The organism is Jannaschia halovivens (assembly GCF_046452375.1).
GTDB lineage: Bacteria > Pseudomonadota > Alphaproteobacteria > Rhodobacterales > Rhodobacteraceae > Jannaschia > Jannaschia halovivens.
The window spans coordinates 2,544,582-2,600,449 of sequence record NZ_JBKFDJ010000001.1; the positions used below are offsets into that span (position 1 = coordinate 2,544,582).

The 55,868-nt window shown below is 69.9% G+C and carries 54 protein-coding genes (2 of these 54 cut by a window edge); 26 read left to right on the top strand and 28 right to left on the bottom strand.

The features are described 5' to 3' along the window. A protein-coding gene (locus ACK8OR_RS12875) for a hypothetical protein (protein ID WP_410189781.1) crosses the window boundary here: on the top strand, positions 1–245 show its 3' portion. It extends 55 nt beyond the left edge of the window; 245 of the gene's 300 nt are visible here — the last part of the coding sequence; the start codon falls outside the window, past its left edge; the stop codon is at positions 243–245. A gap of 116 nt (positions 246–361) precedes the next feature. Then, complete coding sequence (locus ACK8OR_RS12880) at positions 362–976, top strand: TetR/AcrR family transcriptional regulator (RefSeq protein WP_410189782.1); 615 nt, start codon at positions 362–364, stop codon at positions 974–976. 6 nt (positions 977–982) lie between these two features. On the opposite strand, the gene ubiG is transcribed toward ACK8OR_RS12880, so the two are convergent. After that, entirely contained in the window at positions 983–1,723 is a 741-nt protein-coding gene (gene ubiG / locus ACK8OR_RS12885; RefSeq protein WP_410189783.1) for a bifunctional 2-polyprenyl-6-hydroxyphenol methylase/3-demethylubiquinol 3-O-methyltransferase UbiG, read from the bottom strand. A 64-nt stretch (positions 1,724–1,787) separates the two neighbouring features. On the opposite strand from ubiG, the gene pip reads away from it, so the two are divergent. From pip to ACK8OR_RS12930, 9 genes are read left to right on the top strand one after another with little or no spacing between them, the layout of a single operon-like run. Next, the gene (gene pip, locus ACK8OR_RS12890; RefSeq protein ID WP_410189784.1) at positions 1,788–2,765 is read left to right on the top strand and encodes a prolyl aminopeptidase; all 978 of its coding nucleotides are present in this window, start codon (positions 1,788–1,790) and stop codon (positions 2,763–2,765) included. Positions 2,766–2,822: 57 nt separating this feature from the next. After that, positions 2,823–3,380, top strand: coding sequence for a dTDP-4-dehydrorhamnose 3,5-epimerase (rfbC, locus tag ACK8OR_RS12895; protein ID WP_410189785.1), 558 nt, complete (start codon positions 2,823–2,825; stop codon positions 3,378–3,380). Then, complete coding sequence (gene rfbB, locus ACK8OR_RS12900) at positions 3,377–4,417, top strand: dTDP-glucose 4,6-dehydratase (RefSeq protein ID WP_410189786.1); 1,041 nt, start codon at positions 3,377–3,379, stop codon at positions 4,415–4,417. Before rfbC ends, rfbB begins: the two co-directional genes overlap by 4 nt. Beyond that, on the top strand, positions 4,414–5,253 hold the full coding sequence (gene rfbD, locus ACK8OR_RS12905; protein WP_410189787.1) for a dTDP-4-dehydrorhamnose reductase: 840 nt from the start codon (positions 4,414–4,416) through the stop codon (positions 5,251–5,253). The genes rfbB and rfbD overlap by 4 nt, the downstream gene beginning before the upstream one ends. Continuing rightward, the gene (gene rfbA / locus ACK8OR_RS12910) at positions 5,250–6,125 is read left to right on the top strand and encodes a glucose-1-phosphate thymidylyltransferase RfbA (RefSeq protein WP_410189788.1); all 876 of its coding nucleotides are present in this window, start codon (positions 5,250–5,252) and stop codon (positions 6,123–6,125) included. The genes rfbD and rfbA overlap by 4 nt, the downstream gene beginning before the upstream one ends. Before the next feature lie 39 nt (positions 6,126–6,164). Further along, a complete protein-coding gene (locus ACK8OR_RS12915) occupies positions 6,165–7,148 on the top strand; it encodes a membrane dipeptidase (protein ID WP_410189789.1) in 984 nt (327 codons plus the stop codon). Further along, positions 7,145–8,758, top strand: a complete 1,614-nt coding sequence (locus ACK8OR_RS12920; protein ID WP_410189790.1) for a hypothetical protein — start codon at positions 7,145–7,147, stop codon at positions 8,756–8,758. The genes ACK8OR_RS12915 and ACK8OR_RS12920 overlap by 4 nt, the downstream gene beginning before the upstream one ends. Next, positions 8,755–9,366, top strand: a complete 612-nt coding sequence (locus tag ACK8OR_RS12925) for a DUF3726 domain-containing protein (RefSeq protein ID WP_410189791.1) — start codon at positions 8,755–8,757, stop codon at positions 9,364–9,366. Before ACK8OR_RS12920 ends, ACK8OR_RS12925 begins: the two co-directional genes overlap by 4 nt. Positions 9,367–9,377: 11 nt before the next feature. Next, positions 9,378–10,382: an Ldh family oxidoreductase gene (locus ACK8OR_RS12930; RefSeq protein WP_410189792.1), complete on the top strand. Its 1,005-nt coding sequence runs from the start codon at positions 9,378–9,380 to the stop codon at positions 10,380–10,382. Here the strand turns inward: ACK8OR_RS12930 and ACK8OR_RS12935 are convergent. From ACK8OR_RS12935 to ACK8OR_RS12950, 4 genes are all read right to left on the bottom strand, one after another. After that, entirely contained in the window at positions 10,379–11,302 is a 924-nt protein-coding gene (locus tag ACK8OR_RS12935; protein WP_410189793.1) for a glycosyltransferase family 2 protein, read from the bottom strand. The two genes, ACK8OR_RS12930 and ACK8OR_RS12935, sit on opposite strands and share 4 nt — an antisense overlap. Beyond that, the gene (locus ACK8OR_RS12940; protein WP_410189794.1) at positions 11,299–12,645 is read right to left on the bottom strand and encodes an O-antigen ligase family protein; all 1,347 of its coding nucleotides are present in this window, start codon (positions 12,643–12,645) and stop codon (positions 11,299–11,301) included. The genes ACK8OR_RS12935 and ACK8OR_RS12940 overlap by 4 nt, the downstream gene beginning before the upstream one ends. 38 nt (positions 12,646–12,683) lie before the next feature. Next, positions 12,684–14,522, bottom strand: a complete 1,839-nt coding sequence (locus ACK8OR_RS12945) for a right-handed parallel beta-helix repeat-containing protein (protein ID WP_410189795.1) — start codon at positions 14,520–14,522, stop codon at positions 12,684–12,686. A gap of 149 nt (positions 14,523–14,671) precedes the next feature. After that, positions 14,672–15,970, bottom strand: coding sequence for an oligosaccharide flippase family protein (locus ACK8OR_RS12950; RefSeq protein WP_410189796.1), 1,299 nt, complete (start codon positions 15,968–15,970; stop codon positions 14,672–14,674). A gap of 90 nt (positions 15,971–16,060) precedes the next feature. Here ACK8OR_RS12950 and ACK8OR_RS12955 point away from each other — a divergent pair, with 90 nt between their 5' ends. Beyond that, the gene (locus ACK8OR_RS12955) at positions 16,061–16,945 is read left to right on the top strand and encodes a glycosyltransferase family 2 protein (RefSeq protein ID WP_410189797.1); all 885 of its coding nucleotides are present in this window, start codon (positions 16,061–16,063) and stop codon (positions 16,943–16,945) included. Here the strand turns inward: ACK8OR_RS12955 and ACK8OR_RS12960 are convergent. The 3 genes from ACK8OR_RS12960 to ACK8OR_RS12970 are packed head-to-tail and all read right to left on the bottom strand — an operon-like array spanning position 16,921 to position 20,232. Continuing rightward, entirely contained in the window at positions 16,921–17,754 is an 834-nt protein-coding gene (locus ACK8OR_RS12960; RefSeq protein ID WP_410189798.1) for a CpsD/CapB family tyrosine-protein kinase, read from the bottom strand. The two genes, ACK8OR_RS12955 and ACK8OR_RS12960, sit on opposite strands and share 25 nt — an antisense overlap. Before the next feature lie 26 nt (positions 17,755–17,780). Continuing rightward, the gene (locus ACK8OR_RS12965; RefSeq protein WP_410189799.1) at positions 17,781–19,331 is read right to left on the bottom strand and encodes a GumC family protein; all 1,551 of its coding nucleotides are present in this window, start codon (positions 19,329–19,331) and stop codon (positions 17,781–17,783) included. A gap of 4 nt (positions 19,332–19,335) precedes the next feature. Next, the gene (locus tag ACK8OR_RS12970; RefSeq protein WP_410189800.1) at positions 19,336–20,232 is read right to left on the bottom strand and encodes an ExeA family protein; all 897 of its coding nucleotides are present in this window, start codon (positions 20,230–20,232) and stop codon (positions 19,336–19,338) included. Positions 20,233–20,536: 304 nt separating this feature from the next. Between ACK8OR_RS12970 and ACK8OR_RS12975 the strand changes: the two genes are divergently transcribed. The 3 genes from ACK8OR_RS12975 (at position 20,537) to xrtD (ending at position 25,303) form a co-directional block, all read left to right on the top strand. Beyond that, entirely contained in the window at positions 20,537–21,220 is a 684-nt protein-coding gene (locus tag ACK8OR_RS12975; RefSeq protein WP_410189905.1) for a sugar transferase, read from the top strand. A gap of 94 nt (positions 21,221–21,314) precedes the next feature. Further along, positions 21,315–23,747, top strand: a complete 2,433-nt coding sequence (locus ACK8OR_RS12980; protein WP_410189801.1) for a tetratricopeptide repeat protein — start codon at positions 21,315–21,317, stop codon at positions 23,745–23,747. A gap of 5 nt (positions 23,748–23,752) precedes the next feature. Further along, on the top strand, positions 23,753–25,303 hold the full coding sequence (xrtD, locus tag ACK8OR_RS12985) for a VPLPA-CTERM-specific exosortase XrtD (protein WP_410189802.1): 1,551 nt from the start codon (positions 23,753–23,755) through the stop codon (positions 25,301–25,303). A 3-nt stretch (positions 25,304–25,306) separates the two neighbouring features. Here xrtD and ACK8OR_RS12990 read toward each other — a convergent pair whose 3' ends face one another. Continuing rightward, positions 25,307–26,503, bottom strand: coding sequence for a glycosyltransferase family 4 protein (locus tag ACK8OR_RS12990; protein WP_410189803.1), 1,197 nt, complete (start codon positions 26,501–26,503; stop codon positions 25,307–25,309). A gap of 194 nt (positions 26,504–26,697) precedes the next feature. Between ACK8OR_RS12990 and ACK8OR_RS12995 the strand changes: the two genes are divergently transcribed. The 6 genes from ACK8OR_RS12995 (at position 26,698) to ACK8OR_RS13020 (ending at position 32,549) form a co-directional block, all read left to right on the top strand. Then, positions 26,698–28,005, top strand: coding sequence for a UDP-glucose dehydrogenase family protein (locus tag ACK8OR_RS12995; protein WP_410189804.1), 1,308 nt, complete (start codon positions 26,698–26,700; stop codon positions 28,003–28,005). After that, the gene (locus tag ACK8OR_RS13000; protein ID WP_410189805.1) at positions 28,002–29,243 is read left to right on the top strand and encodes a glycosyltransferase family 4 protein; all 1,242 of its coding nucleotides are present in this window, start codon (positions 28,002–28,004) and stop codon (positions 29,241–29,243) included. Before ACK8OR_RS12995 ends, ACK8OR_RS13000 begins: the two co-directional genes overlap by 4 nt. Positions 29,244–29,287: 44 nt before the next feature. Next, positions 29,288–30,232: a KpsF/GutQ family sugar-phosphate isomerase gene (locus tag ACK8OR_RS13005; protein WP_410189806.1), complete on the top strand. Its 945-nt coding sequence runs from the start codon at positions 29,288–29,290 to the stop codon at positions 30,230–30,232. Further along, a complete protein-coding gene (locus ACK8OR_RS13010; RefSeq protein WP_410189807.1) occupies positions 30,229–31,011 on the top strand; it encodes a 3-deoxy-manno-octulosonate cytidylyltransferase in 783 nt (260 codons plus the stop codon). Before ACK8OR_RS13005 ends, ACK8OR_RS13010 begins: the two co-directional genes overlap by 4 nt. After that, positions 31,011–31,847 carry a 3-deoxy-8-phosphooctulonate synthase gene (gene kdsA / locus ACK8OR_RS13015; RefSeq protein WP_410189808.1) on the top strand — a complete coding sequence of 279 codons (837 nt, stop codon included), beginning with the start codon at positions 31,011–31,013 and terminating at the stop codon, positions 31,845–31,847. The genes ACK8OR_RS13010 and kdsA overlap by 1 nt, the downstream gene beginning before the upstream one ends. Before the next feature lie 102 nt (positions 31,848–31,949). After that, entirely contained in the window at positions 31,950–32,549 is a 600-nt protein-coding gene (locus tag ACK8OR_RS13020; RefSeq protein WP_410189809.1) for a DedA family protein, read from the top strand. Here ACK8OR_RS13020 and ACK8OR_RS13025 read toward each other — a convergent pair. Both ACK8OR_RS13025 and ACK8OR_RS13030 read right to left on the bottom strand, forming a co-directional pair. Then, positions 32,546–33,691 (bottom strand): alkane 1-monooxygenase, encoded by a 1,146-nt coding sequence (locus ACK8OR_RS13025; protein ID WP_410189810.1) that lies wholly within the window; start codon positions 33,689–33,691, stop codon positions 32,546–32,548. The genes ACK8OR_RS13020 and ACK8OR_RS13025 overlap by 4 nt on opposite strands. 67 nt (positions 33,692–33,758) lie before the next feature. Beyond that, positions 33,759–34,763 carry an A/G-specific adenine glycosylase gene (locus ACK8OR_RS13030; protein ID WP_410189811.1) on the bottom strand — a complete coding sequence of 335 codons (1,005 nt, stop codon included), beginning with the start codon at positions 34,761–34,763 and terminating at the stop codon, positions 33,759–33,761. Positions 34,764–34,830: 67 nt separating this feature from the next. On the opposite strand from ACK8OR_RS13030, the gene ACK8OR_RS13035 reads away from it, so the two are divergent. Both ACK8OR_RS13035 and ACK8OR_RS13040 read left to right on the top strand, forming a co-directional pair. Continuing rightward, a complete protein-coding gene (locus ACK8OR_RS13035) occupies positions 34,831–35,325 on the top strand; it encodes a DUF721 domain-containing protein (protein ID WP_410189812.1) in 495 nt (164 codons plus the stop codon). A 27-nt stretch (positions 35,326–35,352) separates the two neighbouring features. Next, positions 35,353–36,003, top strand: coding sequence for a DsbA family protein (locus ACK8OR_RS13040; protein WP_410189813.1), 651 nt, complete (start codon positions 35,353–35,355; stop codon positions 36,001–36,003). 15 nt (positions 36,004–36,018) lie between these two features. Here ACK8OR_RS13040 and lpxK read toward each other — a convergent pair whose 3' ends face one another. From lpxK to ACK8OR_RS13070, 6 genes are all read right to left on the bottom strand, one after another. Next, positions 36,019–36,987, bottom strand: coding sequence for a tetraacyldisaccharide 4'-kinase (lpxK, locus tag ACK8OR_RS13045; RefSeq protein ID WP_410189814.1), 969 nt, complete (start codon positions 36,985–36,987; stop codon positions 36,019–36,021). Next, positions 36,987–38,273, bottom strand: a complete 1,287-nt coding sequence (locus ACK8OR_RS13050) for a 3-deoxy-D-manno-octulosonic acid transferase (RefSeq protein WP_410189815.1) — start codon at positions 38,271–38,273, stop codon at positions 36,987–36,989. Before ACK8OR_RS13050 ends, lpxK begins: the two co-directional genes overlap by 1 nt. 4 nt (positions 38,274–38,277) lie before the next feature. Further along, positions 38,278–38,520 carry a DUF4170 domain-containing protein gene (locus tag ACK8OR_RS13055; protein ID WP_298438245.1) on the bottom strand — a complete coding sequence of 81 codons (243 nt, stop codon included), beginning with the start codon at positions 38,518–38,520 and terminating at the stop codon, positions 38,278–38,280. Between the two features lie 65 nt (positions 38,521–38,585). Further along, positions 38,586–39,380 carry a 3'(2'),5'-bisphosphate nucleotidase CysQ gene (locus ACK8OR_RS13060; RefSeq protein ID WP_410189816.1) on the bottom strand — a complete coding sequence of 265 codons (795 nt, stop codon included), beginning with the start codon at positions 39,378–39,380 and terminating at the stop codon, positions 38,586–38,588. Continuing rightward, positions 39,367–40,710 (bottom strand): TldD/PmbA family protein, encoded by a 1,344-nt coding sequence (locus tag ACK8OR_RS13065; protein WP_410189817.1) that lies wholly within the window; start codon positions 40,708–40,710, stop codon positions 39,367–39,369. Before ACK8OR_RS13065 ends, ACK8OR_RS13060 begins: the two co-directional genes overlap by 14 nt. Positions 40,711–40,794: 84 nt before the next feature. Beyond that, positions 40,795–42,264: a DUF2125 domain-containing protein gene (locus ACK8OR_RS13070; protein ID WP_410189818.1), complete on the bottom strand. Its 1,470-nt coding sequence runs from the start codon at positions 42,262–42,264 to the stop codon at positions 40,795–40,797. Positions 42,265–42,336: 72 nt separating this feature from the next. Here ACK8OR_RS13070 and ACK8OR_RS13075 point away from each other — a divergent pair, with 72 nt between their 5' ends. Together ACK8OR_RS13075 and ACK8OR_RS13080 are read left to right on the top strand one after the other, a co-directional pair. Then, positions 42,337–43,083, top strand: a complete 747-nt coding sequence (locus tag ACK8OR_RS13075; RefSeq protein ID WP_410189819.1) for an SDR family oxidoreductase — start codon at positions 42,337–42,339, stop codon at positions 43,081–43,083. Continuing rightward, the gene (locus tag ACK8OR_RS13080) at positions 43,080–43,688 is read left to right on the top strand and encodes an enoyl-CoA hydratase/isomerase family protein (protein ID WP_410189820.1); all 609 of its coding nucleotides are present in this window, start codon (positions 43,080–43,082) and stop codon (positions 43,686–43,688) included. The genes ACK8OR_RS13075 and ACK8OR_RS13080 overlap by 4 nt, the downstream gene beginning before the upstream one ends. On the opposite strand, the gene ACK8OR_RS13085 is transcribed toward ACK8OR_RS13080, so the two are convergent. The 5 genes from ACK8OR_RS13085 to ACK8OR_RS13105 form a co-directional block, all read right to left on the bottom strand. Next, complete coding sequence (locus ACK8OR_RS13085; RefSeq protein WP_298438265.1) at positions 43,678–44,274, bottom strand: LolA family protein; 597 nt, start codon at positions 44,272–44,274, stop codon at positions 43,678–43,680. The two genes, ACK8OR_RS13080 and ACK8OR_RS13085, sit on opposite strands and share 11 nt — an antisense overlap. A 103-nt stretch (positions 44,275–44,377) precedes the next feature. After that, positions 44,378–44,959, bottom strand: coding sequence for a rhomboid family intramembrane serine protease (locus tag ACK8OR_RS13090; RefSeq protein WP_410189821.1), 582 nt, complete (start codon positions 44,957–44,959; stop codon positions 44,378–44,380). Positions 44,960–45,034: 75 nt separating this feature from the next. Continuing rightward, entirely contained in the window at positions 45,035–47,758 is a 2,724-nt protein-coding gene (locus ACK8OR_RS13095; protein ID WP_410189822.1) for a DNA translocase FtsK, read from the bottom strand. Positions 47,759–47,762: 4 nt separating this feature from the next. Beyond that, entirely contained in the window at positions 47,763–48,959 is a 1,197-nt protein-coding gene (locus ACK8OR_RS13100) for an aminotransferase class I/II-fold pyridoxal phosphate-dependent enzyme (RefSeq protein ID WP_410189823.1), read from the bottom strand. A gap of 112 nt (positions 48,960–49,071) precedes the next feature. Continuing rightward, a complete protein-coding gene (locus ACK8OR_RS13105) occupies positions 49,072–50,397 on the bottom strand; it encodes an amidase (protein WP_410189824.1) in 1,326 nt (441 codons plus the stop codon). Positions 50,398–50,442: 45 nt separating this feature from the next. On the opposite strand from ACK8OR_RS13105, the gene ACK8OR_RS13110 reads away from it, so the two are divergent. Then, a complete protein-coding gene (locus ACK8OR_RS13110) occupies positions 50,443–51,687 on the top strand; it encodes a UbiH/UbiF/VisC/COQ6 family ubiquinone biosynthesis hydroxylase (protein WP_410189906.1) in 1,245 nt (414 codons plus the stop codon). 15 nt (positions 51,688–51,702) lie between these two features. Here the strand turns inward: ACK8OR_RS13110 and ACK8OR_RS13115 are convergent, their stop codons facing one another. The 6 genes from ACK8OR_RS13115 to ACK8OR_RS13140 form a co-directional block, all read right to left on the bottom strand. Beyond that, positions 51,703–51,882: a Trm112 family protein gene (locus tag ACK8OR_RS13115; RefSeq protein ID WP_410189825.1), complete on the bottom strand. Its 180-nt coding sequence runs from the start codon at positions 51,880–51,882 to the stop codon at positions 51,703–51,705. Next, positions 51,879–52,520 carry an LON peptidase substrate-binding domain-containing protein gene (locus ACK8OR_RS13120; protein ID WP_410189826.1) on the bottom strand — a complete coding sequence of 214 codons (642 nt, stop codon included), beginning with the start codon at positions 52,518–52,520 and terminating at the stop codon, positions 51,879–51,881. Before ACK8OR_RS13120 ends, ACK8OR_RS13115 begins: the two co-directional genes overlap by 4 nt. A 26-nt stretch (positions 52,521–52,546) precedes the next feature. Continuing rightward, positions 52,547–53,455, bottom strand: coding sequence for a tetratricopeptide repeat protein (locus tag ACK8OR_RS13125; RefSeq protein WP_410189827.1), 909 nt, complete (start codon positions 53,453–53,455; stop codon positions 52,547–52,549). 78 nt (positions 53,456–53,533) lie between these two features. Further along, positions 53,534–54,322: an exodeoxyribonuclease III gene (locus tag ACK8OR_RS13130; protein WP_410189828.1), complete on the bottom strand. Its 789-nt coding sequence runs from the start codon at positions 54,320–54,322 to the stop codon at positions 53,534–53,536. A 66-nt stretch (positions 54,323–54,388) separates the two neighbouring features. Then, complete coding sequence (locus ACK8OR_RS13135) at positions 54,389–55,573, bottom strand: MFS transporter (protein ID WP_410189829.1); 1,185 nt, start codon at positions 55,571–55,573, stop codon at positions 54,389–54,391. After that, a protein-coding gene (locus ACK8OR_RS13140; RefSeq protein ID WP_410189830.1) for a DUF2461 domain-containing protein crosses the window boundary here: on the bottom strand, positions 55,570–55,868 show its 3' end. The gene runs 361 nt beyond the window's last position; the window shows 299 of its 660 coding nt (coding positions 362–660); its start codon lies beyond the right edge, outside the window; its stop codon occupies positions 55,570–55,572. Before ACK8OR_RS13140 ends, ACK8OR_RS13135 begins: the two co-directional genes overlap by 4 nt.

Below are 55,868 nucleotides of genomic sequence, written 5' to 3' on the forward strand. Positions count from 1 at the left end.
TCGCGGACACGATCGAGATCGACGATGACCGGTGGTTCCGCGTCGACACCCCCGCGTCCAACGGGGTTGTCGTCGATATCGACGATGACGGCTGGACGCGGATGGATGCGCCGCTGGCGCAGTCGACCCGCTCGCAGCCGCGCGAACCCGGCATCTGCACCCAGCTCGAGCGGTCCGCCCGGATCGCGACCGCCGAGTGCGGCACCATGACGCCCGCGCAGCTGACCTTCATCCAGGGCGACTGACCCCCCCGCAGTTTCCCGGATCCGCGGGGCGCGCCGATCTCCCCGGCGCGCCCCGCTTCTCGTTTGTCTTGTGCGGGTTGGCCGCGTCTCTATATGCTGCGACCGAGGGGGAGCCGATGAACGATGTCACGCCGATCAAGAAGGGCCGCAAATTCGATCAGGTGATCGAAGGCGCGCGCAGCGTCTTTCTCTCGGATGGCTACGAAGGGGCGAGCGTCGATGCCATCGCCCGCGCGGCAGGCGTCTCGAAGGCCACGCTCTACAGCTATTTCACCGACAAGAAGCTCCTCTTCATGGAGGTGGCCAAGGCGGAATGCTCGACCCAGATCTGCGAGGCGGGCGAGATCCTGACGCCGGGCTCCGAGCCGCGCGACGCGCTCTGCGAGGCCGGCTACCAGATGACCCGCTTCGTTCTGTCGGATTTCGGCCAGAGCATCTTTCGCATGTGCGTCGCCGAAAGCGACCGCTTCCCCGAGTTGGGCCGAGAGTTCTTCCGAACCGGCCCCGAGGTCTTCCGCGAGCAGATGCGGGCCTACCTGCGCCTCGCCGTCGAACGCGGCGAGCTGGTGATCGACGATATCGAGCTGGCGGCCGACCAGTTCGTCGAATTGTGTCACGCGACGCTGTTCGTCGAGATGGTGTTCGGCGTGCGCGAGACGGCCACCGATGCCGAGGTCGACCGCATCGTCAGCGGCGCGGTCGACACGTTCATGGCCCGCTACGGCGCCTGACCCGGTTCAGGCGGGCCGCACGCTCGCCGTGACGTAATTCACCGAGAGATCCCGGTCGGACAGCCGCCAGGTCCAGCTCAGCGGATTGAAGACGAAGCCCATCCGGTCCACCGGCGTCAGCCCGGCCTGCCGCAGCAGATCGTAAAGCTCGTCTGGGGTGATGAATTTCGACCATTCATGCGTGCCCTTCGGCAGCCATCGCATCACCTGTTCGGCCCCGATGATCGCCATCACGTAGCTCTTGGCGTTGCGGTTGAGCGTCGAGCAGCACATCAGCCCGCCGGGACGCAGGAGGTCGTGGCAGGCCGTCAGGTAGCCCAGCGGGTCGGACACATGCTCGACCACCTCCATGTTGAGGATCGCGTCGAAGGGCGGCTCCTCCGTCTCCAGCAATGCCTCGGCGGAGGTGTGGCGATAGTCGATCTCGAGCCCCGACTGCGCCGCGTGGGCCTGCGCCACGGGGATGTTGCGCGCGGCCGCGTCGACGCCGACGACCGTGGCGCCCAGACGCGCCATCGGTTCGGAGAGCAGACCCCCGCCGCAGCCGATATCGAGGATGCGCAGCCCGTCGAAGGGCGCGTCACCGGACAGGTCGCGGTCGAATTCGCCCGCGATCTGGGTGGTGATGTAGTCCAGCCGACAGGGATTGAGCATGTGCAGCGGCTTGAACTTGCCGTTCGGATCCCACCATTCGGCCGCCATGGCCTCGAACTTTTCGATCTCGGTCGGGTCGATGGTGGTGGTCATGGGGCCTCCGCGTCGGGTGTGATTGCCATGGTGGCGCGCGCTTTGCGGTCTATATAGGTCGCCAATGGACAGGAACCCGTACCAGCAGCCGGCCAATTCGCTCTATCCGCCGATCGACCCTTTCGATCAGCGCATGGTCGAGGTGGGCGACGGGCATCGCCTCTATGTCGAGCAATGCGGCAATCCCGACGGCCAGCCGGTCGTCGTGCTGCATGGCGGGCCGGGCGGCGGGTGCAGCCCGATGATGCGGCGCTTCTTCGACCCCGAACGCTGGCGCATCGTGCTTTTCGACCAGCGCGGCTGCGGCCGGTCGCGGCCCCATGCCAGCGTGCGCGACAACACGACTTGGCATCTTGTCGACGACATAGAGCAGTTGCGCACGCTTTTCGGGATCGACCGCTGGACCGTCTTCGGCGGCTCGTGGGGGGCGACGCTGGCGCTGATCTACGCGATCACCCATCCCGACCGGGCCGAACGCCTGATCCTGCGCGGCGTCTTCCTCATGGAACAACGCGAGCTCGATTGGTTCTACGGGGGCGGCGCGGGGCAGTTCTGGCCCGATCAATGGGGCCGGTTCCGCGATCTGATCCCCGAGGAGGAGCAGGGCGACCTGATCGCCGCCTATCACCGCCGGCTCTTCGATGCGCCGTCGCCCGACCAGACGCGCTTTGCCCGCGCCTGGGCCGCGTGGGAGAACGCGCTCGCCTCGATGTCGAGCCAGGGCCGCACCGGCGAGCCCGGGGGCGAATACGCCCGCGCCTTCGCCCGGCTCGAAAACCATTATTTCACCAATCGCGGCTTTCTCGAGCATGACGGCTGGATCCGCGCCAACCTGGATCGCATCGCCCACGTCCCCGGCGTGATCGTCCAGGGCCGCTACGACATGATCTGCCCGCCGCTCTCGGCGCATCTTCTGGCCGAGGGTTGGGAGGGCGGGACGCTCAGCATGGCGCCGCTGGCCGGGCACGCCCTCTCCGAGCCGGGCATCGCGGACCAGCTCATCCGGGCAACGGACCTCGCAGCCGGTCGCGCGGTGGGGTGACGCCATGCGCGCGGCTGCGCTAGGACGGACGGGACGGATATCGACGGGGCGCCCCACATGCAGATCGAGGACACCGCCATCCCGGCGGTCAAGCTGCTGACGCCGCGCCGGTTCGGCGACGCGCGAGGGTTCTTCGCAGAGACTTGGAACGCGCGGACCTTCGCCGCGCTGGGCCTCGATATTGCCTTCGTTCAGGACAACCACTCGCTCTCGGACGATGTGGGGACGGTGCGCGGTCTGCACTTTCAGGCGCCGCCCCACGGGCAGGGCAAGCTGGTGCGCTGCGGCCGGGGCGCGCTCCTCGACGTGGCGGTCGATATCCGGGCGGGGTCGCCCACCTACGGGCACGGGGTCACTGCCGAACTCAGCGCCGAGAAAGGCCGCATGATGTGGATCCCCGAGGGCTTCGCCCATGGGTTCGTCACGCGCCTGCCCGGAACCGAGATCTGCTACAAGTGCACCGGCTTCTACGAGCCGTCGGCCGAAGGCGCGATCCGCTGGGACAGCGCAGGCATCGACTGGGGCCTCGACCGCGATCCGGTTCTCTCGCCCAAGGATGCCGAGGCCCCGCCGCTGGCCGAACTCGACACGCCGTTCCGGGGGAATGGGACATGACGCTTCTGGTCACCGGCGGCGCCGGGTTCATCGGGTCGGCGGTGGTGCGGCAGGCGGTGGCGGCGGGACGCGATGTCCTGAACCTCGATGCGCTGACCTACGCGGCGTGTCCCGAAAATGTGGCCCCGGTGGCGGAGGCCCCGAACTACGCCTTCGTCGAGGCCGACCTGCGCGACCGCGCCGCGCTCGACCGAGTGTTCGCCGAACATGCCCCCGACGCGGTCATGCACCTCGCCGCCGAGAGCCATGTCGACCGCTCGATCGACGGCCCCTCCGCCTTCGTCGAGACGAACGTTACCGGCACGTTCAACCTCTTGGAGGCCGCGCGCGACCACTGGATCGCCCGAGGCCGCCCGGAGGCCTTCCGCTTCCACCATATCTCGACCGACGAGGTGTTCGGTTCGCTCGGGCCCGACGGGCACTTCACCGAGGAGACGCCCTACGATCCGCGCAGTCCTTATTCCGCCTCGAAGGCCGCGAGCGACCATCTCGTGCGGGCTTGGCACGAGACCTACGGCCTGCCGATCCTCCTGACCAACTGCTCGAACAACTACGGGCCGTATCACTTCCCAGAAAAGCTGATCCCAGTGACGATCCTGAACGCGATCCATGGTCGGTCCATCCCGATCTACGGCGCGGGCGAAAACGTGCGCGACTGGCTATTCGTCGAGGACCACGCCACCGCGCTCCTGACCGTGCTGGATCGCGGTACCGTCGGTCGCAGCTACAATATCGGCGGCAATGCCGAGGCGCGGAACATCGACCTCGTGCGCGCGATCTGTGCCATCCTCGACCGGCTGCGCCCCGGTGGCGCGCCCCATGCCGACCTCATCACCTTCGTTGCGGACCGCCCGGGCCACGACGCGCGCTATGCCATCGACGCCAGCCGCATCCGAGACGAGTTGGGCTGGCGGCCCTCGGTTACGCTGGAGGACGGGCTGGAGCGGACGGTTCGCTGGTATCTCGAAAATGAGGCCTGGTGGCGCCCGCTGCTCGACCGGCAGGGCGTGGGCGACCGGCTCGGGGTGCGCGCGTGATCCTCTGCATCGGGCGCAGCGGCCAGCTCGCGCGCGAGATGGCGCCCTTGGACGGCGTCCGCTGCGCCGGGCGGGACGAGGCGGACCTGACCGACCCTGCGGGCTGTGCGGCATTCATCCGTCGGACCGCGCCCGAGGCGGTCGTCAACGCCGCCGCCTACACCGCCGTCGATGCCGCCGAAGCGGACGAAGACACGGCTCACTTGATCAACGGCGAAACGCCGGCCGCAATGGCTGCGGCTTGCGCCGATCTAGGTATCCCCTTCGTCCAGGTCTCGACGGACTACGTCTTCGACGGCACGGGCAAGGTGGCCCGCGCACCCGATGCGCCGACAGCGCCCCTAGGTGCCTACGGGCGCACCAAGCTTGCGGGCGAGGAGGGCGTGCGCGCGGCAGGCGGGGTTCACGCGATCCTGCGCACCTCCTGGGTGGTCAGCGCGCATGGCTCCAACTTTGTCACCACGATGCTGCGGCTCGGGGCCGAGCGCGAGACCCTGAACGTCGTCTCCGACCAGATCGGCGGCCCGACCCCGGCGCGCGACCTTGCCCGCGCCTGCCACGCCGTCGCGCGAGCCCTCCCCGCCGATCCTGGCCTGACTGGAACCTACCATTATGCCGGCGCCCCGGATGTGAGCTGGGCCGGCTTCGCGCGCGCCATCTTCGAGGCGGCTGGGCTCGACTGCGCCGTCACGGACATCCCGTCGCGCGACTGGCCCACACCCGCCGCGCGCCCGCTCAACTCCCGGCTCGACGTCTCGGCGACCGAAGCCGCATTCGGCCTTGCCCGCCCCGACTGGCGCGCGGGATTGGCCGAGATCGTGAAGGACCTGACATGACCACACGCAAGGGTATCATCTTGGCCGGCGGCTCGGGCACGCGTCTGCACCCGATCACCGAGGGCGTCTCGAAGCAGCTTCTGCCGATCTACGACAAGCCGATGATCTATTATCCGCTGACGGTCCTGATGCTGGCCGGTATCCGCGAAATCGCGGTCATCACCACGCCTCACGACCAGGACCAGTTCCGGCGCGCGCTGGGCGATGGAGCGCGCTGGGGCGTCGCGCTGGACTACATCGTGCAGGAGAAGCCCGAGGGGCTGGCGCAGGCCTATGTCCTGGCCGACGGCTTCCTTGGCGGCGCACCCAGCGCGATGGTGCTCGGCGACAACATCTTCTTCGGGCACGGCCTGCCCGAGCTGATGGCGGGCGCGCCCGAGGCGGGAGGCACCGTCTTCGGCTACCACGTGGCCGATCCCGAGCGCTACGGCGTGGTCGATTTCGCGCCCGACGGCACGGTCCAGTCCATCGTCGAGAAGCCCGCGCGGGCACCGTCGAACTACGCGGTGACGGGGCTCTATTTCCTCGACGGGACGGCGCCGGAGCGGGCGCGGGACGTCACCCCGTCCGAGCGGGGCGAGCTGGAGATAACGACCCTTCTCGAGACCTATCTCGCCGACGGATCGCTCCGGGTCGAGAAGATGGGCCGGGGCTATGCCTGGCTCGACACCGGGACCCACACCTCGTTGCTCGACGCAGGGAACTTCGTGCGTACGCTCCAACAGCGGCAAGGGCTTCAGGCCGGTTGCCCCGAGGAGGTCGCCTACCAACAGGGCTGGATCGACGCGGATGCCGTGGCCGCGATGGCCGACCGCTACGGCAAGACGGAATACGGTACCTATCTGGGCAAGCTGCTCGACCCGACACGCTGACGATTGCGCGGGCGCGCCGCCTGTGGCTTGGTCCGCGCCATGGGGTTCCGCATCGACAACCTGCAATATTGCAACTGGTCCGAGACCATCTTCCGCCAGATGCGGGAGGGCGGTCTGGATGCCGTGCATGTCACGATCGCCTATCACGAGACCTTCCGCGAGACGGTCCTGCGGATCGAGGAATGGAACCGCCGGTTCGAGCGTTTCCCCGACCTGATCGTCCAGGCCCGCACCGCCGCCGACATTCGCGTGGCGCGCGAGGCGGGGCGCACCGCCATCGTCTTCGGCGCACAGAACCCCAGCCCGATCGAGGACGATATCGGCCTCGTGGAGGTGCTGCACGCGCTGGGCCTGCGCTTCATGCAGCTGAGCTACAACAACCAGTCCCTGCTCGCGACGGGCTGCTACGAGGACGAGGATCCGGGCCTGACCCGCATGGGCCGTGCCGTCGTGGCCGAGATGAACCGCGTCGGTATGGTCATCGACATGAGCCATTCCGCCGACCGCTCGACGCTGGAGGCCATCGAGGCCTCGACCCGGCCCATCGCGATCACCCATGCGAACAACGCCGTCTGGCACCCGGCGCGCCGCAATTTCGGCGAGGACGTGCTGCGGGCCCTGAGCGAGAGCGGCGGGATGCTCGGCCTGTCCCTCTATCCGCACCACCTAAAGGGCGGGACGGATTGCACGCTGGCCTCCTTCTGCGAGATGGCCGCGCGCACCGCCGAAGTCGTGGGGCCGGGCAATCTCGGGATCGGGTCCGATCTTTGCCAGGATCAGCCCGACAGCATCGTCGAATGGATGCGGACGGGCCGCTGGACCAAGGCCGTGGATTACGGCGAAGGCAGCGCCGATGCGCCGGGCTTTCCGCCGCAGCCCGACTGGTTCCGCGACAACCGGGACTTTCCGGGCCTGGCCGAGGGCCTGCGCGCCGCCGGGTTCGACGCGGGCGAGGTTGACGGGATCATGGGCGACAACTGGCTGCGGTTCTACGAGGCGGGCTTCGGCCCGGCGGGCGTGTGACCGTCGCGCTGCGTCCCCCCGAGGAGGTGATGCGCCTCGACCGGATGGGCTGTTTTCACCAGTCGCGCCTGTCCTTCATGCGGATGCTGCTGCGTCGTCTGAAGGCCGAAGACTGGACCTTCGACCGCCCCCTCTTCGAGATCGCCGCCGACGGCACCGGGCGCGCGGTCTATACGGCACACGGGCCGGACCGGTCCTACTCGCTGGTGGCCTTCGCCCATGACCTGCCGCCCGAGGCGCGGTCGGACCGGGTGATCGCGACGGCCTGGGACGCGACGTTCACGCTGTTCGACGGGGTGCCGAACGCGGAGGATCTGGCGCGGCTCGGGGCAAACGTGCCGTTGCAGGAGGCCGGGCGTATCACCGATCGCGAGCTGACGTTGAGCCGCGCAAACCGCTCGGTGCGCCTCTTCGAGCATGTCGTGGATGCACTCGCCGAGGGCCGCCAGCCCGACCCCGCCCGCATCGACGCCGTGGGCTACCTGATGCGGACGACCGCTGTCTACGGGTCGGGCAAGTTCGGCGCGGCCGACCGCGCGCGCATCGCGGACCGGCCGGAATGTTCGGCGCCGTTTCAGGTCGAGATGCTGACCGTCTGGTTGATCCGCGCCTTCGTGCTCGACCAGGTCGAGGCGATGGCGCGCGCGCGCGCGCCCGACCGTGCCGTCGCGCTGGAGCCCGGGCTGCGCCGACGGTTCGGGATCGGCAATTCGACCGGCCTCGGGATGGCGCCGTTCCTGGTGCATCACCCGGTGCTGCTCGACCGCTGGATCACTGCCCGCGAGACCGCGCTGGCCCGCGTCTTGGAACAGGCGGCCCCGCCCGACCGGATCGCCGCGTTCATCGCCGCCCGCGATGCCGCCGCGCACAACGTCGCCGCGTGGCGCACCGAGCATCCGGTGCAGGCCGCCAAGCTCGACGGTCTGCGCGCGGACATGGAGCGTTTGGTCGCGCAGCCGGTGACCGGATGGGCCGCGCTTTGGGCGTGGGGACAGACGGCGCTCTCGCTCGAAGGGCAGGAATTGCTCGTCTCGCTTCTCCTGGAACCCTGGCCCGAATTGGTGGACGGCCTCGGCGCGACGATGTGCGCCGAGGAGGACGCGCACTTCGCCATCGACGGGCGCATGTCGCTGGACGACCTTCGTGGCGCGCTCTGCGTGGTGCACGGGGTCGAGGGCTGCGACGGGCCCGCGCGTGTCTGGTTCACCTCCGCCGACAAGCTGGAGCCGCGGCTGGGCGAGCCCGATCCCGCGCTCGACCCGCACGCGCAACCCTTGGCGACGCGGCGTGATGCGGCCGCGCTGCTGGCCGCGATTGCGGGACGGGAGGGGGACGTCGCGGGCTTTCTGCTGGACCATCCCGAGCACCGCCACACCGTGCGCCGCGTTCAGATCGCCCTGCGGCATCCCTATGCCGAGATCCGCGACGACCTCGCTTCGACCACGATGCTGCCCGCGGACATGCTGCGCGCGAAGCTGTCGTTCTTCGGGGCCGGTCGCTTCGATCCGCGCTCGGACCGTTGGGTTCGGATCGAGATGTTCCGCGGGGCGCCCTTTCCGCACGAAATGGCGGATGCGGGCCCCGAGCCCTGGACGGGGCTTCCGGCGTGAATCTGTCGGGCGGCGAGACCGAGGCGCTGGCTCGGAAGGCCGCGCGGGGCGCGGGGCTGCCCTGGGGCCTGGCCGAGGAGGCGGGCATGGCGGCGCGCTGGTTGGCGGAGCGGGGTCTGCCGGGGGCCGCGACGTTCGCCGCGCTCCTGACCGAGATCGACGGGGCCGGACCGCTGCCGCCGGTGCCGGGCGAGACCTGGCGGGCGAAGGACGACCGGCTCTGTCCGATCTGCTGTGGTGCTGCGCTGTCGGACCGGCTGGAGACCGGACCGCTCGTGGTTCTGGACGTGCTTCACCCGCTTCTTATGCTGCCGCACCTCGCCTCGGTCGCGGATCGCACCGGTCGTCCCGTCACGATCCGCTGGCCCGGCGGCGGCGCGATCCTGTCGCGGACCCCGAGCCTGCATGGCGCGCTGCCGCCCGCGCGCGGCAATGTCCGCATCCTTCCCGCCCGCGCGCCGGGTCCGTGGCCGCGCGCACCGCGCACGCCCGACCCGGTGACACCCGAGGCGTTCGACATTCTGAATGCGTTCGCGCATCGCACCTATGCCCCGGCCCATCTGGGGCGCGAGGGCGGGGCGGGCGCGGGCCTGACCGACAGCGACTGAAAGGCTAAACCATGACCCAGCGGATGATGACCCTTGACGAGATCGAGACGCTGGCTTTCGACGCGCTGGTCGCGGCGGGCACATGCCCCGAGGCCGCGCGTGCGCTGGCCGTGGCGACCGCGGCGACCGAGGCCGACGGCGTGGCGAGCCACGGGCTGGCCTATGTGCCGATCTATGCCGAGCATGTCCGCTGCGGGAAGGTCGACGGTCAGGCCGTCCCGGAGGTGTCGACGCCCAGACCCGGCGTCGTCCGCGTCGATGCCGGTCACGGTTTCGCGCATGGTGCCATCGACGCGGGCATGGGACCGCTGATCGAGGCCGCGCGCGCGAACGGCGTCGCCGTCATGGCGATCCATCGGAGCTACAATTGCGGCGTGCTCGGCATCCACACGGCGCGGATCGCGGCCGAGGGGATGTTGGCGCTGGGCTTCACCAACGCACCCGCCTCTATCGCGCCGGGCGGCGGATCGCGCCCGGTCGTGGGCACCAACCCGATCTCGATGGCCGTGCCGGACGGGGCGGGGGGCGTCGAGATCCTGATCGACCAGTCGGCCAGCGTCATCGCCAAGTCCGAGATCATGAAGCATTCGCGCGAGGGAAAGGCGATCCCCGAGGGCTGGGGCCTCGATGCCGAGGGTGCACCGACGACGGACCCCGACGTGGCACTGAAGGGTTCGATGGCACCGGCGGGGGGCTACAAGGGCGTGGGGCTCGCGCTGATCGTCGAGACGCTGGCCGCGGCGATGACCGGCGCGACGCTGGGCAAAGACGCCTCGCCCTTCTCGGGCAGGGCCGGCGGGCCGCCCGCGACGGGCCAGATGTTCATCGCCATCGATCCGGGTGCGACGTCCGGCGGGGTCTTCGCGGACCGGATCGGCGACCTTGCTGCCGCGATCCGGGGGCAGGACGGCGCGCGTCTTCCGGGCGACGGGCGCGGTGCAGCGCGGGCGCGCGCGGGCGACGGGGTCGCGGTGGCCGAGGCGACGCTGGAGCGCATCGCCGCGTCGATGGCCTAGAGGCGCGTTGGGTCGATCCCGGCGGCGGCCATGGTGGCGCGCACGTCCCGCGGCGGCCCGAGGCCGAAGCCACCCGCCCAGGTCGCGCGGGCGGCCGCGAGATCGCCGCGCGACAGGTGCTGCGCGGCCTTCGCGGTCGTGAAGGCGAGCCCGCCCGGCACCGATGCGGGCCGATGGCGGCGCAGGAACATCATCCGTGCACGATGCTTGAACCATTCCGAGAAGGGCGAGGCGCGCCGGTCGCCCGAAGCCGATCCGATGGAGGCGCCCGAGACGTGGCGCACCAGCGCGTCGGGGCAGTGCAGAAGCGGCAGCGTGCCGCGCCGCATCGCCCAGTCCACCTCCTCGTAATAGAGGAAGTAGTCCTCCGGCATTGGCCCCGCGGCGTCGAGAAACGCGCGGGAGACGACGAGACTCGCGCCCGTGACGAAGGCGATCTCGGCCGGGTCGGGGGGCGGCGCATCGGCCGGCGCGAACTGGTTGAGGTTACGCGTCACGCCGCTCCGCCAGTCGATGGTCCCGCCATCGATCTGGATCCGCGGCGGTGTCTCGTCATAGAGGACCCGCCCGCCGATCATGGCGAACCCGCCGGGCGGCGCCGGGTGGGTGGCGAAGCGGCGCGCGGTGTCCGGAGCGACGGTGGTGTCCGGGTTCAGGACCCAGAAGCGATCGAGCGCCGCGTCCGCCGACAGCACCGCAAGCCCCCGGTTCACGCCTGCCGCGAAGCCGTCGTTCGGGGCCTCGATCACGGTGACGTCGTGCGCGCGCAGGCGGGTCAGCGTGTCGTCGGGCGAGGCGTTGTCGACCACGACGACGCGGAGCGCCACGCCCTCGGAGGCCATAAGGCTGCCGAGGCAGGCGTCAATCGTGTTGGCGGCGCGGTGGGTCACGATCACCACGCCGAGCGGCGGCGGCGTCATCGCCCGCGCGCCAGCGAGGCCCGCGCGTCCGTCCCGGCCGGAAAGCGCGTGAAGGCCGGCCGCGCGCCGGATCGCCGGATCGGGGCGGCGCGGCGCGGGTCGGCGGGGATCTCGGGTTCGGGGGCCTCGGTCCGGGCGACCGGCTGGACGAGCCAGGCCGTCGCGCCGAAGACGAAGAAGGTGAAGGAGTAGATATTGGTCCAGACATGGACCGTGAAGAGCGTGAAGGTCAGGCCGATGATGGTGAAGACGCAGGCCGTGCGGATGCGGCCAAGCTCGGTCTCGCGCCCATGGTCGAGCCGCATCAGCCGCACCAATTGCACCAGCCAGCCCGCCGCCAGCAGCCCCACGCCGGGTAGGCCGTAGCGCATCCCCGTCAGCAGCCAGAAATTGTCGACCGAATCCGAATGCATCCAGCTCGGCCGGACCCAGTCCCGGAGTCCGAGACCGAAGATCGGGTTCGCCCAGATGTTCTCGAGGCCCCAGTCGAGGATCGTCAGGCGCCAATAGGCCGTGTGCGCCGAGAAGGTGGCGTAGGTCATGAAGACCTGTAGCCCCGAGCGAGAGGACAGAAGGTCGATGGCGATGTAGACCGCGGTCACGAGGCCGAGCAGCAGCCACCAGCGCCATGCGACCTGCGCGAAGATCGCGGCCCAGGCGATCAGCCCGACTTGCAGCGCGATGGCCAGAAGCGCACCCGAGGAGAGCGCGAGGAAGCCGCAGCCGGCGACCGCCCCGGCCGCGATCCAGCGTCGGAGGTCGCCCATCTTGTCCTTCATCGCCACGAAGACCATCGAGAACACGACCGAGCAGAAGAGTCCGTAATGGATGGGGTGGGCGAAGACAGCCTGCACCCGCTCAACTCCCAGCCGACGGTTCATGTCGAGGATGTCGACCGACCCCAGGACCGGCAGCTTGCGGATCATCGCGATGATCGGCGGCGTCCCCGTCCGCGCCTCGATCAGTGCGAAGGGGAGCGTCAGCAGGACGCCCAGCAGAAGCAGGCGGCAGGCGCGGAGCATGTCGGCGGAGCTGCGGATGCCCGCACGCGCGACAACGTAACCGCCGAGGAACTCGACCCCGACCGACGGTGCCTGCTGGATGACGCGGTCCGGGTTGTTGACCCCGAGTGCGACCGCGATCCAGAGCGCGTGCCCGAGGAGCAGCCAGTCGGTCGCCAGCACGGGCCCGTAGCGGCCGCGCAGCGTGTTTACCAGAAGCGGCAGCGTCACCGCAAGCAGGAGCACCCGGAGTGTCGTCAGAAAGAGCGGCCCGACATGGAACGAGATCGGCACCAGTACGGCGATCAGGTAGATCGGCACGAGCCATGCGGGTCCGCGCATGTCGGTGCTCTCGGCCGGTTGGTCACGGAGGGCGGCCATCACTCGGCGGCGGCGCGGCGCAGCGGCGGGTGCCGGACATCCAGCTCGAACGCGTCGACCCAGCCCGCGAAGCTGTCGAGCTGGTCGAACGGATTGCCGAAGGTCAGGCCCCAATGCTCCGAGGGGCCGAGACGGCCGGTCATCGGAACCTCGGCCACGCGCGTGCCGTCGACATTGAGCCAAAGGTGCCCCTCGTCGGAATCGTAGGCCAGCTCCAGCTCGGCGCCGCCTTCGCGCGCCAGCGCCGTGCCGCGCCCCTTAATGCGGGTCGTGTAACCGTCTGCGGTCGTGACGCGCGCGGTGATCGCGCCGCGGTCGCTGACGCGGACCACCAGAAGCTGGTGCACTCGAAGGACGATGCCCCCGGTGCGGCGTGGCCCGAGATCGGGGCGCAGATGCATCCGCATCGAGAACGCATCGGCCCCGAAGAGCGCGGCCGTCTGATGCTCGGTCAGGCGCGTCGCGGGCAGATCGTCCCCGATCGCGATCGCGGGCTCGTAGATGTCGATCCGGTGGCGCAGGCCCCGGCCGCCATAGACCTCGATGGCCTGCGCCCCGGGCACGAGACGGATGGCCCCTTCAGTCGTCGTGGGAAGCCGGCTCGTTGCGGACATCTCGGGCGCCAGCGGCGAGCCATATTGCAGAAGCGGCGCGCCGATCGCCACGCCGTCCAGCGGACCACCCGGATAGGGCAGGAAATCGACGGGACGCGCGGCTCGCTCCTGCGAGACGTCGGCGAAGACGCTGTCGTAATGGCCGTCCTGCAGCGGTTGGACATCCTGCACGATCAGGTTGCCGAGAATGAGCCAGTCGTCCCGCCATTCGGCCTCGGTGATGGCGTGCGCCACGTTGTTTACGACGATGACCTCGCGCGATTCCCCGGCGATGTGGATGCGCGGAACCCAGAGGTTCGGATTCGGGCGGTTGCGGGCCGCGAAGGCGTTCCGCACGACGGTGTTGCGCCGGATCGTCAGGCCCTCGGTTTCGCCCACTGTGATGCCGTGGGTATGGGCGTTCAGGACGACGTTCTCCTCGATCGTCACGTCGCGGTAGAACATCTCGGGTCCGGCCTCCTGCTGATCGACCCGCTCGTTGCGCATGAAGATCGACTGGGTCCAGGGCCCACGCCCGGAATCGAGCAGGTTGCCGCGGATCACGATCCCCTGGCTGGGCCGGTCGGTGCCCGCCGTCCAGAACTGGATCATGTCGGGATGGGTGCCGCCCGTTCGGCGATCCGAGAAGTCGCGGATCGTGTTGTGCTCGATCCGCACGTCCTCGACCTCCGCGAAGGTCATCCCGTCAAGACCCAGGCCGTGCAGCAGGTTCTCGGTCAGCGTGATCCCGGTGCTGTCGTCGATCAGGGTGCCGGTGCGAAAACCCGTGATCTCGGACCGGGTCAGGGTGAACCCGTCGGTTTCGGTCACGCGAAGCGCCCGGCGGGTCAGCGCCTCGGGACCGGCGAAGCGCATGTCCTGCATCACGATCTCACGGCTCGCGACGACGCGAAACGGCTCGTCCGGGGCGTCGGCGGCCGGCTGGAAGTCGAGGTCCGAAAGAACCAGATGCGCCGCATCGCGCAGGACGGCCGTGCCGATGCGAACGGAGCCTTCGGCGGCGCGGATGGTGATGGGCTCGGCCGCGGTTCCTTGCACGCCGACGATGCGCATCTCGGGATAGGCGCCCGGCGCGAGCATGAGCGTGTCGCCCGGTCGCGCCGCGTCGAGTTGATCGGCCAGGGTCGCAGGCTCGGTCGGCAGCAGGCGTTCGGCCAAGGCGGGACAGGCGCCCCAAAGAAGAAGGGCGGCCAGCGCCACGGCACGGGATCGAATGCGTGTCATCGCCTGTATCCTCGCCGGCGGGGCCGGTCGGTTGTTCTGCTCGGGTCCTCTGCGGAACCTCCGGTCGAACGTAGCCGTGGCGGGCCCGCATCTCCAAACGTTTAACGGGTGGCCATGGCCCATCGGCCGGGCGGTGTGACGGGCTTGCGTCAGGCCCCGAGGGGCGGCGCGGTCGCGAGGATCGCCCCGGTCGCCGCCGCCGCGAGGGCCAGAAAACCCGCATAGGACGCCCAGGGCAGGGCGATCGGGTCGGGCCGGGCCGCACGGAACATGGACGCCGAGATCGCGATCCCGGCCAACTCGGCAATTGCGGCGAGCCACACCAGCACCACGACCGACGCGCCGCCCTCCAGCATCCACCAGCCCACGGCCAGCGCCGCGAGCCGGGGGATATTCGACCACGCCGCATTCCCCGTCTGCCCGGTCGCGAGCGCGGCGATATTGGTGCCGACCTTGGCCACGCGCAGCCCCTGCAGGATCGCCATGGGCCCCAGCAGCCCTGCGACCGCGATGTAATCCGATCCCGCCAGCCAGCGCGCGGCGATCGGACCGGCGAGGATGCCGACGCCCATGCCGGCCAGCCCCAACGCGAGCGCCAGCTGGATCAGGCGGGCGGCGGGGCGGTCGATCTCGCCGGCCTCTGCGCGGCGGGACAGCCGCGGCAGAAACCCGGTCTGGAGGCTGCGCAGCACGATCAGGGCGGGCGTCAGCGTGATCGTGACGGCCAGCGCGAAGGTGCTGAGCGCCACCATGCCTTCGAGCCGTCCGACGATCAGCTTGTCGCCTTGGAACACGGCGAAAAGCAGTCCCGCGTTCAGCAGGATCGGCCAGCCGAAGCGCAGCGTCCGCCCCCAGCGGGCGCGGTCGAAGGCGGGGCGGAAGGGGCGCTCGGCGGCGAATTGCGAGACGAGGGCCGCGCCCATGTTGTGGATCAGGATCGACACCAGCATCACGCGCCAGTCCCCGAGCCAGGCCGCCAGCGGGAAGATCGCGAGGAAGGCCACCAGCGCGGGCAGAGTCTGTTCGGCGGCAAGCGCGCCGAAGCGGCCGCTGCGGTTCTGCCGGTGGATGTCGAGATGCCGGACGCCGTTCAGAAGCGGCACGAGCGCCAGCACCGCGTAGGCCCATGCGACCTGCGGCACGTTGAGGAAATCCGCCAGCGGGATCGCCAGCGCCAGCATCACCCCGGCGGCAAGGATGCCCCGAAAGAGCTGGAAGCCCTGCAGCGCGCGCATCAGCCGGGGGTCGTCGCCGTCGGCGGCCTGCACGATTTGCTGCTGCAATCCGAAGGCCGAGGCCATTTCGACCGCCGCCACCGCCAGCGCGAAGGTCGCGGCGATCCCGTAATCCTCGACCGGGATCAGCGCGGCGAGCGTCAGGTTCCGCGCGAAGAGAAGGGCGGAGGAGCCGAGATTGCCGGACAGGATGGTGAGGGCGGGGCGCAGCATCGGGGGCCTCGCGGACGGGTGGACTTGCGCGCTTGTGGGCGGCTTGCCATGCTCCGGTCAAGTCGCCTTCCCCCGATCCGCGAGGCTCCGGTGCCCCCTTCGCCCCCGGCCGACACGCCCCGCGCCACGGTGATCGTGCCGCATTTCAACGATCCCGACCGGCTGGCGCGCTGTCTCTCGGCGCTGGCGACCGACCTGCCGCCGGGCGTTGAGGTGGTGGTGGTCGACAACGGCTCGGCGGTCGATCCGGGGCCGTGGATCGCGCGAGACTATCCTGCCGTCCGCACGCTGGTCGAGCGCACGCCCGGCGCAGGCCCGGCGCGCAACCGCGGCGTCGCCGAAAGCGACGCGCCGATCCTGATGTTCCTCGATGCCGATTGCGTACCGGGTCCGGGCTGGGCCGCGACGGCGCTCGAGGTCGCGCCGCGTGCCGACCTGGTGGGCGGGGCGGTGGATCTCTTCGACGAGACCGAAGGCCCCCGCACCGGCGCGCAGGCCTTCGAGGCCGTCTTCGCCTTCGACATGCGCGGCTATCTCGAACGGGACGGCTTTCTCGGGAGCGGAAATCTCGTGACCTCGCGCCGCGTTCATGAGGCGATCGGTGGGTTCCGGGCCGCGGTATCCGAGGACAAGGATTATTCGCACCGGGCGCGCGCGGCGGGGTTCACGCTGGGATTCGCACCCGAAATGGCGGTCGGGCATCCGTCGCGGGGCGACGCGGCCGCGCTTCGGGCCAAGTGGCGGCGCCTGACCGACGAAGCCTGGGCGCTGCACCGGTCCGAGGGCCGGTCGCGGGGGGCTTGGGCGGGACGCGCGCTGCTGATGCCCGCATCGATCTTCGCCCATGCGCCCAAGGTGGCCCGCGCCGATGGTCTCGATCGCGCGGAACGGGCCCGCGCCGTCGCGACGCTGGCCCGGATCCGCCTGTCGCGAATGGTCTGGATGCTGCGTCAGGCGGCGGGGGCCTCGCCGTAATCGTAGCCGTAACCGTAGGCATGGCCCTCGCCGGGATGGTTGCACTTGTTCAGCACCACCCCGAGGACATTGGTCCGTGACGCCAGCTCGCGCTCGGCAGCATCGACCTGTCCCAGCGTGCTGTCCTCGGCGGCGGCGATCATCATCGCGGCGTCGGCATGGGGCAGGAAGGCGATGGCATCGTCGCTGACCATCACTGGCGGCAGGTCGATCAGCACCAGATCGGGGGCGAACTGCTCGGTCAGCTGGTCGAGGAACGCGGTCATCACCCGGCCCTGCATCAGGGTCGAGGGATCGCGGACGGGCTCGGCCGTGGTGGCGAAGGCGAGGTTCTCGCCGACGCGCACCATCTGGTCGGCGGCGGGCGTCAGGCCCCTGATCGCGGTGGCGACGTTCTGGCCCCGCGACACGCCCAGCATCTTGGCCATCACGGGACGGCGCAGATCGAGATCGACCACGATGGTCCGCAGGTCCGGCTGGCGCGCCAGCGAGAAGGCGAGGTTCATGGTCACCGTGCTCTTGCCGCAGCCGGGGCCGGGCGAGGTGATGGCGATGCGGCGCCAGTCATTGGCAAGTGCCTGCTGCACGAGCCGGGTGCGCAGCACGTCGAAGGGCGCCGACTTGGCGGTGTCCTCGACCGTGACGATACGCCCCTTCGCGAGATGATCGGGATCGGCATCGAGCCGGGGCAGCATCTCCCATTCGTCCTGCGGGATATGGGTGGGGGCGATATCGCCCTGCCCGATGGGCTGCATGAGGGTGGCACGCGCGGCGCGGGCCTGGCGGATGGCGGCCTGTAGACGGTCCATTTGCGGATTCTCCTGTCTGGCGGGGGTCAGAGACCGGCGACGCGCTGCCACTGCGTCACGATCTCCTCGGAATAGGGAAACTGGCCGACCATGACCGCGATCATCGTCGCGACCCCGGCGGCGGCGAAGCCGATGGCGACACCGGTGCGCAGGCGCGGCAACCGGCGGCGGGCCGGGCGCGCAGTGGGCGCGGGCTCGGGGTCGCCCAGCATCGGCAGCGTCGCGAGCGGGACGATTCCCAAGCGGCGCTGCAGGTCGACGGGGCGGCGCAGGAAGCCGAGGCGCAGCTCGAGGATGACGACGATGGCGAGGCCGAGGAAGACCCCGATCGCGGCCCCGGCGATGGCCACCACCTTGCGGTTGGGACGCGCCGGGCTGCGCGGGATGGACGCCTGCTCGATGATCGCGATCCGCTGACCCTTCGACAGCGCCTCGATGGCGTCGCCGGTCTCGGCCACGGCCTTGGCCTCGATCGCCTGGTTGTAGAGCTGGCGCAGGTTGCGGTGGTCTTCCTCGAGCGAGGCGAGCTGGGCGGCCTTCGTCGGCGCGTCGGTCAACGTCACGCGGTGGGCGTCCAGCTCGTCGAGAAGGGCGGCGCGGCGCTCGGCGGCCTCGGCCAACTTGGCATCGATGTCGTCACGATGGCGGTGAAAGGCGGTGCGCTCGGTCGAGCTGGCGGTGCCGCTTTCCGCGATCCGGCGCGACAGGCGCGTGATCCGGTCGGCGATCTCGTCGGCGCCCGGATCGTCCGCGTCGAGATTGGCGAGCGTCTCGCGGAGGGCGACGATCTGGCGCTGCTCGTAGCTGATGGGGCTGTCGACGGCGCGGCCTTCGCGGCGCTTCACCGTCTCGTGCAGGCGGACGAGGCGCTCGCGCTCGCGGCGCAGGGCTTCGGTCTCGCGGCCGAGTTCGGCCAGGTCGCCCTCGATGCCGACGATGCGCTGTCGGGCCAGCTCGCGGGATCCGGGCAGAGCCTCTTCGTGCTCCTGCTGAAAGGCCATGAGCTGCGTGCCGCTGGCATTGAGCTCCTGCTGCAGGCGCGACACCTCGTGGTCGAAGAACTCCAGCGTCTGGCGCGCGACCGAGGTCCGCATCTCGACATCCTCGGCCATCACGCGGGTCACCAGCTCGTTGGTGACGGCGGCGGCCATGACGGGGCTCTCATCCTCGAAATGGAGGACGAGCATCGTGGCGCGATCCCCGGCCTTGCGGGCGGCGCTCTCGCCTTCGATCGTGTAGGTGATACGCCTGCGCAGATCGCGCACGATCTCGTCCGCGGCGGGGCGGGCCCCGGCATAGATGTCGAGCCGGTTCGCCATGTCGAGAAGTGCACCCCGCGCCATCAGGCGCTGCTCGATGATCTCGAGATGCTGGTAGGCGGCGGTCTGGACGGTTGAGGCGGCCAGCTCGTCGGGGATCTTCTCGGCCTCGACGACGAGGCGGGCGCCGGCCTCGTAGACGGGCGGCAGCGTCACGGCGACCCCGAGGCCGGTCCCGGTGCACACGAAGAGCGCGAGGAGGAACCACGGCAGACGGCGCGCGAATAGCGACAGATAGAAAAGGATGTCGGCTTTCATGGCCCTATTCCCCGCTGGCCAGACGCAGGCGCGCCGGACGGTTCGAGGCCGGGGCGGGGTCATGTGCCGGGCGCGGGGCGACGAACATGCCGTGGTCGAGGACCGCGCGCACGTCCTGCGCGGTGATGCGGTCGCCGTCACCCGAGAGCGCGAAGACCAGCGCCATCTCACAAAGCTGGTTCACCGCGCGCGCCAGGCCGGCGGAGGCGGCATGCACGATCGCGACGGCGTCTTCGTCGAAGAGATCCTCGGGACCACCGGCGGCCGAGAGACGCGCCGCGATGTAGCCCGTCGTCTCGTCGCGGAGGATGGGATCGAGCGCGGCCCAGACCCCCACCCGGTTCACGAGGCCCGACAGGGCGGGCATCCGCAGCATGTCCCGGAGGCCCGGATGACCCGACAGGATCACCTGGACGAGCTGATCCTCGGCCGAATTGATGTTGGTCAGGAGCCGTAGCTCGTCGAGCGCCTCGGTCGAGAGCGTCTGCGCCTCGTCGATCACGAGGACGACACGGCGACCGGCGGCGTAGTCGGCGATCAGCAGGTCCTGGAGACGGGAATGGAGTTCCGGCTCGGTCATCTCGGCCGTGATCGGCTCGCCGAGGGACTGGAGGATCCACGGCAGGATCGAGCCCGCGCCGGACCGGATGCCCCCGACGACCGCGAAGCGTAGCGTCTCGTCGGCATCGGCCATCAGGCGCATCAGGAGGGAGGTCTTGCCCGTGCCGGCCTCGCCGGTCAGCGCCATGAAGGGCGCACCGGTCATCAGGCCATATTCGAGAGCGGCATGGGCACGGATCAGGGACGGCCCCTCGTGGGACAGCTCGGCATCCGGGAGGACGCAGAACGGGCGACCGGTCAGGCCGAAGCGCTCGCTATAAAGGGTTTGGACGCTGTTCATCGTCGTATCCTGTGTTCTGCCGCCGGGTGCCATTTTTGCGAACGGCGACTCGTATTGGTCGCGCAACCGGTCCCTTAAGATTGAATTAAAATCGGACGCGATTAAGGCGCGGGCAGGTGGATTCGACGGCGTCTCGGGGCGTCTTTCGGGCAGTGCCGCATTGTGTCGCGAAATGGGTCCGACGCTGCCACGATTCATGATGAACGGGCCACCGAATCCGCCAGATCGCCAAGCATACAAGCCTGCAACGGACGCGCATGTCCGAGAACGAACGATCAAGTCTGGCAGGCCCTTCACCATGACCATGCACACCGATCCGCACAGCATCCGCACCGCCCTGACCGGTGCGCCCGTGCCGCTGCCCCAGCCGGGCGCCCGCGCGCTCAGCTATCGCGACCATCTCAAGCGCATCTTCGACGTCGCCCTGGTCGTGCTGGCCCTGCCGTTCGTGCTTCCGCTGGTCGGGCTCTTCGCCCTTCTGGTTGCGCGCGACGGCGGCCAGGCCTTCTACGTGCAGGAGCGGCTGGGCCTCGACGGGCGCCGCTTCCGCATGTGGAAGCTGCGCAGCATGGTGCGCGATGCCGACGCGGCTCTCGACGCCCATCTCGCCGCCGACCCGGCCGCCCGGGCCGAATGGGCCCGCGACCAGAAGCTGCGCCACGACCCCCGCGTCACGCGCATCGGCGCGCTGATCCGGAAGACCTCCATCGACGAGCTGCCGCAGCTCTGGAACGTCCTGACCGGGGACATGAGCCTCGTGGGTCCGCGCCCGATGATGCCGTGCCAGCGCGCGATCTATCCCGGCCAGGCCTATTTCCGCCTGCGCCCCGGCCTGACGGGGGCCTGGCAGGTGTCGGGTCGCGGCGAGACGAGCTTCGCCGCCCGCGCCGAATTCGACCGCGCCTACGAAGGGGCGGTGTCGCTGGCAGCCGATCTGTCGATCCTTGCGGCCACCGTCGGTGTTGTCCTGCGCGCCACAGGTCGTTGAACATAGGGCGCGCGCGGCCCCGCGACGCTTGGTCAAACCGCCCCGGCAGGGCAGGCTACCCGCAAAAGAAGAACGAGCAGTAGTGGTGACAGGCATGACCATCGGTCCGGGATTCCGGCTGACGGCGACGGCAATCGTCGTGGCGTTGGCTTTGACAGGGTGCAAATCCGACGACGCGCGTGTCTCGGAACTCCGGGCATCGGGTGATGCCTATGTCGCCGAGCGCGACTTCGCGCGGGCCCTGATCCAGTATCGCAACGTCCTCAAGATCGACGGCGACGATGTCGAGACGCGCGCTGCGCTGGGGCACATGTTCCTGTCGCAGGGCTACCTGCGCGAAGCCTCGCGCGAGTTCACGTTGCTGGCCGAACGCGAGCCCGATGTCGCGGAATGGCGCCTCGCCAACGGTCGTATCGCGATGCTGCAGGCGGATTGGACGGCCCTCGGGCGTCACGCCGAAGCCGCCGCCGACATGGAATCTGATGGCCATGCCGCGCGCATCCTCGACATGGCCGTCCGCTTCCGCGCCGCGATCCGCGACGACGATGCCGCCGCGCGCGCCGCGCTGGAGGCCGAGGCGATCCCGCTTCGCGAGGCGTATCCCGACGAGCCCATCCTGACACGAATCGTCCTCGAATCCGCGATCCAGGCCGAGCGGACCGACGACGCGCTCGCGCTCCTGGACGACACGCTGGCGCGCGATCCCTATCGCCCCGACCTGCAACTGACACGCATCCGCCTTCTGGCCGAGGGGCCGGACCCCGATCCGGTCGAGGACCGCCTGCACGACCTCGTGGCGCTCTATCCCGACGATTCCGAATTCGCGGGCCTTCTGGTCGCGCGCTACATGTCCCGTGGCCGGATGGCCGATGCCGAGGACGTGCTCCGCGCACTGGCCGACGGTCGCCCGCTCGACGATCTGGCGACGCGTACGATGCTCGTACGCTTCCTTCTGCGCAATCGCGGCTCCGACGCGGCCTTGGCCGAGCTCGCGCGTCAGCGCGAGGCTGCGGGCGAAGGGCCGGGCGCGTTGGTCTATGCCGCGATGGACCGCGCGATCCGTTTCGACGCGGGCGACCGGGACGGCGCGCTGGCTGGCTTGGACGAGCTCGTGTCTGCCGCGGGCGAGGGCACGGAAGCCCGGATGATCCGCGTCCTTCGCGCCCGGATGCTCGACCGGCTGGGCGAACACGGGCCCGCGCGGGCCGAGATCGAAACGGTGCTCGAGGCCGATCCCGGCGATGTCGGCGCACTGAAGATGCGGGCGGGCTGGGCGATCGACGGCGACCGCCCGAAGGACGCCATCGTCGATCTGCGGACGGCCCTGTCGATCGCCCCGCGCGACACCGAACTTCTGGGCCTGATGGCCGCAGCCCACCGTCTCGACGGCAATCCGGGCCTGGCCATGGAGCAGCTTGCGACGGCGGCCGAGGTTTCGGGCCATGCCGTGGGCGAGGCCGGGCGCTACGCCCGCGCGCTGATCGGGCAGGGACGCGACCGGCTGGCGCTCCGCGTGTTGCAGGCCGCGCATGAGGGCGCGCCGGGCCATGTGCCGACGGCGATGCTGCTGGCCGATGTCCTCCTGGATCTTGGCGACGTCACGCAGGCCAGAGCCGTGGCCGCACGGCTTCGGGCCGCGAAGACCGAGGGCGCGGCCGAGGCGGCGACCGCGCTCAGCGGTGCCATCGCGATGCGTGATCCCGCGGCCTCGATCGATATTGCGGCGCTCTACGCGCCGGGACAGGCACGGCAGCCCGCCCTGACCGGCGCCGTAGGGGCGCTGGCCGATCAGGGGCGCCCTGACGCGGCGCTGGAGGGGCTCGACGGCCTCATCGCCGCCCATCCCGACGCCATGATCCTGCGCCTGATCCGGGCCGACATGCTCGCCCTCGCCGACCGGACCGAGGATGCGCAGGCGGGCTACGAGGCGCTGGCCGGCGTGGCCGACCTCGGCGAGACGGCGACGATCCGCCTCTTCGGTCTTCATGCCGCGGCCCAGCGGGTCGAGGATGCGAACGCCGCGCTCGCCGCAGGCCTGCGTGCGTTTCCGGCCTCCGTCCCGCTGCGCCTTCTCGACGCCGATCGCCTGACCGCGCTGGGCGACAGCGAAGCCGCGATCGTCGTGCTCGAAGCGCTGCATTCTGATCAGCCGGGCCACCCGACCGTCGCCAACAACCTCGCGGCCCTCCTGTCGACGACGCGGGACGATCCTGCCTCGCTGGCACGTGCCGCGCGGCTTGCGGCCCCGCTCCGGGGCGATCCCCGGCCGCAGGTGGCCGACACGATCGGCTGGATCGCCTTCCGACGCGGCGATGTCGAGGGCGCGCTGCCCCTGATGCGGCGGGCGGCGCGGGAGCTCCCCGACGATCCAGGGATACGCCTGCGCCTTGGACGGGTTCAGGCCGCCCATGGCGACGTCGCCCACGCACGCGAGACCTTCGCCGCCGTCGAGACCCTGACCGGCCCCGATCACCCGCTGGCCGCCGAGGCCCGCGACGCGCGCGACGCTCTTCCGACGGACGGCTGAGGCACGTGGCCTATCTCGGCATCGGCAATCCGCAGGGCACGTCGCGACTGGCCCCGCTGGTGCTGCTGGCGGCGGTCGCGGTGGCGATCCCGCTCTTTCTCGACGGGCTCGCATCACTGCTGGCGGCGTGGTCGACCCCGGAATACAGCCATGGGCCGCTGATCCCGCTGATCTCTCTCTTTCTCTTCCTGCGCGAGATGCGCGACCGCCCCGCCGCCCTCGATCCCGCTCCCGACCGCCGCCCGGGGCTGGCGCTCGGGGGGCTGGCGCTGATCGTCACGCTGGTCGGCAACCGCACGGGCATCCCCGACCTCGCGACCTATGGCCTGATCCTGTGGATCATGGCGCTGGTGCTGGTGGCGATGGGCTGGCGGCGCGGGCGGCGGCATTGGGCGTCGGTCTTCCACCTGATCTTCATGCTGCCCCTGCCGCAGGTCATGTTCTGGCAGGTCTCGACCCTGCTCCAGACGATCTCGGCCGAGATCGGCGTGGCCCTCGTCGCCGCGGCGGGCGTGCCGGTCCTGCTGGAAGGGCACGTCATCGATCTGGGCGTCTACAAGCTGCAGGTCGCGGAAGCCTGTTCCGGACTGCGCTATCTCTTCCCGATCCTCAGTTTCAGCTACCTCACGGCGATCCTCTATCGCGGCCCGTTCGCGCACAAGATCGTGCTCTTCGCGCTGGCCGCGCCGCTCGCCGTCCTTCTCAACGCCGTTCGCATCGGCGTGATCGGCGTACTGGTCGACCGCTACGGGATCGGCCACGCCGAGGGGTTCCTCCATGTCTTCGAGGGCTGGGTGATCTTCGGGCTCTGCATCGCGCTCCTGATGGGGCTGGCGCGGTTGATGTGGGCGCGGGCAGGGGTCGAGGGGCCGATGCTCGACCTCGACACGGACGGGCTCGTGGCGCAGGCCCGCCGCGTCGGGCGGCTGGACGGCGCCCCCGCCTTGGCCGCACTCGCGCTCCTGACGGCGGGGGCCGTGGCGCTCGACCGGCCCGCACCCGCGCCCGAGACCATCGCCCGCGCGCCGCTCGCGACCTTCCCGCTGGCCATCGACGGGTGGGAGGGACGGCGCTCCTTCATCGACGCCGAGACGCTGAGCGTCCTCGCGGCCTCCGACCATCTCGCCGCCGAGTACGCGACACCGGACGAAGCGGCCCCCGTCTCGGTCTTCGTGGCGTGGTACGCGCGCCAGACGAACGGGGCGGGACTGCACTCGCCCGAAGTCTGCCTGCCCGCCGGCGGCTGGGAGATCGCGGACCTGTCGGTCAAGACGATGCCCCAGGGCTTCGATGCCAACCGTGCGGTGATCCGCAAGGGGCTCGACGAACAGCTCGTCCTCTACTGGTTCGAACAGCGCGGGCGGCGCATGACCTCGGATTGGGACGCGAAGTTCTGGGCGCTGCGCGACGGGCTGGCCACCGGGCGGAGCGACGGCGCGCTCGTGAGGTTCGTCACCGCGATCCTGCCGGGCGAGGAGATCGCGGCCGCCGAGGCGCGGCTCATGGCGATGGTCGACGCGGCGCTGCCGCCGATCGCGGCGCATCTGCCGGACTGACGGTCAGTCCTTCGTGAAGATCCGCTCGTAGGCCGCGAGGAGATGGGGCACCGAATGCTCCCAGCTCAGCTTGTCCAGAACGCGGCGGCGGCCCCGCTGGCCCATGGCGCGCGCGGCCTCGGGGTCGTCGATCAGCGCGCCGATCTCGGCGGCCAGCTCGCCGGGATCGTTCCGCGTCGCGTAGCGCGCCGCATCGCCCGCCGACGCACGCCCTTCCGTCAGGTCGAACTGCACGCTGGGCTTCTCGAGGGTCATGTATTCCATGATCTTGTTCATGGTGGAGATGTCGTTCATCGCGTTCTTCGGATCCGGTGCCACGCCGATATCGATGCTGTTGAGCGCGGCGAGCATCGCCTCGCCGTAAAGCGCGCCGGTGAAGGTGAAGCGGTCCGTGAGACCCCGCTCGGCCACTAGCGCCTCGATCAACGGCTGATGCGGCCCGAAGCCGACGATCAGCGCGTGGACGTCGCGCCCTTCGGCCACCAGGCGCTCGACCGCCTCGACCAGAAGCTCCAGCCCCTCCTGCTGGCCGATGATACCGATCCAACCCAGCATCGTCGCCGCGCGGCGATAGGCCGGGTCGCCGGGGCCGGGCACGAACTTCTCGACCTTCGGGGCGGAGCGGACGACGAACACGTCCTCGGGCGCCATGCCGCCGCGGTCGCGGGCGATACGGGCGAAGCTTTCGTTGGTGGCCAGCGAGACGTCGGCGCAGGCGAAGGTGATCCGCTCCCAGAGGCGCATCACGCCGTATAGCAGGCCGCGCTTGTTGAACTTCGCCTCGAAGAGCTCGGGGCAGACATCGTGGTGGTCGAAGAGATAGCGCACGCCCGCCACGCGGTAGCGCAACGCCAGAAGCCAGACGAGATCGGGCGGGTTGCAGCCATGGATGACGTCGAGGCCGCGTTCGCGCCGGACGATGCGGGCCAGCCGGAACCAGTGGCGGATCGCGTGCAGATATTCGCGCGCATAGGCCACCGCGCCGGAATGCGCCTCGGGCGGGGCGGGGTGGCGATAGATGTGGACGCCGTCGATCACCTCGCGCGGCGCGTCCCAGCCCCTGCCCGTCGGACAGATCACCGACACCTCGTAGCCCGCCGCCCTGAGCGATGTCGCCTCCAGCCAGACGCGGCGGTCGAGCGGGACCGGAAGGTTCTCCACCACTATGAGGACGCGGCGGGGGGTGGTAAATCGGCTCATCGCGACCTCGGGCGGGCAGGTGGGCCCAAGGGGCCGAAGGACGCCGCGAATGGCAAGGGTGATCGGCGGTTTTCGCCGCCCCGGATGGCCAAGACGGCACAGCCTGCGCCATACCCTTGCCGCGATTGGCTGCGAAACCGGGCCAAACCGGAAACAGGGTGGCGCGAGAGCCCCCATTGTCACGAGGATCGGCAATGAAGATTGCAATGATCGGGACGGGCTATGTCGGCCTCGTCTCCGGGGTGTGTTTTTCGGATTTCGGCCACGAGGTCGTCTGCGTCGACCGCGATCCCGCCAAGATCGAGATGCTCGAGGGCGGACGTGTGCCGATCTTCGAGCCGGGGCTCGAGGACCTGATGGTGCGCAATGTCGGGTCGGGTCGCCTGACCTTCACGACCGACCTGAAGGCGGCGGTCGACGGGGCCGATGCCGTGTTCATCGCCGTCGGCACGCCGACGCGCCGGGGCGACGGCCATGCCGACCTGACCTATGTGATGGCCGCCGCCGAGGAGATCGCGCGCGCGCTGACGGGCTATGCGGTGGTGGTGACGAAATCGACCGTGCCCGTGGGCACCAATCGCAAGGTGGCCGACGCCATGCGCGCCGCAGCACCCGAGGCCGCGTTCGACGTCGCCTCGAACCCCGAATTCCTGCGCGAGGGTGCCGCGATCGACGATTTCATGCGCCCCGACCGCGTCGTCGTCGGGGTCGAGAGCGAACGCGCCGGGGGTGTGATGTCCGACATCTACCGCCCGCTCTACCTGCGGGACTTCCCGATCATGATCACCGATCTCGAATCTGCCGAGATGATCAAATACGCCGCCAACGCCTTCCTTGCGACGAAGATCACCTTCATCAACGAGATCGCCGCGCTCTGCGAGCGGGTGGGCGCGGACGTCAAGAAGGTGTCGAAGGGCATCGGGATGGACGGCCGGATCGGCAACAAGTTCCTGCATGCCGGGCCGGGCTATGGCGGCTCGTGCTTTCCCAAGGACACCAGCGCGCTGGCCCGCATCGGGCAGGAGCATGCAGTCCCGATGCGCATCGTCGAGACGGTCATCCAGGTGAACGAGGGCGTGAAGCACCGCATGATCGAGAAGCTGCGCGATCTATGCGACGGGTCGTTCAACGGGCGAACGGTCGCGGTGCTGGGCGTGACGTTCAAACCCAATACGGACGACATGCGCGACGCGCCCAGCCTGACGATCGTGCCCGCGCTGGTGGGCGGTGGCGCAAAGGTCCGCGTCGTCGATCCCGAGGGCCGCCGCGAGGGCGAGGCGCTGCTGCCCGGCGTGACCTGGTGCGACGATCCCTACGAGGCGTCGGACGGTGCGGACCTCCTGGTGCTGCTGACCGAATGGAACGAGTTCCGCGCCCTCGACCTGCCGCGGATCGCCGACGCCATGGGGACGGCCCGCATGGCCGATCTGCGCAACATCTACAGCCCCGCCGACGTGCTCGACGCGGGCTTCACGGCCTATGACGCAGTGGGCCGTCGGTGAAGATCCTCTTCGTTCACCAGAACATGCCCGGCCAGTACCGGGAGCTTCTGGATTGGCTGAGGACGCAGGGCGGTCACGAACTGGTCTTCCTGACCCAGCGCCGCAGCTACCCCGAGGTCGCGGGCGTCCGGAAGGTCGTTTATGCGCCGCATCACAGGCCCGCGAAGGGCACCTACGGCCTATCGAAGGTGTGGGAGGAGGCGACGGGTGCCGGCTATGGCGCGGCATTGGCTATCGCCAAGCTGCGCGACGAGGGCTTCGTGCCGGATATCGTGCTCGGGCATACCGGGTGGGGCGAGATGCTGTTCCTTCGCCAGGTCCTGCCGGACGTGCCCGTGCTCGGCTTCTTCGAATACTACTACCGCGAGTTCGGCGGACCCGTGAATTTCGACCCCGAGGAGCCGGTGACCGCAGCCGCACCATTCCTGCTCGAGGCGCGGAATTCCGTGCCGAACCACAATATCCACGTCGTCGACCGGGGGCTCGCCCCGACCCGCTGGCAGAAGGACTGCTTCCCCGAGGCCTTTCACGACAAGCTCTATGTCTGCCATGACGGCATCCGTACCGACCATCTGCGGCCCGACCCGAAGGCCGCGCTCGAGTTGACGCGGATCGGGCGGATCACCCGCGACGACGAGATCGTCACCTATGTTGCGCGCAACATGGAGCGGACGCGGGGCTTTCATATCTTCATGCGCGCGCTGCCCGAGATCCTCGCCGCGCGCCCCGACGCACGGGCCCTGATCGTGGGGGGATCGGGCACGTCCTACGGCAAGGCCAGCGACGCCGAGGGCGGCTTCCGCGCCGAGATGGAACGCGAGGTCGGCGACCGGCTCGATTGGGATCGCGTGCATTTCCTGGGCCAGGTGCCGTATCCCGATTTCAAGCGCATCGTCCAGATCAGCCGCTGCCACGTCTACCTGACGATGCCTTTCGTGCTGTCCTGGTCGCTCCTTGAATCGATGGCGATGGAGGCCACGATCGTCGCCTCCGACGTGGCTCCCGTCCGCGAGGCGGTGACCCATGGCGAGACCGGTCTCCTGGTGGATTTCTTCCGCCCCGACCTTCTGGCACGGCAGGTGATCGAGGTGCTGTCCGATCCGGCGGCCTTCGCGCATCTGGGACCCGCCGCCCGCGACCATGTCGTCCGGACCTACGATTTCCTCGACGTCTGCCTGCCCGAGCATATCGCGCAGATCAATGCGCTCGTCTCCGCGGATCGGCGGATCGCACTCTGACGGACAGTTGCGCCGCCCCCGCCCCGGCCCTATCTGCGATCCCCATGACGGACCCCATCGACACCGGCCGCGAGGTCCTGCGCACCGAAGCCGCCGCACTCTCCGCGCTGGCCGATGCGATGCCCGAGGATTTCCGCGGCGTCGTGGACCTCTTCGCCGGGATGTCGGGTCGCGTCATCGTCACCGGCATCGGCAAATCCGGCCACATCGCCCGCAAGATCGCCGCCACCTTGGCCTCGACCGGGACGCCCGCGCATTTCGTGCATCCCGCCGAGGCGAGCCATGGCGATCTCGGGATGGTGACGCGCGCCGACGTGATCCTCGCGATCTCGAATTCCGGCGAGGCGCCCGAGCTGCGCGACATGATCGAGCATTCGCGCCGCTTCGGCGTCCCGCTTGTGGGTCTCTCGTCGCGGCCCGACAGCACGTTGATGCGCGCCGCCGACCACCGCCTGACGATCCCCGCGCTGCCCGAGGCCTGCGGGCTGGGCGTGGTGCCGACGACTTCGACCACGCTGACGCTGGGCCTGGGTGACGCGCTGGCCGTCGCCCTCCTCCGGCGGCGACAGTTCCAGCCCGAGGATTTCCGCGTCTTCCATCCGGGCGGCAAGCTCGGCGCGCAGATGTCGACCGTGGCCCAGTTGATGCATGACGACCGTCTGCCCGTCGTCGACGCCGCGACCCCGATGGAGGAGGTTCTGCTGACCATGACGGGCGCAGGCTTCGGCATCGCCGCCGTCACCGAGGGCGAAGTTCTAACGGGTGTGATCACCGATGGCGACCTGCGTCGGAATTTCGGTGCGACCGATGGCCGGACCGCGGGCGATATCGCTACGCGCGATCCCCTGACGGTGCCGCCCGACATGCTGGCCGTGCGGGCGCTGGCGCTTCTTAATGACCGCAAGCTCAACGTGCTGATCGTCTGCGACGACGCGCGCCCCGTCGGCGTCCTCCACATCCACGATTTACTGCGGGCGGGCGTCGCATGAAGACCGCGATCCTGATCCCGGCGCGCTATGCCTCGACGCGCTATCCCGGCAAGCCTCTGGCCAAGCTCCGGCAGGCGGACGGGACGACGAAGACCCTGATCCAGATGACGTGGGAAGCGGCGCGCACCGTTGCGGGCGTGGCCGAGATCCATGTCGCGACCGATGACGACCGCATCGCGGATGCGGCGCACGACTTCGGGGCCTCCGTCGTGATGACCTCACCCGACGCCGCCAACGGCACCGAACGTTGCGCCGAGGCGCTGGCCGAGGTGGATGCTGACCTGATCGTGAACCTGCAGGGCGACGCGCCGCTGACTCCGCCCTGGTTCGTCGAGGCCCTGATCGAGCGAATGGCGACGGACGGCGACGCGGCTGTCGCGACCCCCGTCCTCCGCTGCGATCGGCAGACCTACGAGATGTTCGTCGAGGACCGGAAGGCCGATCGCGTCGGCGGCACGACGGCCGTCTTCGACCGGCGCGGCCATGGGCTCTATTTCTCGAAGGAAGTGATCCCGTATATCGCGCCCGGCAAGCTCCCCGATCCGATCCCCGTGTTCCACCATGTCGGCGTCTACGCCTATCGGCCCGACGCGCTGCGGGCCTACATGGGCTGGCCCGAGGGCCAGCTGGAGCGGCGCGAGGGGCTGGAGCAGCTGCGCTTCCTCGAGAATGGCGCCACCGTCGCCTGCGTCGAGGTCAAGGCGCGCGGGCGGCTCTTCTGGGAGTTGAACAACCCCGAGGACGTTCTCCGGATCGAAGCCGTACTAGGAGCAATGTGATGGACCCAATCCGATCGAAGACCATCGACGTCTCGGGCATTCCCGTCGGCGGGTCCGAGCCCTTCATGCTGATCACCGGGCCGTGCCAGCTCGAAAGCCTCGACCACGCGCGGATGATGGCCGAACGGATCGCCGAGGCCTGCGCGCCCACCGGCACGCGCTGGGTCTTCAAGGCGAGCTACGACAAGGCCAACCGCTCCTCGCTCAGTGCCCAGCGGGGCCTCGGGATGGAGGAGGGGCTGCGCGTGCTGGGCGACATCAAGGCCGAGTTCGGCTGCCCCGTCCTGACCGATGTGCACCTGCCCGATCACTGCGCGCCCGCCGCCGAAACCTGCGACGTCCTTCAGATCCCTGCCTTCCTGTCGCGCCAGACGGACCTTCTGCTGGCCGCGGGCGAAACGGGTCGCGCGATCAACATCAAGAAGGGCCAATTTCTCGCGCCGTGGGACATGTCCAATGTCGCCGCCAAGGTCGCGAGCACCGGCAACGAGCGCATCATGCTCTGCGAGCGGGGGACTAGCTTCGGCTACAACACGCTGGTCAGCGATTTCCGAGGCCTGCCGACGATGGAGGCGACGGGCTATCCGATCGTCTTCGACGCCACCCATTCGGTGCAGCAGCCTGGCGGACAGGGCACCTCGTCCGGCGGCCAGCGCGAATTCGCACCCGTTCTCGCCCGCGCGGCCTGCGCCGTGGGCGTCTCGGCGCTCTTCATCGAAACGCATCAGGATCCCGACAACGCGCCTTCGGACGGGCCGAACATGATCCCCGTCGACCGGATGGCGGATCTGATCGCCGAGCTTCGCGCCTTCGACGACCTCCGCAAGGGGCGCTAACGATCCGTTAAGGTTAACCGCCCCCCCATCCTCTGGCCCCAAATATCTCGGGGGGCCCGGAGGGCGGGGGCAGCGCCCCCTCCGACCCATCAAGGCACGCCGATGTTCGAATGGATCCTCTCCGTCATGGCCGCCGGCGGGTATCCGGGCCTCGCGTTCCTCATGGCGCTCGAAAACGTCTTCCCGCCCATCCCGTCCGAGGTGGTCGTCCCCTTGGCAGGCTTTCTCGCCGCGGAGGGCACGCTGTCGCTCGTCCCGGTGATCCTCGTGGCGACCGCGGGGTCCGTCGCGGGCGCGACCTTCTGGTACTGGATCGGCCTCCGGATCGGCGAGGCACGGCTGCGCGCCTTCGCGGCCCGGCACGGGCGCTGGCTGACGATCTCGGCCCGTGACGTGGACGCCGCCGCCGACTGGTTCCGCCGCAAGGGCCGCTGGGCGGTGTTCCTCGGGCGGATGATGCCGGGCCTGCGCACGTTGATCTCGGTCCCGGCGGGCGTCGCGCGCATGCCGCTTCTGCCGTTCCTGGTCTGGTCGACGCTCGGCAGTCTCGTCTGGATCGGCGGGCTCGCGTTGATCGGATACGTGCTGCAATCGCAATACGACCGCGTCGCGGCTTGGATCGATCCGGCGACCTGGGTCGTGATCGGCGCGACGGTAGGGATCTACCTCTGGCGCCTCGTGCGGCAGGAGTGGCGCGACTAGCGCGGCAGCGGGTTCGACGCGGCCTTGTAGGCGGACCAGTCATCGATGTCGGGATAGAACCGCGTCCGCCACGCCCGGACCTTCGGATTCATCATCCGGCGCCAGAGCGGCGGGATCATCGCGGCGAAGGTCATTACCGGGTAGCCCGCCGGCAATTGCGGCGCGTCATCCGCCGCGTAGGTCTGGAGGAGCGGGAAAGGCCGGTCGGGCTTGTAGTGATGGTCCGAATGGCGCTGCAGGTTGATCAGCAGCCAGTTCGACGCCTTCTGGGCCGAATTCCACGAATGGTGCGGGCGGACCGGCTCGTACTTGCCGTCGCCCAGGTGGCGGCGGGTCAGGCCGTAATGCTCGATGTAATTGACGAGTTCGAGCTGCCAGATCGCCGAGGCCGCCTGCACGAGGAACAGGACCAGCCCGACCCACCCCCCGAGGATCAGCGCGAGGAGCAGCATTGCGCCCTGAAGGGCCCCGTAGCGCCAGAACGGGTTCGAGCGGTGCCAGCGGCCGAGGCTCTTACGTGCGAGCATCGCCGCTTCGGCGTTCCAGGCCGAGGCGAGAGACTGCCGTAAGACACGCGGGAAGAAGCGGTGGAAGCCTTCGTTGTAGCGCGCCGTCACCGGATCGCGCGGCGTGGCGACGTAGCGGTGGTGCACGAGGAGGTGTTCCGAGCGGAAATGCGAATAGAGCACCATCGCCAGAAGGATGTCGCCGAGCCAACGGTCGAGGCGCGGCTTCTGGTGCATCAACTCGTGGCTGTAATTGATGCCGACCGTCCCCGAGAGGACCCCCATGCCGAAGAACAGGCCCCACAGCTCCCACGCGCCCAGGTGGTCGGCGCGGGTCGCGTACCAGATCAGGCCGAACAGCGTCGCGAACTGGACCGGGGCCCAAATCAGCGTGATCGCCCGATACCACCCGAGGCCCGAACGCTCCATCTCGGGGTCGGCATTGCCCTCTTCCAGCCCGGCGAGCGCGTCGAGCAGCGAGTACATGCCCCAGGAATAGAACGGCACCAGCGCCACCCACCAGCCGCCCTGGATCGCGGCGAACCACACCATCGGCACGAGCGTCAGCGACACCCAGAACGGGAGGGCGCGCAGCGGCGCGCGGACGCGGTCGTCGGCAAGCGTGGTGATGGTCATGACTGTCCCGATTTTCGCCGATATTACCGCATTGGGGCCGGTTCCGCCAAGCGGGTGCGGCGAAACGCTACGTCACCGAATCGTGGACCTTCCGGAACAGCGTCGGCAGATCGCCGGGATCGAGCGGGCCGAAACTGCCGCGATCGGGATTGCCCGTCGCCCCGGTCGTCATCACGTCCAGCGTCAGCGTGAAATGGGTGAAACCGTGGGCCACCTCGCCCGTCCGCACCCAGTCGCCGGCGAAGGGCGGCGCGGGGACGGGCGCCTCGGACCAGTCCGAGGTCGGAAAGCCGCGCGTCCCGCCCAAGAGGCCCTTCGGCGGCCGGATCTCGGTCAGCCAGTCAGCCCCGCGCCGGGCGACGTAGACGAGGCCGCGCCGTTCGGGTCGGGCCTTCTTCGGCAGCTTTCGCGGCAGGGTCGCGGCGATGCCCGCGATGCGCCCCGCGCACCCTTCGGACAGCGGGCAAAGGATGCAGGCGGGCGATTTGGGCGTGCAGATCGTGGCCCCCAGATCCATCACGGCCTGTGCGTGGTCACCGGGCCGCGTCTCCGGGGTCATGGCCTCCGCGACCTCGCGGATCAGGGGTTTGGCGGCCGGAAGCGGCGTCTCGATCGCCTCGAGCCGGGTCATCACGCGCTCCACATTGCCGTCGACCACCACGGCACGCCGCTGGAAGGCGATCGCGGCGATGGCGGCGGCGGTGTAGGGGCCGATGCCCGGCAGGCGCAGCAGTTCGGCCTCGGTCTCGGGAAACACGCCGCCCAGATCGCGCGACACCACGCGCGCACAGGCCAGGAGGTTGCGGGCCCGCGCGTAGTAGCCAAGGCCCGCCCAGGCGCCCATCACTTCGGCATCCTCGGCGTCGGCGAGGTCGTCGACGGTGGGCCAGATCCGCGTGAACGTCGCGAAATAGTCCTTCACCGCGGCCACGGTCGTCTGCTGGAGCATCACCTCGGATAGCCAGATGCGATAGGGGTCAGGGCGCGCGTCCGACCCGGGCGGCACCCGCCACGGCAGGTCGCGGGCATGGCGATCGTACCATGCGAGCAGCGCCGTCGATCTCTCACGCATTGGTGACCGTCCCCCCTGTTCCCCGTCCCCGCAACCCATGTAGGATGCCGGGCGACAGGAGACACCCATGGCCGTGTATCGCAAGGGCGCCCGCCGCGTCTCGACGCTGGTGGAGCGCGACATCCGCAAGATGGGCGAGCGTCGCGGCTTCTCGGAGACGCGGCTCCTGACCCATTGGGCCGAGATCGCGGGGCCCGAGATCGCTGCCGTCAGCCGCCCCGTCAAGGTCGGGTTCCCGCGGCAGGGCTTCGGCGCGGTGCTCACGCTGCTGACCACCGGCGCGCAGGCCCCGATGCTCGACATGCGGCTTCCGGCGCTGCGCGAGAAGGTGAACGCCTGCTACGGCTACGCCGCCATCAGCCGCATCGTCCTGACACAGACCGCGCCCACGGGCTTTGCCGAGGGGCAGGCCGCCTTCGCCCCCGCCCCCGCCGTGCGGCCCGCGCCGTCCCCCGAAACGGTCGAGAAGGCGCGCGCCACGGCCGAAGGCGTATCCGATGACGGCCTGCGGACATCGCTTGAACGCCTCGCGGCCAATATCATATCGAGACCAAGCGCCTGATCGCGCACAACGTTCCGGAGACCCCAGATGATGCAACGACGCACCGCCCTGTCCCTTCTTGCCGTCGGCGCCGCCGCGGGGGGCGCCTCGCTCTTCCTGACCCGGCCCGAGGGTCCGGCGGCCTTCGATCTGAGCGCGCGTGCCCAAGGTTCGGTCGAGATCGAGGACATCACGCTGGGCGATGCGAACGCGCCGGTGAAGGTGGTCGAGTACGCCAGCTATACCTGCCCGCACTGTGCCGCCTTCCACGAGGACACGTTCAAGGCCTTCAAGCGCGACTACATCGATACCGGCCGGGCGCATTTCACCTATCGCGAGGTGTTCTTCGACCGCTACGGTCTCTGGGCGGCGATGGTCGCGCGCTGCGCGGGCGCGGACCGCTATTTCGGCGTCTCCGACATCCTCTATCGGACGCAGAACGAATGGGCGCGCGCCGGCGATCCCGCCGCCGTGGCCGCTGCGCTCAAGCGCGTGGGCGCGCAGGCGGGGCTGGATGCGGCGGCCGTGGATGCCTGCCTGCAGGATGCCGAGATGGCCGAGAGCCTGGTCGCCTGGTACCAGGCCAATGCCGAGCGCGACGGCGTCCGCTCGACCCCGTCCTTCCTGATCGATGGCGAGATGCATTCGGGCAACCTGAGCCTTGCGCAACTGGGCCAGCTGATCGACGACGCGAGCTGACGGCGCGCGGAACGGCTAGAGGCCCAGCGCCGCGAGCCCGGCGTCGAGGTCGCTCCAGTCGTCCAGCCGGAGGCGCACCGGGATCGTCATGACCCGGCCCCGCAAGTTCGGCGGCAGGCGGACGGCATCCTTCTCGGTGGTGACGGGCTGCGCCGAAAGCCGCGCGGCCCGGTCCCCCAATCGCCGTAGCAGCGCCGGGGTCAGCGGCTGGTGGTCGCCCAGCGCCTCGGTCCCGCGAATCTCGGCGCCCAGCTCTCGCAGCGTGTCGAAGAACTTCTCGGGCCGCCCGATGCCCGCGAAGGCGAAGACCGGCAGCCCGGTCCAGTCCATGCCCGTGCCGAGCGGCTCGAGCCGTCCACGCAGGCGCGGCGGCGGCTCGGGCAGGACCAGTGCTGCCTGCTGGTCCGGCGATCCGATCGAAAGCGTCAGGTCCGCCCGCGCGAGGCCCGCCGCCACCGGCTCCCGCAGGGGGCCGGCGGGCAGGACGCGGCCATTGCCGAAGCCCGCACCCGCATCGACCACGACGATGGACAGGTCCTTGGCCACCGACGGGTTCTGGAACCCGTCGTCCAGAAGCACGACCGCGGCCCCGCCCGCGACGGCGGCGCGCGCGCCCTCCGCCCGGTCGCGGGCGACCCAGACCGGCGCGAAGGCCGCCATCAGGAGCGGTTCGTCCCCGACGTCACCCGCCTCGTGGCGCATGGGATCGACGCGCACCGGCCCCGTCAGCGACCCGCCATAGCCGCGCGATACGATCCCGACCGCGACGCCCCGCGCCACCAGCCGCTCGGCCAGGGCGATGACGGTCGGCGTCTTGCCCGCCCCGCCCGCCGTCAGGTTGCCGACGCAGATCACCGGCACGCCGACCGAGGCCCCGGCCCGCGCAACCCGCCGTGCCGTCGCGGCGGCATAGAGCGCGCCCAGCGGCGCCAGAAGCGTCGCGGCCACGCCCGGCGGACGCGACCAGAAGCCGGGCGCGCGCATCAGGCGGCGCCGTCGAGAATGGCGAAGAGCAGGTCCATCGCCCGCTCGGTCACGTCGGCACCGGCTGAACAGACCTCCCACGCGGCATGGGCCAGACGCGCCGCCTCGTCGGGCTCCAGCGTGCGCGCGATGGCAGGACCGAGCGCATCGCTGTCGTCCACGGCGCGGGTCGCGGACGCCTCGGTCAGGCGGCCGTAGATATCCGCGAAGTTGTGGATATGGGGGCCGTGGACGATCGCGCTGCCGAGGGCGGCGGGCTCGAACGGATTGTGCCCGCCGATCTCGACCATGGAGCCGCCGACGAAGGAGACGGGGCAGAGGCGATACCAGAGACCCATCTCCCCCATCGTGTCGGCGACGTAGACCTCGGTGTCGGGGGTGATGTCCTCGTCCTTCGAGCGCTGCGCGACCTTCCAGCCGCCGTCGCGGAAGATCGTCGCGACCGCGTCGCCCCGCTCGGGATGGCGGGGCGCGACGACCAGCATCAGCTTGTGCCACGAGCGGCGCGCGACCGAATGCGCCAGCGCCGCCATCTCGTCCTCGCCGGGATGGGTGGACGCGGCCAGCCAGACCGGGCGTCCGGCCAGAAGCCCGGCCAGCCGCACCCGCTCGTCCTCGTCATGGGGCAGCGCGGCGGACCCCTCCTTCAGGGTGCCGGTCACCTCCAGCCGTTCGGTCGGCAGGCCCAGATCGGTCAGTCGCCGCGCGGTCTCGGCCTCCTGCGCCTGAACGTGATCGATGCGGTGCATCAGCGCCCGCGCCGCCCCCTTGAGATAGCGCCAGCGTCCATGCGCCGCCGCCGTCATCCGGGCGTTGATCAGCGTGATCGGGATGCGGCGAAGATGCGCCTCGTAGATCAAAGCGGGCCAGATCTCGCCCTCGGCCAGGACCACCACGGTCGGGGCCCAGTGGTCGAGGAAACGCCGCACCCAGGGGCGGACGTCGAGCGGCACGAACTGGTGCACCGTGCGCGGCGGCAGGCGGTCGGCCAGCACGCCCGCGCTGGTCACGGTACCGGTCGTCACGAGGAACGACAGGTCCGGCTGCTCCTCCCCCATGCGGCGGATCATCTCGAGGACGGACACGCTCTCGCCGACGCTGGCGGCGTGGATCCACATCAGCTGGCCGTCGGGCCGGGCCTTCGACGGAATGCCGCGCCGCTCCTCCAGCCGCTCGGCGCTTTCCTTGCCCGCGGCGAGGCGGCGCTTGAGCATCCGCTCGCCGAAGCTCGTCGCGCGGTTCGACCAAGCCAGATACGCCGACAGCGCGACGGAGCGCGGCAGCATGGTCTCAGCCCAGCTCCTCGGTGGGCGAGGCGGCCGTCTCCTCGTCCCGCAGGCGGTGGATATGGGCGATGAAATACCGCGCATGGGCATTGTCGACGGTCCGGTGAGCGGCGCCCTTCCAGGCGTCGTAGGCGGACGCGTAATCGGGATACATGCCGACGATGTCGATCTTCTCGACATCGGCGAACTGGGTCGAGCCGGGATTGATCAGCTCGCCTCCGAAGACGAGGTGCAGGCGCTGGACCATGACGGGCCTCCTGTTGGACGTGATGCGACGTCCCTAGCGCAGGCGCGGGCGGGGGTGAACCGGCATCACGCCAGTCCCGCGATCATCGCGGCCTGCACCGAGGGCGTCCCGGCGACGACGCCGTCGACCTGCGGGTGTGCATTGTTGAAGCGCAGCGCGGCGCCGCGCCGGTCGTGGACGGCGCCGCCCGCCTCGGCCACGATCAAGGCGCCCGAAGCGATGTCCCACTCCCAGCTGGGCCGCAGGGTCAGCATCGCGTCGAACTGGCCCTCGGCCACCAAGGCAAGACGGTAGGCGAGCGAGGGCACGAACCCCGCCTTGACCGGCGGGCGCCCTCCGCGCCAGCGGTCGGGGTGGAAATTGGCCTTGGCCCCGAGCACCCGCGCGCCGTCCCAGCCGTCCCGCCCCGAGGGCGCGATGGTGCGCCCGTCGCGGGTCGCGCCGTGACCGCGTGCCGCGACATACATCCGGTCCTTCATGGGCAGGTGGATCGCGGCGGCCTTCGGCACCCCGTCCTCAACCACGGCGAGCGCATGGCTGAAGCTCGTCTCGCCCGCGATGAAGGCGCGTGTGCCGTCGATCGGGTCGACCACGAACACGCGCCGCCGCTCCAGCCGCTCGGGCCCGTCGGGGCTTTCCTCGGACAGCCAGCCATAATCGGGCCGCGCCGCTGTCAGCATGTCACGCAGCATCGCGTCGATCTCGAGATCGGCCTCGGTCACCGGGCCTTGGCCGTCGCCCTTGTCCCAGCATTCAGGTCCGGTTCCGAAATGACGGCGCGCGATTTCTCCTGCGGCAAGAGCGGCCTCTTCCAGAAGCGCGGCATCGTCGGGGGCGGCGGCGGGGTCAGTCGCCGGCAATCGTCAGCCCCTCGACCAACAGCGAGGGCACCTGCCGTCCGACCCAGCCGCGCGCATCGTTCGCCGGGACGATGCGGCGCAGCATGTCGCGCAGGTTGCCCGCGACGGTGCATTCGTTGACCGGGCGGACGATCTCGCCGTTCTCGACCCAGAAACCCGAGGCCCCGCGCGAATAATCGCCCGTGGTCGGGTTGATCGACGAGCCGATCATCGAGGTGATCAGAAGGCCCGTGCCCATCTCGGCCAGGAGGTCGTCGCGCGTGCGGTCGCCCGGCGTCAGCACCACGTTGCCCGAAGACGGCGATGGCGGCGCAGACGTGCTGCGCGAGGCGTTGCCGGTCGAGCCCATCCCGAGCTTGCGACCCGTGGCGAGGTCCAGGACCCAGCCCTGCAGCACGCCGTCCCGCACCAGGTCGCGCCGCCCGACGGGCAGGCCCTCGCCGTCGAAGGGGCGCGAGCCCGAGACGCGAGGCATCAACGGGTCCTCGGTCAGCGACAGCCCGTCTGGCAGCACCGCCTCGCCCAGTGCGTCGCGCAGGAAGCTGGCGCCGCGCGCGATGCTGGAGCCGTTGATCGCACCCAGAAGGTGGCCGATCAGGGCGCCCGCGACCCGTTCGTCGTAGATGACCGGGACCGCGCCGGTCGGCGGCTTGATGGCACCCTTCCGGGCCACGGTGCGTTCGGCGGCGATGCGGCCCACGGTCTCGGGATCGTCGAGATCGGCGCGGTGGATCCGGCTGTCGCCATAATAATCGCGCTCCATCCCGGTGCCTTCGCCGGTGATCGCGACGCAGGAGAGCGAGGTCGCGGTCCGGCGATACCCGCCCTCGAACCCGTTGGTCGCGGCGAGGTGAATGCGGCGATCGCCGAAGCCCGCGCCCGCCGCCGAGACCTGCGAGATGCCGTCGACGGCCAGGGCGGCGGCCTCGGCGCGCGCGGCCATGTCCTGCAACTCGGCGGGCGACAGGGGCGCGGCCGTATCGACGAGGTCCAGCGCGGCGACGTCCCAATCCCGCGCCAGTTGATCGGGATCGGCCAGCCCGCAATTGGGGTCTTCGGGCGCCTCGCGGGCCATGGCGACGGCACGTTCGGCCATGCGGGCCATCGTATCGGGGCGCGTGTCGCTGGCCGAGACGCAGGCTTGCCGTCGCCCGAGCAGGACGCGCAGCCCGATCTCGACGCCCTCGGAGCGCTCGGCATGTTCGAGTTTGCCCTTGAGCACGTCGATGGACACGGACGTCCCGTCGACGGCCAGCGCGTCCGCGGCCTCGGCCCCGGCGGTGCGGGCCGCGTGCAGAAGATCGCGGGTCAGGTCGGAGAGGTCGGTCATCGGGTCACTCGCATCGGGGCGTCTGTCCCTGCGAGGTAGTCCGGCGGACGGCCCCCCACAAGGCGGGGGGCCGGATGTCGCGGCTCAGCGAAGCGGCATGCCGTTGGCTGAAATGCCGCCGCCGGGCGTGAACTCGATCTTGGACTCGAGCTGGTCGTCGCCCACAGGCCGCGCCACTGCACCGGCCATCCCCCGGATGAAGCCCGCGTTCTGGGCGGGCACGAAGCCGAGAGCCACCAGCGCGTCGAGCAGGGCGTTGCCGCCATCGAGGGCGAGGTTCACGGTGCCGACCGGCTGGCTGGGGTCGGGCGTCGGGAAGGTCACGGCCCCGTCGGCGCGCAGCTCGGCGCCCGCGACCGTCAGCCGGATCTCGTCGATGGTGGCCGACTTCAGCTCGCCCGGAGGGCCGCCGAGCGCGGCCATCGCCTCGGGGTCGCCGAAAATGTCGGCCGTCATCACCGCGCTGCCGTCGACATCGACGATCAGAGTCGCGGGATCGCGCGGCAATTGTCCCGTCGGATCGAAGAGCGACCAGAGCGCATCGTCCACCACGAGGTTCATCATCGCGATATCGAGGCCGAAGGGCCGCTCCTCGGGGCCCGCACCGATGGGCATCGCGAAGCCGGAGCGGAGTTCGTCCATTGAGATCGCGATCGGCAGCGGGAATTGCGGCACCTGCGCGGTTACCTGCCCCCCGGTCGATGTGACGGTATAGCCCAGCTTCTCGGCGGTCAGGTCGATATCGATGCTGCCCGCTTCGGACGTCCCGTCGATCTGGAGCGGGCCCGAGCCGCCGGTGCCCGCGACCGACAGCGTGCTGCCCGTATGCGCAAGCGCGCCGCCATAGGTCAGGCCGAGATCCGAGAGCGAGGCACCCGGCTCGACCGTGCCCTCGCCGTAATCGCCCGCGAAAGACGAGGTGATGCCGGTCATCTCGTAGGTCACGTCCATCGAGTCCTCGCCCTCGACACCTATGATCACGGCCATGCCGGAAGCCGTCAGGTCCTGAACGAACGATGTCGCCGAACCGCCCTGGCCCGAGGTGTAGGTCGAAGCGATATCGCGCATGGTCATCGAGACGGCCGTCTCCTCCTGGTTCTCGGTCTCGGGGACGTCGAAGACATAGGTGAAGGCATCGGCCGTCATGTCGTAGGTCCGGCCTGCGCCCGCCTCGCGGATGACGAGGTCGGTACCGGCCAAGGTCATCTCTCCGCTCTGGGTGATGGTCTCGTCGTCGACGGTCGTCGTCGTCTCGAAGGGGATGCGCTCGGGGATCTCGACCGTCAGGCTGCCGTCGGATTGCTCGATCAGTCGGATCGGGCCGACGCCGCTGCTGGTCATTTCGGCGCCCGCGAGGTCGCTGCCGAGCTGGACGCCCTCGAGCGTCAGCACGCCGCCCTCGTAGCTCTCGCTGGTGGCGGTCAACTGGCCGCCGAAGCGCTCGTAGAGCGCCTGCCAATCGGCCCAGACCGCTTCGGCGCTCAGATCCGCCCAGGCGGCAGGGGCCGTGGTCAGGAGGAGTGCGGCGGCGCCGGCGGCGGCATGTCTCGACATGGGGAAACCTTCCTGTTGGAATACGAGCCAGAGCATTTCCGACCCCGGAGCCGGGGTCAACCGGAGGTCGAAATGAGCCAAGCCCTGACAGATCGCACCGTCCTGATCACCGGCGCATCGCGCGGGATCGGCGCGGCCGCCGCCCGCGCCTTCGCCGAAGCCGGGGCGAATGTCGTGCTCTGCGCCCGGAGCACCGATTCCATCGCCGATCTCGCCGGGGAGATCGGCGAATGCGCGCTGGCTGTGCCCTGCGACGTGGCCCGCTGGCACGAGGTGGCCACCGCGGTCGATGCCGCCCGCTCGACCTTCGGGTCGCTGGACATCGTGATCGCCAACGCGGGCATGATCGAGCCGATCGGACCCTTGGCCGAGAGCGATCCAGAGGCCTGGGGCGCCGCGATCGACGTGAACCTCAAGGGCGTCTACCATGTGCTGCGCGCGGCGCTGCCGGTGATGCCAGTGGGCGGGACGGCGATCACCATCTCGTCGGGGGCGGCGCATCGTGCGCTGGCGGGATGGTCGCAATATTGCACCTCGAAGGCCGGGGCGAAGATGCTGACCGAGGCGGCCCATGCCGAACATGGCGACACGCTGCGAGTCATGGGGCTGTCGCCTGGCACGGTCGCGACGCAGATGCAGCGCGAGATCAAGGCGTCGGGCATCGGTCCCGTGGCGCAGCTCGACTGGTCGGACCATATCCCGCCCGAATGGGTGGCCCGCGCGCTGATCTGGATGTGCGGCCCGGATGCGGATGTCCACCGAGGCACCGAACTCAGCCTGCGCGACGAGGATCTGCGCGCCCGGATCGGTCTCGCGTGATCCGGCGCGACGCGGCGGACGGGATCGTCACGCTGACGCTCGACCGCCCCGACAAGGCCAACTCGCTGACGCCCGAGATGCTCGAGGCGCTGATCGACGGAGTCGCGGGGGCGGCGGAGGCACGGCTGCTCATTCTGAAGGGCGCCGGTGACCGGGCCTTCAGCGCCGGGGCCGACCTCGAAGCGGCGAAGGCCGGGCTCGCGACCTCGCCGCTCTGGGAGCGGCTGTCGGGCGCCATCGCGGCGCATCCCGGCCTCTCGGTGGCGGCGTTGAACGGCACGCTGGCGGGTGGAGCCTTCGGAATGGCGCTGGCCTGCGACATCCGGGTCGCGGTGCCGCATGCGTGGTTCTTTTATCCAGTGGCGAAGCTGGGTTTTCTGCCGCAGCCCTCGGACCCCGCGCGCCTTGCCGCGCTGATCGGTCCGGCGCGCGCCAAGCTCCTCTTGGCCGCCGGGGCGCGGCTGGATGCGTCCGAGGCGCTGAGCTTCGGCCTGATCGACCGGATCGTCCCCGACCCGGTCCGTGCCGCGCGCGACATGGCCGTGGGCGAGCCGGGCCATGTCGCGGCGATCAAGGCGATGATCCCGGGTGCCGTTACTCGCTGAGGCCGCGCGCGCGCAGCTCCTGCGGGATGTTGAAGAGACCGCCGCCGAGGCCCACGCCCGTCTGCATGTCCCCGAGGATCACCGTCGTTTGCGAGCCGCCATCGTCGGTGATGACCCATTGGCGCAGCGTCGTCGGGTTCGGCGTGAACACCAGTTGGATGTTGCCGTATTGCGGGTTGGCCGGGTCCTGCAGCGTGATCGCTGTCTGCGTGCCGTCGCCGCCATGGCGCACGACCATGCCCGAGCCGCCGAGATTGACGTTGTCGCGCAGGATCAGGTTCAGCGGCGTCTGCGACAGGGGATACTGCTCGGGCGGCGTGTTCGACACCGGATCGAAGACCGCGACCTGGCCGCCGCCCGCGATCACGAGGCCCTTGTTGGGCGCGTCGTAGTCGAAGCGCGCGCGCCCCGGTCTCCGGATCGACAGGTCGCCGGTCGAGATGGTGCCGTCTGAGTTCACCTGCGTGAACTCGGCCTTCGCCGTGCGGAAGCCGTTGAGGTAGTTGCTGATCTCGCCGACCGATATCTGCGCCTGTGCGGGCAAGGCGAAAACGAGGGCGGCGAGGACGAGGGCGGGGATACGCATGTCACGGCTCCGGTTGTTGTCGAACGCTATGTAGGTCCGACCTGCGCCCAAGTCCCGCGCTATGCGATGACGTCCTCGCGTCAGGCGTTGCGCCGCGCGGCGCTCACCGACGATCGACGTTGCGAAGGCGGGGCGTGTGGACATGGGTCCGGAGGAGAAACGCGGCCGCCGCCCCGGCGAGCGCCCCGAAGAGATGCGCCTCCCACGAGACGCCCTCGCGGCCCGGAAGGACGCCCCAGATCATCGCTCCGTAGAGCAGGCCGACCGTCAGCGCAGCGCCCAGCGTCACGGGCGAGCGATCGACGAAGCCGCGGGCCACGAGAAAGCCGAACCACCCGAAGACCAGCCCCGACGCGCCGATATGGATCGCCGTGCTGCCGAAGATCCACACGAGGAGACCGCCGGCACCGAGGATGATCGCGTTCACCGCGATGAGCGCGCGCGTCGCCGTCGCCGCCAGCAGCGCGCCCATCACCAGAAGCGGCGGCGTGTTCGACGTCAGATGCGCGAAGCTTGCATGGAGAAACGGCATCCCAACGATGCCGTCCAGCCCAGCGGCATGTCGCGGGATCAGCCCGAACGCCCGGTTCAGCCCGTAGCCCGTAAGCCAGTTGACGGTCTGCACCGCCCATAGGATTGCCACGAAGACGCCGAGGGCGATCAGGCGCAGGGCTAGGGTTCGCATCGCGGTCTCCGGGCGGTGGCGGTTCCCGGAGGATATGGGTGGCGAACCGGCGCTGGCCAGTTCGACCGCCGCGCCTCAGCCGTTCGGGTCGGGCAGGAGGATGTCGCGTTTGCCCACATGGTTGGCCGCCGTGACGACGCCGTTCTCCTCCATCTGCTCCACCAGGCGCGCGGCCTTGTTGTAGCCGATGCCGAGCTTGCGCTGGATGTAGCTGGTCGAGCATTTGCGGTCGTTGGCGACGATCTCGATGGCCTCGTCGTAGAGCGCGTCCTCGCCGCCCGTGTTACCACCCGTAAGGCCCAGCACCGCGTCGATATCGGATGCGTTGTCGGTATCGGGCCCGTCCAGAACCGAGGCCGCGTAATCGGGCGGTCCGAAGGACTTGAGGTGGTTGACGATCTCCTCGACCTCCTCGTCCGAGCAGAACGGCCCGTGGACGCGCGTGATCTTGGAGCCGCCGGCCATGTAGAGCATGTCGCCCATGCCCAGAAGCTGCTCGGCGCCCATCTCGCCGAGGATCGTGCGGCTGTCGATCTTCGAGGTGACGTGGAAGCTGATCCGGGTCGGGAAGTTGGCCTTGATCGTGCCGGTGATGACGTCGACAGAGGGGCGCTGCGTGGCCATCACGAGGTGGATTCCGCTTGCGCGGGCCATCTGGGCCAGGCGCTGGATGCAGGCCTCGATTTCCTTGCCCGCGACCATCATCAGGTCGGCCATCTCGTCGACGATGACGACGATGTAGGGCATTTTTTCGGGCACCGTTTCCTCGGTCTCGAAGATCGGATCGCCAGTCTCGTCGTCGAAGCCCGTCTGGACGGTGCGCGAGAACATCTCGCCCCGGTCGAGCGCGTCCTTCACGCGGCCGTTGTAGCCGTCGATGTTGCGGACGCCCATCTTCGACATCTTGCGATAGCGCTCCTCCATCTCGCCCACCGTCCACTTCAGGGCCACGACGGCCTTCTTCGGGTCGGTGACGACGGGGGACAGGAGGTGCGGGATGCCGTCATAGACGCTGAGCTCCAGCATCTTCGGGTCGATCATGATCATCCGGCATTCTTCCGGCGTCAGCTTGTAGAGCAGCGACAGGATCATCGTGTTGATCGCCACGGACTTGCCCGACCCCGTGGTGCCCGCGATCAGGAGGTGGGGCATCTTGGCGAGGTTCGCGACGATCGGTGCGCCGCCGATATCCTTGCCCAGCGCCAGCGGCAGGGCCTGGTTGCCATCGCCGAAGTCGCGGGCCGACAGAATCTCGCGCAGGACGACCTTTTCGCGCCGCTCGTTCGGCAGTTCGATACCGATCACGCTGCGGCCGGGCACGGTCGAGACGCGCGCCGACAGCGCTGACATCGAGCGCGCGATGTCGTCGGCCAGCCCGATCACGCGGCTCGCCTTGAGACCGGGCGCAGGCTCCAGCTCGTACATCGTGACGACGGGTCCGGGGCGGACGCTAACGATCTCGCCCTTGACGCCGTAATCGTCGAGCACGGCCTCGAGCATGCGCGCATTCTCTTCCAGCGCTTCGTCCGAGAGGACGTGCCGCTCGACCGTCGACGGATCGGCCAGCAGACCCAGAGGCGGCATCTCGTAGGCGGCGGCCTTGTCCTCGAATTGCAGCGCGGGCTGGGCCTCGGCCTGCGCCTGGGTCGACGGCTTGGCGGGTTTCGCGGGCGGCTGCACGACCTTGCGGTTCAGCGTCTTGGCCACCGGGGCGGGGGCCTGTGGCGCGGGCGCGGCGGCGGTAAAGTAGTCCGGCTCGGCCGCCGCTGCCTCGGGGGCCGTGGTCCGGCTCGCGGTGAGGACGGGTTCGGCGCGCGGAGCGACGGCCGGGTGGGCCGCGACGGGGCTCTGCAAGGCTTGCGAAATGTTGGCGCGGCGCACGCGGGTGCGCACCGCGCTGGCGATCCGGGCACGGACCCGGTCGTCGTCGGGCCCGGCCTCGTCGTCGATCAGGTCGTCCTCGATCTCGTCGTCCGGGGCCGGTGCGGACCTCATGCGCGGCAGCCAGGACATGAGCGAGCGGCGTGGCGCGGGAGCGTATTCGTCCTCCCAGGCCTCCTCGATCGGCTCGTCCTCCACCGCGTCGGCGCGGGCGGCGCGGCGTGCGCGGATCGCCTGGGCCGAGCGCGCGGTGGCCCCGGCGGCGCCGACCGCCGCCCGACCCGTCAGAAGCCGCGCGAGATAGAGCGCATTGCCGAGACCGGCGAGAAACAGGAGGCCGCCCCGGCGCAGGTCGTCGCGGGTGAACCCGAGCACCCACGCCCCCGACGCGGCCACACCCGCCGCGATCAGGAACGACAGAACCTTCAGCCCCGCGCTGGCCGTGATCGGCAGCACCGAGAGAAGCGCGCCCAGCAGCGTGTCCCCGAAGAGGCCGCCCAGCCCGAAAGCGTGGCCCCAGGTCGGGCCCGGCACCAGCGTCGCGCAGAAAAGCGAGAGCACCAGCACCCAACCCGCCACGAAGAGCGCGCGCGGCAGGGCCCGCTCGGACCCCCAATGAAGCGCGAAGCGCATCCCCCAGATGACGAGCCCGGCCGCGAGGCCCAGCGCGCCCATCCCGAGGATCAGCATCAGCGGAGCTGCCAGCGAGGCGCCGAACACGCCCAGCCAGTTCCGCGGCGCGTCATCGGTCGAGGCCAGCCAGCTGGGATCGTCCGGGTGATAGGTGAGGAGCATCACGGCGACCAGCAGCCCGGCCAGCACCATCAGGGCACCCAGCCCCTCGCGGCCGCGCCGCGCCAGGCTGATCTGCATGTTGCTGTCCAGCAGGGGATCGCGCTGTCTGACTTGATACGCCATGTTTTCAGCTCCTTTTGTCGTAGAGGCATGCGGCCAGGCGGGTCAGCCCGGTCACGGTCTCGTCCAGCGGCGCCACCAGCGCCGCACGGATATAGGGGTCGCCGGGATTGGTGCCGCCGGTCTCGCGCGCGAGATACGCGCCCGGCAGGACCTTCACGCCGGTCTCGGTCCACAGCTTGAGCGTCGCGGCCACGCCGTCGCCGATCGTCTTGGGCACCGGCAGCCACAGGAAGAACCCGGCTTCGGGGATCACGGCGGCATTGCCGAGGATATCCCGCGCGGCATCGAACTTGGCCGCGTAGAAGCGGCGGTTCGCCTCGACATGCGCCTCGTCGCCCCAAGCCCGCGCGGCGGCCATCTGGAGCGGCACGGGCAGGGGCGCGCCGGCATAGTTCCGAAGCTGCTTCATCCGGGCGATGTTCTCGGCCCCCGAGACGGCGAAGCCCGAGCGCATCCCCGCGAGGTTCGACCGCTTGGACAGCGAGTGGAACGCGACGACGCGGTTCGGGTCCGTGCCGGTCGCGCGCACGGCCTCGAGAATGCCGGTTGGCGGCGCGCCGGTGTAGATCTCGGAATAGCATTCGTCCGCGAAGACGAGGAAATCGTGCCGCTCGGCCAGCGCCAGCAGGTCCGACCACCACGCCATCGACGCGGTTGCTCCCTGCGGGTTCGCGGGCGAGCAGATATAGGCGATGGCCGTCCGGTCCAGCGTCGCGGGTTCGAGTGCCGCGAAGTCCGGCAGGTGCCCCGTCGCGGCGGTGGCGTCGACATAGACCGGGTCCGCCTCGACCGCGAGCGCGGCGACGGCATAGACCTGATAGAACGGGTTCGGCGTCAGGATGACGGGCCGCGCGCCGTTCTTCGTCTCGGGGCAGAGCGCCATCGCGGCGTTGTAGAGCCCCTCGCGCGTGCCGTTCAGCGCGAGGATGTCGGTCTCTGGATCGGCGGCGCAGCCGTAGCGGCGGTCGAGCCAGCCGGAAATCGCCGACAGAAGCTCGGGTGCGCCGTCATTCGGGGGGTAGGACATGAAGGCATCCGCATGGCGCGCGACCTCTTCCGCGACGAAGGCGGGGGGGGCGTGGCGCGGGTCGCCGATGGTCATCTGGATCGGCGAATCGCCCGGCTCCAGGTCGCCCAGAAGCCGCCGCAGGCGCGGAAACGCGTATTCGGGCAGTCCGGAGAACCGCTGCGGGTAAGTCATCGCCTGTATGCCTCGTGCCGGGTGCTCTGACGGCCCCGATCCGCGCCACGATAGCCCGGGGGCGCCCGGACGGTCCAACGAAAAGGGCAGGCGGCCCAAGGGGGTGTGGCTTTCAGGTCAGGGCGGCATCCATCGCGGCCCCGAGTCGCAGCAGCCGTTCCTCCTGCATCGGCGGGGCCAGGGCCATGACGCCGCACATCGGCACGCCCGTCGGCAGGGTCAGCCCGCAGAGCCCCAGCACGTTACCGACCCGCGTGTTCCGAAGCGCGAGGAGGTTTTCGGTGACGTAGTAGGTCTCGTCGTCCAGCAGCCGCTGACGGTCGGGTGGCAGGATCGCGGCCGTTGGCAGTATCACCGCATCGTAGCCTGCCGTCTCCGCGAGATAGGCGTCCTGTGCGGCCTGCCGGGCCCGGTGCGCGGCCAGCACGTCCGCCGCCTCGACGCCGCGCCCGGTCCGGAACCGCTCGAGGATGCGGTCGAACATCAGGTGCGGGTCGGCCTCGATCGTGTCGCGCCAGATGGCATAGGCCTCGGGCGAGAAGAGCATCGGGGTCAGGTCCATCGCCGCCTTGACCGGGGCAAGCTCGGCACGGGTGATGGTCGCGCCCGCCTCCTCGAACCGCTCGACCGCGTGGGCGAAGGCGGCGCGGGGCGCGTCTCGGCTGCTCTCGGCGTAATCGGCGAGGACGAGGAGCCGCGCGCCCCGCAGCGTCGCGCCTGCCAGATCCGCGGGCCGCCCGCCTTCGAGAAGCGCCAGCGCCAGCGCCGCGTCCTCGACCGTGCGGCAAAGCGGGCCGATCGTGTCCATCGTCTCGACCAGCGGGACGCAGCCCCGCACGGGCACGCGGCCCAGCGTCGTCTTCAGGCCGACGAGATCGTTCCACGCTGCCGGGTTGCGCACGGAGCCGCCGGTGTCGGACCCGATCCCGATCGGGGCCAGGCCGAAGGCGACCGACGCCGCCGCCCCGGAGGACGAGCCGCCGGGCACGAGCGCTGCGTCGTGGCGGTTCGGCGGGGTCGCGGTGATCGGGTTGAGCCCAAGGCCCGAAAAGGCCAGCTCGGACATATGCGTCTTGCCAAGGCAGATCGCGCCGCCCGCCGTCGCGTTGGCGAGAACGGTCGCGTCGTCCTGCGGCACACGTCCCTTCAGAAGCGCGGACCCCGCCTCGGTCGCGACGCCCGCGCTGTCAAACAGGTCCTTCCAACTGATCGGCACGCCGTCGAGCGGGCCGCGGCGCAGCCCGTGGCGCGCGCGTGTCGCTGCGGCCTCGGCCTCGGCGCGGGCGCGGTCGGCGGTGACGCGAGCATAGACCTCGTCGCGGATCGGGCTGGCGCCGATCGCAGAAAGGAACGTCTCGGTCAGGTCGCGCGGATCGATCTCGCCCGCCGCGACAGCCCGGCCCAGGTCGGCCCCGCTCCTCCAGTTCATGTCGTCCATGCCCGCCCCCAGTCGATCCGCGTCACGCTATGCGGCATGGTGGCGTTGGACAATGCCGTCGCCGAGGGCATATCGAGCGGCATGGACACCGATGTCATCATCACCGGCGGCGGGCTGACCGGGCCGCTCGCGGCACTGACGCTGGCGGATGCGGGGCTGCGGTCCATTGTGCTCGACGCGCGGCCCCGGGCGGATTTCGACGATACAGAATTCGACGGACGGTCCTACGCGATGGCGCTGGGGTCGGTCCGCCTGTTGATGGCGCTGGATCTCTGGGACGCGCTGGCCAGCGATGCCCAGCCGATCACGGGCATCCGCGCCAGCGACGGGCGCGCGGGCGAGGGTGCGGCACCACAGCACCTCGCCTTCGATGCCGCCGAGATCGGCGCGCCCTTCATGGGCCAGATGGTCGAGGACCGGCACCTGCGGCCCGCGCTGCTGGCAGCCTGCGACGCCTCCGACCGGATCGAGTTGCGGTTCGAAACGACGGTGACCGCACAGGCCCCTGACATGGCTGGAATCACGGTCGAGACGGAGACGGGTCCCCTGACGGCGCGCCTGCTTCTGGGTTGCGACGGGCGTGGCTCGGGCGTGGCCGAGCGGGCGGGCATCGGCCGCAGCACGAAGGGCTATGGCCAGACCGCGCTGGTCTGTGCCGTCGCCCACGAGAAGCCGCATCAGGGCATCGCGCACCAGTTCTTCATGCCGGCGGGACCGCTGGCGATCCTGCCGCTGACGGGCAATCGCTCGAGCCTGGTCTGGACGGAGGCGTCGGAGGTGGCGGCCGATCTGAACGCCCTGCCGGATGCCGAGTATCTGGAGGTTCTGCGCCCCCGCTTCGGCAGCTTCCTAGGCGGGATCGCACTCGAAGGGGCGCGGCACACCTATCCGCTGAACCTGACGCTGGCGCAGGATTTCGTGGCTCCGCGCGTGGCACTGGTCGGCGACGCGGCCCATGGGATCCATCCGATCGCGGGCCAGGGCCTGAACCTCGGGATCAAGGATATCGCGGCGCTGCATCACATCGTGTCGGATGCGAGGCAGCGCGGCGAGGATCCGGGCGCGCCCGACGTGCTCGCCCGCTACGCGCGGTGGCGGCGCTTCGATACGGCGGCGATGGGGGTCGCGACGGATGCGGTCAACGCGCTCTTCTCGAACGACAATCCGATCCTGCGGCTGGGCCGCGACCTGGGGATGGGTGTCATTTCGGGTCTTCCGGGCGTGCGGCGGCAGTTCATCCGCAACGCCGCCGGGATCGCGGGCGACCTGCCGCGCCTGATGCGGGACTGACCCCGCGCAGGGCGATCAGTCGAGCTTGCGCGCCTCGTCGGCCAGCATGATCGGGATGCCGCCCCGGATCGGATAGGCGAGCCCGGCGGATTTCGAGACCAGTTCCTGCGCCTCGGCATCGTAGGTCAGGGGACCGCGCGTCTGGGGGCAGACCAGCGCCTCGAGCATGCGGCGGTCGTGATCGGGATCGCTCATTGCATCTTCTCCTCGCCCCCGCCTGCCAGCGCGAATTCCATCAGGGTCACCACCGTCTCGCGGCGCGTGGCGAGCGAGGGGGCCTCCAGCAGCGCCTGCTTCTCCTCGGGGTCGAAGGGGCAGAGCATCGAGAGCGAATTGATAAGCAACTCCTCCTCGGCATCCTTGAGGCTGTCCCAGTCGGTCGACAGCTCCTGATCCTCGAAATACCGGCGCAGGAGGTCGAGAAAGGCGGGGCGGTCGAACTTCTCGTCGATCTCGGGGCGGCCGAGATCGCGTTGGAAATCCTCCCATTTGACGTCCGCCTTGAGATAGGGCGCGAAGCCCTCGATCTCCTTGGTGATGCGGTAGCGGCTGACCCCCGAGAGGGTGACCATGTAGCGACGGTCTTCGGTCTCGGAAATCTGCGTCAGGCGACCGGCGCAGCCGATCGTCTGAAGCGCGCGCCCGTCGCTGCCCTTCTGCGCGCGGGGCTGCACCATGCCGATCAGCCGATGCTCGGTCTTGAGCGTATCGTCGATCATCTGGAGGTAGCGCGGCTCGAAGATATGAAGCGGCAGGCGCGACCGGGGCAGCATCAGCGCGCCGGGCAACGGGAAGACGGGGATCGTCTCGGGCAGGTCCGACAAGCGATACATCAAGGTCAGGTAGCCCGGCCCGGGGGTCAGGCAAAGATCATCGACGACAATCTTCTGCGACCGGCCAAAACCACCGGATCCTTGGGCCCCGCGGCGTCGAAGATCGTGAAGAGCTGGGCGCGCGCCGCGCCGTCGTTCCATTCGCGATCGCGGCGGAACAGCTCGAGCAATTCGTTCACCGCGGCCTCGGTCTCGCCGCTGGCCTGCAGGGCCGCGGCAAGGTCGAAACGCGCCTGGTGATCGTCGGGATCGGCCTCGACGGCCGCGCGCAGCTCGGCCACGGGACCGGCGTCGGCGGCCTGCCGCGCCAGCGCGATCTGCGCGCGCCCGGCCTCGACCTCGGCGGCGGTGGCGATCGCGTCCGGCACGTTCGCGACCATCGCCTCGGCCTGATCGAGCTCGTTCATCGCGACATGGGCGCGGATGAGGCCGCCATAGGCCTGCGCATTCTCGGGCTCCTCGCCCAAGATGGCGGCGAAGGTCTGGGCCGCGTCCACGGCGGCGCCTTCTTCGAGCATCTCCTCGGCGGCGGCGATCGCGTCGCCCAAGCCGCCGTCATCGTCGTTCATCGCCGCCACGCGGGCGACGAAATCCTGCACCTCGCCCTGGCTGACCGCACCTTGGAAGCCGTCGACCGGCTGGCCCTTCCAGAAGGCATAGACCGTAGGGATGGACTGGATGCGAAGCTGGGCCGCAATCTGCTGGGCCTGATCGACATCGACCTTGGCCATCCGGACCTTGCCCTTGGCGGCGGTCACGGCGGCTTCGAGCTGGGGGCCGAGCGTCTTGCAGGGGCCGCACCACGGCGCCCAGAAATCCACGATGACGGGAATCGTCTGGCTGGCATCGACCACGTCGGTCATGAAGGTGGCTTCGGTGACGTCCGAGATCAGGGGAACGTCGGCGGCGGTGTCGGGCTGACCGAATTCGAGCATGTCGCGGCTCCGGATGCGAAAAGGGTTGGCGTCGATCTAGGCGCGGCCATGGGTTGGAGCAACCCGATCGGGTGCGATTCAGAGGTCGAACGTCGCCAGGACGGGCGCATGGTCCGACGGCTTGTCCCAGCCGCGGACATGGCGCAGGACGCGGCTGGAATGGGCGGCGGACGCGATGTCTGGCGTGGCCCATACGTGATCGAGACGGCGGCCCTTATCGGCGGCATCCCAGTCCTTCGCGCGGTAGGACCACCACGAATAGAGGTTCCCCTCGGGGATATCCTTGCGGGTGATGTCGACCCAGGCGCCCGCATCCTGCGTCTCGGCCAGCGCCTCGACCTCGACGGGCGTGTGCGAGACGACCTTCAGGAGTTGCTTGTGGGACCAGACGTCGTCCTCGCGGGGGGCGATGTTCAGGTCGCCCACGAGGATCGATTTCGCGGGCCTCTCCGCGTGGAACGCGTCGCGCATGGAAGCGAGGTAGTCGAGCTTCTGGCCGAATTTCACGTTCACCTCGCGGTCGGGAACGTCGCCGCCAGCGGGCACGTAGAAATTGTGGATCGTGACCCCGTTCTCCAGCCGCCCGGCGATGTGGCGGGCATGTTCGAGGTCGGCATGGTCCTCGGCGCCGGCCTCCTCCATCGGGAGCTTCGAGAAGATCGCGACGCCATTGTAGCCCTTCTGCCCGCGCGCGACGCGCCAGCGATAACCCAGCGCCTCGAACGCTTCGGTGGGGATCTTCTCGACGGGGGATTTACACTCCTGCAGGCAGAGCACGTCGGGCGCCTCCTCCTCCATCAGGCGGGCGACCAGACCTTCGCGCAGGCGGACCGAGTTGATGTTCCAGGTGGCGAGGGTGAAGGGCATGGGCCGCGCTCCGCTTTGGGGTGGGAGGGTTGTGGCAGCGGGCGGCGCAGAGGACCACCCCCGGCCTCAGTCGATCGGGACCCGGCGCGTCAGCAGGCCCAGCGTCACCAGCGCGATCAGCCCCGCCACGGCATAGGCCGCGAGGATCGTACGCAGGTCCGAGGCGGGCATCTCACCCACATTCGTGGTCGAGGTCGCGGCCAGCCAGAGCGTCGCGGCAAAGAACAGCCGCCCCAACAGGCTCTGGAGCGAGAGATAGGTCGCGCGGCTGTCATCCGACAGGAGCGGCTGGATCCGGGCGAGGATGAAAGGCCGGGCGAGCGCGTCGGGTATCATCCGGCTGAGCAGGAAGAGGATCGCGAGCGGCCCCGTCGCGAGGGCCAGCGCCCCCGGAAGCGCGATCTGGAGCGCGAAGGCCGCCAGCAGCATCGCGGTCAGGCCGATCCGCGCCCGGATCGTCGGCGCGGCGAGCGACACGAGAAGCGAGACGCCCATCATCGCCGCGGTGATCGCGCCCACGATGACCGGCGTCTCGGAGGCGAAGGCCGTGCCTGCGAGGGCCGCCTCGATGAAGGGCTGGCCGAAAACGAAAGGCACATGGCTGAAGGCATACATGCAGACCGTCAGCGCGAAGAGCCACGCAAGGACCGGCGTCATCAGCGAAACGCGCAGCGTCGACAGGCGCGCGGCAGCCGTCGTCCGTGCGGGCGGCGCGTCGCGGAAGGCGAGCGAGACGCCGAGAAGGGCCGCGAAGGCCAGCGCCGACGCCCAGTAGGGCCAGCCGAGATCGAACCGGGCGATGGCGCCGCCCGCCAGCGCCGAAATCATCAGCCCCGCGAAGGACGCGCGCCAGCCGCGCAGCTCGTGGCGCTCGATCTCATCCGCGCGCCCCTCGGCGGCGAGGCTTTCGTAGAGGAGCGACGAATCCGTGCCCGAGGCGAAGGCCGCGTGGACGCCCAGCAGGACCTGTGCCGCGGCGAACCACCAGAAGTCGCCGCCCAGTGCCTGCATCGTGGCCGTGGCGACGGCGGCGGCGGCCGCGACGATCAGCGTCCTGCGGCGGCCCCAATTGTCCGACAGCCAACCTGACGGCACCTCGAGCGCGGTCGTGGCCACGTCGTAGATCGCGTACATCAGGATCGCCTCGGCAGCCGAGAGCTCGGACTGGATGTAGAGGAACCAAGCCGCCTGCCAGAAGATCAGGCTACCGAGGAACTTGTAGACCGGGTAGAGACGGACGTTTCGCGTCACAGGCGCTCGGTCACGAAGCGGCGGAACGGCATCAGCGTCTCGAACGTATCGGTCAGCGTCGCGACCAGCCCGTCGCCCGATGCGCGCCACCCGTCGGGCAGCGACCGTCCCAGCGCCAGCGACTTGCGCTTGAGCAGCGCGCCGTGGGGATGGTTGGGATCGTAGGGCTTCGGCACCCGCTTGAGCGGCTCCGGCCCGAAGCTCGACAGGTTGGCCCCGCTCTCGTCGATGATCTCGGCCAGCCGGTCGCCCCGGCGATCGACCATCGCGCGGTAGCGGGTCAGGCCGTCCTTGT

Coding starts and splice junctions, on each gene's coding strand:
- ACK8OR_RS12880 (WP_410189782.1), top strand. CDS start 362: ATGAACGATGTCACGCCGATCAAGAAGGGCCGCAAATTCGATCAGGTG.
- ubiG (WP_410189783.1), bottom strand. CDS start 1,723: ATGACCACCACCATCGACCCGACCGAGATCGAAAAGTTCGAGGCCATG.
- pip (WP_410189784.1), top strand. CDS start 1,788: ATGGACAGGAACCCGTACCAGCAGCCGGCCAATTCGCTCTATCCGCCG.
- rfbC (WP_410189785.1), top strand. CDS start 2,823: ATGCAGATCGAGGACACCGCCATCCCGGCGGTCAAGCTGCTGACGCCG.
- rfbB (WP_410189786.1), top strand. CDS start 3,377: ATGACGCTTCTGGTCACCGGCGGCGCCGGGTTCATCGGGTCGGCGGTG.
- rfbA (WP_410189788.1), top strand. CDS start 5,250: ATGACCACACGCAAGGGTATCATCTTGGCCGGCGGCTCGGGCACGCGT.
- ACK8OR_RS12915 (WP_410189789.1), top strand. CDS start 6,165: ATGGGGTTCCGCATCGACAACCTGCAATATTGCAACTGGTCCGAGACC.
- ACK8OR_RS12930 (WP_410189792.1), top strand. CDS start 9,378: ATGACCCAGCGGATGATGACCCTTGACGAGATCGAGACGCTGGCTTTC.
- ACK8OR_RS12935 (WP_410189793.1), bottom strand. CDS start 11,302: ATGACGCCGCCGCCGCTCGGCGTGGTGATCGTGACCCACCGCGCCGCC.
- ACK8OR_RS12940 (WP_410189794.1), bottom strand. CDS start 12,645: ATGCGCGGACCCGCATGGCTCGTGCCGATCTACCTGATCGCCGTACTG.
- ACK8OR_RS12945 (WP_410189795.1), bottom strand. CDS start 14,522: ATGACACGCATTCGATCCCGTGCCGTGGCGCTGGCCGCCCTTCTTCTT.
- ACK8OR_RS12950 (WP_410189796.1), bottom strand. CDS start 15,970: ATGCTGCGCCCCGCCCTCACCATCCTGTCCGGCAATCTCGGCTCCTCC.
- ACK8OR_RS12960 (WP_410189798.1), bottom strand. CDS start 17,754: ATGGACCGTCTACAGGCCGCCATCCGCCAGGCCCGCGCCGCGCGTGCC.
- ACK8OR_RS12965 (WP_410189799.1), bottom strand. CDS start 19,331: ATGAAAGCCGACATCCTTTTCTATCTGTCGCTATTCGCGCGCCGTCTG.
- ACK8OR_RS12970 (WP_410189800.1), bottom strand. CDS start 20,232: ATGAACAGCGTCCAAACCCTTTATAGCGAGCGCTTCGGCCTGACCGGT.
- ACK8OR_RS12975 (WP_410189905.1), top strand. CDS start 20,537: ATGCACACCGATCCGCACAGCATCCGCACCGCCCTGACCGGTGCGCCC.
- ACK8OR_RS12980 (WP_410189801.1), top strand. CDS start 21,315: ATGACCATCGGTCCGGGATTCCGGCTGACGGCGACGGCAATCGTCGTG.
- ACK8OR_RS12990 (WP_410189803.1), bottom strand. CDS start 26,503: ATGAGCCGATTTACCACCCCCCGCCGCGTCCTCATAGTGGTGGAGAAC.
- ACK8OR_RS12995 (WP_410189804.1), top strand. CDS start 26,698: ATGAAGATTGCAATGATCGGGACGGGCTATGTCGGCCTCGTCTCCGGG.
- ACK8OR_RS13005 (WP_410189806.1), top strand. CDS start 29,288: ATGACGGACCCCATCGACACCGGCCGCGAGGTCCTGCGCACCGAAGCC.
- ACK8OR_RS13010 (WP_410189807.1), top strand. CDS start 30,229: ATGAAGACCGCGATCCTGATCCCGGCGCGCTATGCCTCGACGCGCTAT.
- kdsA (WP_410189808.1), top strand. CDS start 31,011: ATGGACCCAATCCGATCGAAGACCATCGACGTCTCGGGCATTCCCGTC.
- ACK8OR_RS13020 (WP_410189809.1), top strand. CDS start 31,950: ATGTTCGAATGGATCCTCTCCGTCATGGCCGCCGGCGGGTATCCGGGC.
- ACK8OR_RS13025 (WP_410189810.1), bottom strand. CDS start 33,691: ATGACCATCACCACGCTTGCCGACGACCGCGTCCGCGCGCCGCTGCGC.
- ACK8OR_RS13030 (WP_410189811.1), bottom strand. CDS start 34,763: ATGCGTGAGAGATCGACGGCGCTGCTCGCATGGTACGATCGCCATGCC.
- ACK8OR_RS13035 (WP_410189812.1), top strand. CDS start 34,831: ATGGCCGTGTATCGCAAGGGCGCCCGCCGCGTCTCGACGCTGGTGGAG.
- ACK8OR_RS13040 (WP_410189813.1), top strand. CDS start 35,353: ATGATGCAACGACGCACCGCCCTGTCCCTTCTTGCCGTCGGCGCCGCC.
- lpxK (WP_410189814.1), bottom strand. CDS start 36,987: ATGCGCGCGCCCGGCTTCTGGTCGCGTCCGCCGGGCGTGGCCGCGACG.
- ACK8OR_RS13050 (WP_410189815.1), bottom strand. CDS start 38,273: ATGCTGCCGCGCTCCGTCGCGCTGTCGGCGTATCTGGCTTGGTCGAAC.
- ACK8OR_RS13055 (WP_298438245.1), bottom strand. CDS start 38,520: ATGGTCCAGCGCCTGCACCTCGTCTTCGGAGGCGAGCTGATCAATCCC.
- ACK8OR_RS13065 (WP_410189817.1), bottom strand. CDS start 40,710: ATGACCGACCTCTCCGACCTGACCCGCGATCTTCTGCACGCGGCCCGC.
- ACK8OR_RS13070 (WP_410189818.1), bottom strand. CDS start 42,264: ATGTCGAGACATGCCGCCGCCGGCGCCGCCGCACTCCTCCTGACCACG.
- ACK8OR_RS13075 (WP_410189819.1), top strand. CDS start 42,337: ATGAGCCAAGCCCTGACAGATCGCACCGTCCTGATCACCGGCGCATCG.
- ACK8OR_RS13085 (WP_298438265.1), bottom strand. CDS start 44,274: ATGCGTATCCCCGCCCTCGTCCTCGCCGCCCTCGTTTTCGCCTTGCCC.
- ACK8OR_RS13090 (WP_410189821.1), bottom strand. CDS start 44,959: ATGCGAACCCTAGCCCTGCGCCTGATCGCCCTCGGCGTCTTCGTGGCA.
- ACK8OR_RS13095 (WP_410189822.1), bottom strand. CDS start 47,758: ATGGCGTATCAAGTCAGACAGCGCGATCCCCTGCTGGACAGCAACATG.
- ACK8OR_RS13100 (WP_410189823.1), bottom strand. CDS start 48,959: ATGACTTACCCGCAGCGGTTCTCCGGACTGCCCGAATACGCGTTTCCG.
- ACK8OR_RS13105 (WP_410189824.1), bottom strand. CDS start 50,397: ATGGACGACATGAACTGGAGGAGCGGGGCCGACCTGGGCCGGGCTGTC.
- ACK8OR_RS13115 (WP_410189825.1), bottom strand. CDS start 51,882: ATGAGCGATCCCGATCACGACCGCCGCATGCTCGAGGCGCTGGTCTGC.
- ACK8OR_RS13120 (WP_410189826.1), bottom strand. CDS start 52,520: ATGTATCGCTTGTCGGACCTGCCCGAGACGATCCCCGTCTTCCCGTTG.
- ACK8OR_RS13125 (WP_410189827.1), bottom strand. CDS start 53,455: ATGCTCGAATTCGGTCAGCCCGACACCGCCGCCGACGTTCCCCTGATC.
- ACK8OR_RS13130 (WP_410189828.1), bottom strand. CDS start 54,322: ATGCCCTTCACCCTCGCCACCTGGAACATCAACTCGGTCCGCCTGCGC.